The sequence below is a fragment of the Neobacillus sp. PS2-9 genome, from assembly GCF_030915525.1.
Lineage (GTDB): Bacteria > Bacillota > Bacilli > Bacillales > Cytobacillaceae > Neobacillus.
This window is the reverse complement of record NZ_CP133269.1, coordinates 4,108,160-4,165,830: the sequence shown is the minus strand read 5'-3', so window position 1 is coordinate 4,165,830 and position 57,671 is coordinate 4,108,160. Positions and strand designations below refer to the sequence as shown.

At 37.7% G+C, this 57,671-nt stretch carries 53 protein-coding genes (2 of these 53 running past the window's edge); 39 read left to right on the top strand and 14 right to left on the bottom strand.

Annotated elements, in window-relative coordinates; all coding sequences use genetic code 11:
• Positions 1 to 529: the 5' portion of a B3/B4 domain-containing protein gene (locus tag RCG25_RS20855; RefSeq protein WP_308080749.1), read on the bottom strand. Its footprint begins 137 nt before the window's first position; only the first 529 of its 666 coding nucleotides appear in the window; the start codon lies at positions 527 to 529; the stop codon falls past the left edge of the window.
• A gap of 116 nt (positions 530 to 645) precedes the next feature.
• On the opposite strand from RCG25_RS20855, the gene queG reads away from it, so the two are divergent.
• The 6 genes from queG to yhbH all read left to right on the top strand — a co-directional run bounded on the left by queG (position 646) and on the right by yhbH (position 7,955).
• Positions 646 to 1,776: a tRNA epoxyqueuosine(34) reductase QueG gene (gene queG, locus RCG25_RS20850; RefSeq protein ID WP_308080748.1), complete on the top strand. Its 1,131-nt coding sequence runs from the start codon at positions 646 to 648 to the stop codon at positions 1,774 to 1,776.
• A gap of 87 nt (positions 1,777 to 1,863) precedes the next feature.
• Positions 1,864 to 2,739, top strand: coding sequence for an amidase domain-containing protein (locus RCG25_RS20845; RefSeq protein ID WP_308080747.1), 876 nt, complete (start codon positions 1,864 to 1,866; stop codon positions 2,737 to 2,739).
• A gap of 304 nt (positions 2,740 to 3,043) precedes the next feature.
• Positions 3,044 to 3,517, top strand: coding sequence for a tRNA (uridine(34)/cytosine(34)/5-carboxymethylaminomethyluridine(34)-2'-O)-methyltransferase TrmL (trmL, locus tag RCG25_RS20840; protein WP_308080746.1), 474 nt, complete (start codon positions 3,044 to 3,046; stop codon positions 3,515 to 3,517).
• Between the two features lie 54 nt (positions 3,518 to 3,571).
• Positions 3,572 to 4,321 carry an oxygen-insensitive NADPH nitroreductase gene (gene nfsA, locus RCG25_RS20835; RefSeq protein WP_308080745.1) on the top strand — a complete coding sequence of 250 codons (750 nt, stop codon included), beginning with the start codon at positions 3,572 to 3,574 and terminating at the stop codon, positions 4,319 to 4,321.
• Between the two features lie 329 nt (positions 4,322 to 4,650).
• The gene (locus RCG25_RS20830) at positions 4,651 to 6,546 is read left to right on the top strand and encodes a PrkA family serine protein kinase (protein ID WP_308080744.1); all 1,896 of its coding nucleotides are present in this window, start codon (positions 4,651 to 4,653) and stop codon (positions 6,544 to 6,546) included.
• A 242-nt stretch (positions 6,547 to 6,788) separates the two neighbouring features.
• Complete coding sequence (yhbH, locus tag RCG25_RS20825; RefSeq protein WP_308080743.1) at positions 6,789 to 7,955, top strand: sporulation protein YhbH; 1,167 nt, start codon at positions 6,789 to 6,791, stop codon at positions 7,953 to 7,955.
• Positions 7,956 to 8,068: 113 nt separating this feature from the next.
• Here the strand turns inward: yhbH and RCG25_RS20820 are convergent, their stop codons facing one another.
• Entirely contained in the window at positions 8,069 to 8,914 is an 846-nt protein-coding gene (locus tag RCG25_RS20820) for a MurR/RpiR family transcriptional regulator (protein WP_374121010.1), read from the bottom strand.
• A 334-nt stretch (positions 8,915 to 9,248) separates the two neighbouring features.
• Between RCG25_RS20820 and gnd the strand changes: the two genes are divergently transcribed.
• Positions 9,249 to 10,145 (top strand): phosphogluconate dehydrogenase (NAD(+)-dependent, decarboxylating), encoded by an 897-nt coding sequence (gnd, locus tag RCG25_RS20815; protein WP_308080740.1) that lies wholly within the window; start codon positions 9,249 to 9,251, stop codon positions 10,143 to 10,145.
• A gap of 161 nt (positions 10,146 to 10,306) precedes the next feature.
• A complete protein-coding gene (locus tag RCG25_RS20810; RefSeq protein WP_308080739.1) occupies positions 10,307 to 11,317 on the top strand; it encodes a CAP domain-containing protein in 1,011 nt (336 codons plus the stop codon).
• 28 nt (positions 11,318 to 11,345) lie between these two features.
• Here RCG25_RS20810 and RCG25_RS20805 read toward each other — a convergent pair whose 3' ends face one another.
• Positions 11,346 to 12,626: an ATP-binding protein gene (locus RCG25_RS20805; RefSeq protein ID WP_308080738.1), complete on the bottom strand. Its 1,281-nt coding sequence runs from the start codon at positions 12,624 to 12,626 to the stop codon at positions 11,346 to 11,348.
• A gap of 117 nt (positions 12,627 to 12,743) precedes the next feature.
• Entirely contained in the window at positions 12,744 to 13,409 is a 666-nt protein-coding gene (locus RCG25_RS20800) for an FMN-dependent NADH-azoreductase (RefSeq protein WP_308080737.1), read from the bottom strand.
• 430 nt (positions 13,410 to 13,839) lie between these two features.
• Between RCG25_RS20800 and gndA the strand changes: the two genes are divergently transcribed.
• Positions 13,840 to 15,252 carry an NADP-dependent phosphogluconate dehydrogenase gene (gene gndA / locus RCG25_RS20795; protein ID WP_308080736.1) on the top strand — a complete coding sequence of 471 codons (1,413 nt, stop codon included), beginning with the start codon at positions 13,840 to 13,842 and terminating at the stop codon, positions 15,250 to 15,252.
• Positions 15,253 to 16,035: 783 nt separating this feature from the next.
• On the top strand, positions 16,036 to 17,808 hold the full coding sequence (locus RCG25_RS20790) for a putative bifunctional diguanylate cyclase/phosphodiesterase (protein ID WP_308080735.1): 1,773 nt from the start codon (positions 16,036 to 16,038) through the stop codon (positions 17,806 to 17,808).
• 38 nt (positions 17,809 to 17,846) lie between these two features.
• On the opposite strand, the gene RCG25_RS20785 is transcribed toward RCG25_RS20790, so the two are convergent.
• The 3 genes from RCG25_RS20785 to RCG25_RS20775 form a co-directional block, all read right to left on the bottom strand.
• The gene (locus tag RCG25_RS20785; protein ID WP_308080733.1) at positions 17,847 to 18,128 is read right to left on the bottom strand and encodes a hypothetical protein; all 282 of its coding nucleotides are present in this window, start codon (positions 18,126 to 18,128) and stop codon (positions 17,847 to 17,849) included.
• A 7-nt stretch (positions 18,129 to 18,135) separates the two neighbouring features.
• On the bottom strand, positions 18,136 to 19,416 hold the full coding sequence (locus tag RCG25_RS20780; protein WP_308080732.1) for an ArsB/NhaD family transporter: 1,281 nt from the start codon (positions 19,414 to 19,416) through the stop codon (positions 18,136 to 18,138).
• 169 nt (positions 19,417 to 19,585) lie between these two features.
• The gene (locus RCG25_RS20775; protein ID WP_308084238.1) at positions 19,586 to 20,695 is read right to left on the bottom strand and encodes a metallophosphoesterase; all 1,110 of its coding nucleotides are present in this window, start codon (positions 20,693 to 20,695) and stop codon (positions 19,586 to 19,588) included.
• 264 nt (positions 20,696 to 20,959) lie between these two features.
• On the opposite strand from RCG25_RS20775, the gene RCG25_RS20770 reads away from it, so the two are divergent.
• The 6 genes from RCG25_RS20770 to RCG25_RS20745 all read left to right on the top strand — a co-directional run bounded on the left by RCG25_RS20770 (position 20,960) and on the right by RCG25_RS20745 (position 24,914).
• Positions 20,960 to 21,649, top strand: coding sequence for a hypothetical protein (locus tag RCG25_RS20770; RefSeq protein WP_308080731.1), 690 nt, complete (start codon positions 20,960 to 20,962; stop codon positions 21,647 to 21,649).
• Between the two features lie 2 nt (positions 21,650 to 21,651).
• Positions 21,652 to 21,882 carry a 4Fe-4S dicluster domain-containing protein gene (locus RCG25_RS20765; protein ID WP_308080729.1) on the top strand — a complete coding sequence of 77 codons (231 nt, stop codon included), beginning with the start codon at positions 21,652 to 21,654 and terminating at the stop codon, positions 21,880 to 21,882.
• Between the two features lie 19 nt (positions 21,883 to 21,901).
• On the top strand, positions 21,902 to 22,966 hold the full coding sequence (locus RCG25_RS20760; protein ID WP_308080728.1) for a 3-methyl-2-oxobutanoate dehydrogenase subunit VorB: 1,065 nt from the start codon (positions 21,902 to 21,904) through the stop codon (positions 22,964 to 22,966).
• On the top strand, positions 22,963 to 23,715 hold the full coding sequence (locus RCG25_RS20755; RefSeq protein ID WP_308080726.1) for a thiamine pyrophosphate-dependent enzyme: 753 nt from the start codon (positions 22,963 to 22,965) through the stop codon (positions 23,713 to 23,715). The genes RCG25_RS20760 and RCG25_RS20755 overlap by 4 nt, the downstream gene beginning before the upstream one ends.
• 3 nt (positions 23,716 to 23,718) lie before the next feature.
• A complete protein-coding gene (locus RCG25_RS20750) occupies positions 23,719 to 24,267 on the top strand; it encodes a 2-oxoacid:ferredoxin oxidoreductase subunit gamma family protein (RefSeq protein ID WP_308084237.1) in 549 nt (182 codons plus the stop codon).
• A gap of 305 nt (positions 24,268 to 24,572) precedes the next feature.
• Positions 24,573 to 24,914, top strand: coding sequence for a cupin domain-containing protein (locus RCG25_RS20745; protein WP_308080725.1), 342 nt, complete (start codon positions 24,573 to 24,575; stop codon positions 24,912 to 24,914).
• Between the two features lie 19 nt (positions 24,915 to 24,933).
• Here the strand turns inward: RCG25_RS20745 and RCG25_RS20740 are convergent, their stop codons facing one another.
• Entirely contained in the window at positions 24,934 to 27,108 is a 2,175-nt protein-coding gene (locus RCG25_RS20740; RefSeq protein WP_308080724.1) for an MMPL family transporter, read from the bottom strand.
• Between the two features lie 149 nt (positions 27,109 to 27,257).
• On the opposite strand from RCG25_RS20740, the gene RCG25_RS20735 reads away from it, so the two are divergent.
• The 12 genes from RCG25_RS20735 (at position 27,258) to RCG25_RS20680 (ending at position 40,583) form a co-directional block, all read left to right on the top strand.
• On the top strand, positions 27,258 to 28,202 hold the full coding sequence (locus tag RCG25_RS20735; RefSeq protein ID WP_374121009.1) for a DNA-binding transcriptional repressor DeoR: 945 nt from the start codon (positions 27,258 to 27,260) through the stop codon (positions 28,200 to 28,202).
• A gap of 188 nt (positions 28,203 to 28,390) precedes the next feature.
• A complete protein-coding gene (deoC, locus tag RCG25_RS20730; protein WP_308080722.1) occupies positions 28,391 to 29,065 on the top strand; it encodes a deoxyribose-phosphate aldolase in 675 nt (224 codons plus the stop codon).
• A gap of 22 nt (positions 29,066 to 29,087) precedes the next feature.
• Positions 29,088 to 29,258, top strand: coding sequence for a DUF1427 family protein (locus tag RCG25_RS20725; RefSeq protein ID WP_308080721.1), 171 nt, complete (start codon positions 29,088 to 29,090; stop codon positions 29,256 to 29,258).
• Positions 29,259 to 29,283: 25 nt separating this feature from the next.
• A complete protein-coding gene (locus tag RCG25_RS20720) occupies positions 29,284 to 29,682 on the top strand; it encodes a cytidine deaminase (protein ID WP_308080720.1) in 399 nt (132 codons plus the stop codon).
• A gap of 123 nt (positions 29,683 to 29,805) precedes the next feature.
• A complete protein-coding gene (locus RCG25_RS20715) occupies positions 29,806 to 30,318 on the top strand; it encodes a DUF3189 family protein (RefSeq protein ID WP_308084236.1) in 513 nt (170 codons plus the stop codon).
• A 19-nt stretch (positions 30,319 to 30,337) separates the two neighbouring features.
• Positions 30,338 to 31,141, top strand: a complete 804-nt coding sequence (proC, locus tag RCG25_RS20710) for a pyrroline-5-carboxylate reductase (RefSeq protein ID WP_308080719.1) — start codon at positions 30,338 to 30,340, stop codon at positions 31,139 to 31,141.
• A gap of 233 nt (positions 31,142 to 31,374) precedes the next feature.
• Positions 31,375 to 32,994 carry a GGDEF domain-containing response regulator gene (locus tag RCG25_RS20705; RefSeq protein WP_308080718.1) on the top strand — a complete coding sequence of 540 codons (1,620 nt, stop codon included), beginning with the start codon at positions 31,375 to 31,377 and terminating at the stop codon, positions 32,992 to 32,994.
• A 1-nt stretch (position 32,995) separates the two neighbouring features.
• Positions 32,996 to 34,033, top strand: a complete 1,038-nt coding sequence (locus tag RCG25_RS20700) for a HEAT repeat domain-containing protein (RefSeq protein WP_308080717.1) — start codon at positions 32,996 to 32,998, stop codon at positions 34,031 to 34,033.
• Between the two features lie 2 nt (positions 34,034 to 34,035).
• A complete protein-coding gene (locus RCG25_RS20695) occupies positions 34,036 to 35,445 on the top strand; it encodes a glycosyltransferase family 2 protein (protein WP_308080716.1) in 1,410 nt (469 codons plus the stop codon).
• Positions 35,442 to 38,693: a hypothetical protein gene (locus tag RCG25_RS20690; protein WP_308080715.1), complete on the top strand. Its 3,252-nt coding sequence runs from the start codon at positions 35,442 to 35,444 to the stop codon at positions 38,691 to 38,693. Before RCG25_RS20695 ends, RCG25_RS20690 begins: the two co-directional genes overlap by 4 nt.
• Complete coding sequence (locus RCG25_RS20685; RefSeq protein WP_308080714.1) at positions 38,690 to 39,058, top strand: response regulator; 369 nt, start codon at positions 38,690 to 38,692, stop codon at positions 39,056 to 39,058. Before RCG25_RS20690 ends, RCG25_RS20685 begins: the two co-directional genes overlap by 4 nt.
• On the top strand, positions 39,048 to 40,583 hold the full coding sequence (locus RCG25_RS20680) for a sensor histidine kinase (RefSeq protein WP_308080713.1): 1,536 nt from the start codon (positions 39,048 to 39,050) through the stop codon (positions 40,581 to 40,583). The genes RCG25_RS20685 and RCG25_RS20680 overlap by 11 nt, the downstream gene beginning before the upstream one ends.
• A 51-nt stretch (positions 40,584 to 40,634) precedes the next feature.
• Here RCG25_RS20680 and RCG25_RS20675 read toward each other — a convergent pair whose 3' ends face one another.
• The 3 genes from RCG25_RS20675 to RCG25_RS20665 all read right to left on the bottom strand — a co-directional run bounded on the left by RCG25_RS20675 (position 40,635) and on the right by RCG25_RS20665 (position 42,951).
• The gene (locus RCG25_RS20675; protein ID WP_308080712.1) at positions 40,635 to 41,210 is read right to left on the bottom strand and encodes a YitT family protein; all 576 of its coding nucleotides are present in this window, start codon (positions 41,208 to 41,210) and stop codon (positions 40,635 to 40,637) included.
• 110 nt (positions 41,211 to 41,320) lie between these two features.
• Entirely contained in the window at positions 41,321 to 42,322 is a 1,002-nt protein-coding gene (locus tag RCG25_RS20670) for an inorganic phosphate transporter (RefSeq protein WP_308080711.1), read from the bottom strand.
• Between the two features lie 11 nt (positions 42,323 to 42,333).
• A complete protein-coding gene (locus RCG25_RS20665; RefSeq protein WP_308080710.1) occupies positions 42,334 to 42,951 on the bottom strand; it encodes a DUF47 domain-containing protein in 618 nt (205 codons plus the stop codon).
• Positions 42,952 to 43,297: 346 nt separating this feature from the next.
• Here RCG25_RS20665 and RCG25_RS20660 point away from each other — a divergent pair, with 346 nt between their 5' ends.
• Positions 43,298 to 43,552, top strand: coding sequence for a GlsB/YeaQ/YmgE family stress response membrane protein (locus RCG25_RS20660; RefSeq protein ID WP_308080709.1), 255 nt, complete (start codon positions 43,298 to 43,300; stop codon positions 43,550 to 43,552).
• A 74-nt stretch (positions 43,553 to 43,626) separates the two neighbouring features.
• Here RCG25_RS20660 and RCG25_RS20655 read toward each other — a convergent pair whose 3' ends face one another.
• Positions 43,627 to 44,550 carry an RluA family pseudouridine synthase gene (locus RCG25_RS20655; protein ID WP_308080707.1) on the bottom strand — a complete coding sequence of 308 codons (924 nt, stop codon included), beginning with the start codon at positions 44,548 to 44,550 and terminating at the stop codon, positions 43,627 to 43,629.
• Between the two features lie 267 nt (positions 44,551 to 44,817).
• On the opposite strand from RCG25_RS20655, the gene RCG25_RS20650 reads away from it, so the two are divergent.
• From RCG25_RS20650 to RCG25_RS20625, 6 genes are all read left to right on the top strand, one after another.
• Positions 44,818 to 45,204 carry a YhcU family protein gene (locus RCG25_RS20650; RefSeq protein ID WP_308080706.1) on the top strand — a complete coding sequence of 129 codons (387 nt, stop codon included), beginning with the start codon at positions 44,818 to 44,820 and terminating at the stop codon, positions 45,202 to 45,204.
• 144 nt (positions 45,205 to 45,348) lie between these two features.
• On the top strand, positions 45,349 to 47,091 hold the full coding sequence (locus tag RCG25_RS20645; RefSeq protein ID WP_308080704.1) for a phospho-sugar mutase: 1,743 nt from the start codon (positions 45,349 to 45,351) through the stop codon (positions 47,089 to 47,091).
• Between the two features lie 45 nt (positions 47,092 to 47,136).
• On the top strand, positions 47,137 to 47,859 hold the full coding sequence (locus RCG25_RS20640) for an SDR family oxidoreductase (protein ID WP_308080703.1): 723 nt from the start codon (positions 47,137 to 47,139) through the stop codon (positions 47,857 to 47,859).
• A 354-nt stretch (positions 47,860 to 48,213) separates the two neighbouring features.
• On the top strand, positions 48,214 to 49,389 hold the full coding sequence (locus RCG25_RS20635) for an IS256 family transposase (protein WP_308079908.1): 1,176 nt from the start codon (positions 48,214 to 48,216) through the stop codon (positions 49,387 to 49,389).
• Between the two features lie 732 nt (positions 49,390 to 50,121).
• Positions 50,122 to 51,237: a GAF domain-containing sensor histidine kinase gene (locus tag RCG25_RS20630; RefSeq protein WP_308080702.1), complete on the top strand. Its 1,116-nt coding sequence runs from the start codon at positions 50,122 to 50,124 to the stop codon at positions 51,235 to 51,237.
• 12 nt (positions 51,238 to 51,249) lie between these two features.
• A complete protein-coding gene (locus RCG25_RS20625; protein ID WP_308080701.1) occupies positions 51,250 to 51,906 on the top strand; it encodes a response regulator in 657 nt (218 codons plus the stop codon).
• A 106-nt stretch (positions 51,907 to 52,012) separates the two neighbouring features.
• Here the strand turns inward: RCG25_RS20625 and RCG25_RS20620 are convergent, their stop codons facing one another.
• On the bottom strand, positions 52,013 to 52,267 hold the full coding sequence (locus RCG25_RS20620; protein WP_308080699.1) for a YhdB family protein: 255 nt from the start codon (positions 52,265 to 52,267) through the stop codon (positions 52,013 to 52,015).
• Positions 52,268 to 52,418: 151 nt separating this feature from the next.
• On the opposite strand from RCG25_RS20620, the gene RCG25_RS20615 reads away from it, so the two are divergent.
• The 4 genes from RCG25_RS20615 (at position 52,419) to RCG25_RS20600 (ending at position 57,106) form a co-directional block, all read left to right on the top strand.
• Positions 52,419 to 53,417: a M14 family zinc carboxypeptidase gene (locus RCG25_RS20615; protein ID WP_308080698.1), complete on the top strand. Its 999-nt coding sequence runs from the start codon at positions 52,419 to 52,421 to the stop codon at positions 53,415 to 53,417.
• 42 nt (positions 53,418 to 53,459) lie between these two features.
• Complete coding sequence (locus RCG25_RS20610) at positions 53,460 to 53,777, top strand: DUF3889 domain-containing protein (RefSeq protein ID WP_308080697.1); 318 nt, start codon at positions 53,460 to 53,462, stop codon at positions 53,775 to 53,777.
• A gap of 87 nt (positions 53,778 to 53,864) precedes the next feature.
• Positions 53,865 to 55,280 (top strand): SpoVR family protein, encoded by a 1,416-nt coding sequence (locus RCG25_RS20605; RefSeq protein ID WP_308080696.1) that lies wholly within the window; start codon positions 53,865 to 53,867, stop codon positions 55,278 to 55,280.
• A gap of 347 nt (positions 55,281 to 55,627) precedes the next feature.
• Entirely contained in the window at positions 55,628 to 57,106 is a 1,479-nt protein-coding gene (locus RCG25_RS20600; protein WP_308080695.1) for a SulP family inorganic anion transporter, read from the top strand.
• 212 nt (positions 57,107 to 57,318) lie between these two features.
• Here the strand turns inward: RCG25_RS20600 and RCG25_RS20595 are convergent, their stop codons facing one another.
• Positions 57,319 to 57,671, bottom strand: partial view of an undecaprenyl-diphosphatase gene (locus RCG25_RS20595; RefSeq protein WP_308080694.1) — the 3' portion only. It continues 229 nt past the right edge of the window; only the last 353 of its 582 coding nucleotides appear in the window; its start codon lies off the right edge, out of view; the stop codon is at positions 57,319 to 57,321.

Genomic DNA, 57,671 nt, shown 5'->3' with positions numbered 1-57,671 from the left:
CTAAAGAAACAGGGGCTCTATCAGAGTCTACAAAAGGACTTCCAAATGGGCCGTTCTCATCGGCTGATAAAATAAGGCGCTCCAAAGAATTTAAACGCCCATTTAAGCCCACATATTCCTCTCCTTCGTCCCCAAATCGAATACTAACGGGACCATTCAAACATTCTAGGTCGTAGATTCCGATAGGTACTTGATATTGTAGAGAGAAAAAATTATTAATATCGATTGCACTTTGTACAGACGAAAGATAATTCTGTTTCTGTACCCTTCTGTATATAGCTTCGACAGATGGACGGTACCGGTTGGGGTCCTTACCATTCTTTTTAAAAATAGTTCGCCATTCCTGAACTCCAGGAAGCTCTGTAACAGGTGTATTTTCTAAATCAAAATAAATAGACTCCTGGAAGAGCTGGAGTCTGCCTCTTAGCATTTGCGGTGAATCTCCGACCAATATATTTTTATATTCGATAACACCTAGTTTAAAGTCAGGAACTTGTCCCTTTATTTCTTGTGAGAGTTGAATTTCCAACGATTCCACCTCCAAATTTCATTTAAAATAGTTTATCATAAATAGATGTGCAACCAATAATTAAAACAACCAAACCACAACTAATATAAACAATCTTTTGGGGAAGGAGGACCAATATGGATGTCAAACAATTAAAAAAAGAGCTCATTGCTTACAGCAAGGAAATTGGAATCGATAAGATCGGTTTTACCACTTCAGACATGTTCAGTGAATTGAAAAATAGATTAATCAGACAACAAGAACTTGGCTATCAATCTGGTTTTGAGGAGCCAGACATAGAGAAACGTGTGACACCCGCCCTTTTGATGGAGGAGCCACGTTCCATTATTGCGATTGCTCTTGCTTATCCATCAAAGATGAATGAACGTGTAGAAGGAAGGATGGGTGAACGAAGAGGATTTTTCAGCAGGGCTTCTTGGGGGCTCGATTACCACCATGTTTTACGTGACCGGCTAAAGAAGCTTGAAGAGTTTATTTTAACAATGGTCCCGGAGGCAAGGTTAAAATCAATGGTCGATACGGGAGAACTTTCTGACAGGGCCGTTGCCGAGCGAGCAGGTATCGGTTGGAGCGGGAAGAACTGTGCCATCATTACTCCAGAGTTTGGCTCTTATGTCTATTTAGGTGAAATGATTACAAGTATACCATTTGAACCGGATACACCTATTGAGGACCAGTGTGGTTCTTGTAGAAAGTGCCTAGATGCTTGTCCTACGGGTGCATTAGTCCAAGGAGGACAGATTAATGCACAGCATTGCATTTCCTTTTTAACACAAACAAAAGAGCTAATTCCGGATGAATTTCGCGATAAGATAGGAAACCGTATTTATGGATGTGATTCCTGCCAAACCGCTTGCCCGGTGAATAAGGGGAAAAACTATCATTTCCACGAAGAAATGGAAGCCAATCCAGAAGTGGCCAAGCCGCTACTAAAGCCGATATTAAAATTGAGTAACCGAGAGTTTAAAAAACAATTTGGTTCGGTGGCTGGCTCTTGGAGAGGAAAGAAGCCGATCCAGCGAAATGCAATCATAGCCCTTGCTCATTTTAAAGATAATACAGCTATTCCTGACTTAATCGAAGTATTAGAAAGGGAAGCAAGTCCGGTATTGAGAGGAACGGCTGCGTGGGCGCTTGGGAAAATAGGTGGTGAATCCGTTCGCGTTGCTCTTTTAAGGGCAAAAGAGAAAGAAATCGAGAGAGAAGTTCAACTAGAAATTGAAAAAAGTCTAACTCAATTTAAATAAATGAAAAGCGAAACAAATTGGTTTCGTTCTTTTTTATATTAAAACCAACTTTCCTTCATATGTATGAAAGAAAGGGGTGAAGAAATAATGTTTGAATTGCTCCAGGATTTGTTTGAAAAAAGAGTGAATCAATTTGTTACCGATAAAAGAAGCCATAGGATATTTTTTCCGAAGGCTGAGAAAAAACAAGAAGCATTAGCCAAACGGTCAGCAGAAATTGTAAAGGTGAAAGCTACAGGAAAAATTATGGAGGAAGTTTCAGAAGAAGAATTTCAAACGGTAAAATACCTTGCACACTATCAATACTTAATTAAGCAAAAAGGAATCTTCTACTTGGAAGAAGAGATGGAAGAAAGACTGGCGAAGTTCTACAAAGGTGCTTTAGTTATGGATGAGGAAAGAATCCCAAAGGAAGATGTATACTCTCATCAAGAGACAATAGAAGAAGTGATTGATGAAACAGATGAACGGTTAAGCTATCAATACGATCGCTTGAAAGCAGTACAATATGCGGAGCGCTGGTGGAATACCTACAACCCTGCTTACAAGAAATTTGAAGTAGATTGTACTAACTTTATTTCACAATGCCTTCATACAGGGGGAGCCCCCATGAGAGGGTATCCCAATCGCGGGACTGGTTGGTGGCTGCAGAGCAGCAACTGGAGCTATAGCTGGGCTGTAGCCAATTCACTAAGGCTATACTTAGGTAATTCAAGGGCGGGTCTAAGGGCTAGAGAAGTTAGCAGTCCGGACCAATTATTACTGGGAGACGTCATTTGCTATGATTTTGAGGGGGACGGCCGTTATAATCACAACACCATAGTAACCGGAAAAGATGCTAATGGAATGCCTTTAGTGAATGCTCATACCTATAATAGTCGTAAGCGTTATTGGGCATATGAGGATTCCTCAGCTTATACCCCGAATATTAAGTATAAGTTCTTTAGTATTATCGATTTATAAGACCACACTATTCTACTTCTTTGTCTGCTCTTTTCTTGGGAGTGTGATTCTTTAAAAGAAGGAATGAGAGTGGTATAATTTCTTTTATAGTTTTGGCTTTGTTAAACTTGTCTGTTGATTTACGCTCCAGGCGCGAGCGGTTCGTGGGCGTTTCGGCGAGCCTCCTCGGAGAAACGCGCCTGCGGGGTCTCCCCTGAACCGTACTCCCACAGGAGTCTTCGTGCCTTCCGCTCCAATCAACTGGATATTAAAATCAACAATGTTCTTTAACACAGCTATAGTTTTTTCAATTGGGGTGAGTTTTTTGGCTATACACGTAGTACTATATCAACCACAAATACCTTCTAATACAGGAAACATCGCAAGGACATGTGCAGGCACTGATACTCATTTACATTTAATTCGGCCGTTAGGTTTTTCAACTGATGATAAGATGTTGAAAAGAGCAGGGCTGGATTATTGGGAGCATGTAAATATTACGTATTATGATTCCTTAGAAGAATTTTACGAAAAAAATGCTGGCGGTGAATTTTTTTACTTAACAAAATTCGGGCAAAAGCCTCATAGCAGTTTTGATTACAGTAACCCTGAAAAGGAATTTTATTTTATTTTCGGAAGAGAAACAACAGGTTTACCGAAGGACGTCATTGAAAATAATAAGGACGTAAGCCTAAGGATTCCGATGACCAATAATATTCGTTCATTAAATCTTTCTAATACTGCAGCTATACTTATTTATGAAGCACTTCGTCAGCAAAACTATCCAAATCTCGATTAAATGAAGGAGGCCCAGGTTCATGGGCCTCTTTTTGTAAAAGGAAGGGAACCTACAATGAATGATATCATCACAACGATTCTAAACCATCGCTCCATAAGGCATTTTGAGGATAAGCCCTTAACAGATGAGCAAATTAAAACAATTGTATTGAGTGCTCAGGCGGCTTCAACGTCAAGCTATATTCAAGCCTATTCCATTATTGGTGTGAAGGATCAAGAGAAAAAGAAAAAGTTGGCGGAACTAGCAGGCAATCAGGAATATGTTGAAAAAAATGGCCATTTTTTTGTTTTTTGTGCAGATCTTTATCGTCATAGCATCATAGGGAAAGAAGAACAAAAAGAAGTCAATCCATCAATAGAAAGCACTGAGAAATTTATGGTGGGTCTCATTGATGCTTCCTTAGCGGCACAAAACGCTGCTATTGCGGCTGAATCACTTGGGCTAGGGATTTGTTACATAGGAGGGATTCGAAACAACTTAGAAGAGGTAAAGAAGCTCTTAAAAACACCAGACCGTGTCATTCCTTTGTTTGGACTTGCGGTGGGATATCCAGCAAAAATGACGGAGCAAAAGCCAAGATTGTCTTTTGAGCATATCTATCATGAAAATGAATATGAACAGGATATGGCTATTTATTTACAACAGCTAAGGGAGTATGATGAACTCATCTCAGACTATTATGAACAAAGAACTGGCGGGAAAAGAAAGGATCACTGGACAGCGCAAATGGCCCAGATGCTGGAAAACCAAAGTAGGATGTATATGAAGGAGTTTATTCAAAAAAATAAATTAGATCTACGATAAAAGGCTGCCACATGGCAGCCTTTTTACATGAAAAATTATTTTGTTGAACCGGGCTTGTCATTATAACCTGCAGTGAAGATTGCTGACAAAAATGTGATCATTACTAAAACAACGATGAAAGTGTTCATGTTATGTATTGCCCCCTTCGTTTTGCTATTTTCATTTTTTACCCATATGATTTTATTATATCCTAACTTTAAAAAATGAAAAGTGTAAGATTTCCTGTAACGAATAAAAAAGATAAAGAGTTACTCACATACGCATGTTCAAGTTCATTGGCGCATAGAGTATATTAATCGTCTCTGATTAAGCTACAGGGGGAGGGCCTTATGGATATTTTAAAAAAAATCGAGATGTATCGAGAAGAAGAGGAAAAACTTCGTTGGGAAGGAACATTCGCTGATTATTTACTGTTGCTAAAGGAAAAGCCATGGGTAGCACAATCTGCACATTCTCGAGTTTATAATATGCTTAAAGATGCAGGGATTGAAGAGGTAAAAGGGACGAAAAGGTACAACTTTTTCAGCAATCAATTATTTGGTTTAGAAGAGTCTTTGGAACGTCTAGTGGAAGAATATTTCCATCCTGCAGCTAAAAGACTGGATGTAAGAAAGCGGATTTTACTGTTGATGGGTCCAGTAAGTGGCGGGAAATCAACACTAGTTACTATGTTAAAAAGAGGATTAGAAGCCTACTCACATACCAATAGGGGTTCTGTATTTGCCATTAAAGGCTGTCCGATGCATGAAGACCCGCTGCATTTAATTCCACATCATCTACGTAAAGATTTCTTTGAGGAATATGGTATAAGAATTGAAGGAAATCTTTCACCGCTCAATATGATGCGCCTTGAGAAGGAGTATGGCGGCAGGATTGAAGATGTTCAAGTAGAAAGAATCTTTTTCTCAGAGGATAAGAGAACAGGAATCGGAACCTTTAGTCCATCCGATCCAAAATCGCAGGATATTGCCGATTTAACAGGAAGTATTGATTTTTCAACGATTGCCGAATTTGGTTCCGAGTCTGACCCTAGAGCCTATCGTTTCGATGGTGAACTGAATAAAGCAAATCGAGGGATGATGGAATTCCAAGAGATGCTAAAATGTGATGAGAAATTCCTTTGGCATTTACTTTCCTTGACACAAGAGGGGAACTTTAAAGCTGGAAGGTTTGCGTTAATTTCTGCTGATGAATTAATTGTGGCTCACACGAACGAAACCGAGTACCGATCCTTTATCTCCAATAAAAAGAATGAGGCATTGCATTCACGGATTATCGTTATGCCAATTCCATATAACCTTAAGGTTTCTCAAGAAGAAAGAATTTATGAAAAAATGATAAATGAAAGTGATGTTTCCGATGTTCATATTGCGCCGCATACGTTAAAGGTAGCAGCGATGTTCACTATTTTAACCCGCTTAAAGGAGCCTAAAAAAGGGGATATTGATTTACTGAAGAAAATGCGCCTTTATGATGGAGAAAACGTGGAAGGTTTTAACACTGCCGATATAGATGAACTCAAAAAGGAATATCCTGATGAGGGCATGAGCGGTATTGACCCACGTTACGTGATCAATAGAATTTCTTCTACGATTATTAGAAAAGAAGTACCTTCAATTAATGCCTTAGACGTGTTAAGGTCGTTAAAGGATGGGTTGGACCAACACCCATCTATTACAGCAGAACTGCGTGAACGCTATATGAATTATATTTCTTTAGCTAGAAAAGAGTATGATAATATTGCGAAGAAAGAAGTTCAAAAAGCGTTTGTGTATTCGTATGAAGAGTCTGCAAAAACACTCATGGACAATTATTTGGATAATGTAGAAGCATACTGCAATAAGAATAAGCTCCGCGATCAATTAACTGGAGAAGAAATCAATCCGGACGAAAAGCTTATGCGTTCAATAGAAGAACAAATAGGGATTTCGGAAAATGCGAAGAAAGCCTTCAGAGAAGAAGTATTAATCCGTATTTCTGCTTTCGCAAGAAAAGGAAAACGGTTTGACTATAATTCGCATGACCGACTACGAGAAGCTATTCAGAAGAAGCTCTTTGCTGATTTAAAGGATGTTGTAAAAATTACTACTTCCTCAAAAACTCCAGATGAGCAGCAGTTGAAGAAAATAAATGATGTAGTGGCCCGTTTAGTAGATGAACATGGATATAATTCAACATCAGCTAATGAATTACTACGTTATGTTGGAAGCTTATTAAACAGATAACTAGGATTAAAATAGGAAGGACTGGCAGAGAGAATCTGTCAGTCTCTTTTTTTCCAACTTGTAACTCGTCCAATTTCTTAGTAGAAAGCCCAATTGTCAAAATTATTAGTAAATTATTCTTCACTCTTGCATAGGATAAAGTAATCCATATTTTAATTGAACTTTTAATCGGATTATTTTATGTTTTTGTAGGAAAAAGTGTGCAAAACGGATTTAAATAATTTCATAAGGAGGGGTTTACATTGTCTGTTAACAATCATCAATTTGTCATTTCAAGAGAAGATTGGTCCCTCCACCGTAAAGGCCACGATGACCAGCAGCGGCATCAGGAAAAAGTCCAGGAGGCAATTCGCAACAATCTTCCCGATCTCATTACAGAAGAGAGCATAATCATGTCGAATGGTCGAGATGTGGTAAAAATTCCAATTCGTTCGTTGGACGAATATAAAATTCGCTATAATTATGACAAAAACAAACACGTGGGCCAAGGTGACGGTGACAGTCAAGTCGGTGATGTTGTAGCACGTGACGGTTCTAGTGGGCAAAAAGGTCCAGGCAAAGGCCAAGGAGCAGGGGATCAGGCCGGAGAAGACTATTTTGAAGCAGAAGTGTCATTAATGGAGCTCGAGGAAGCATTATTTAAACAATTGGAGCTTCCGAATTTAAAAAGAAAAGAAGAGCAGGAACATCTCGTTGAAAATATTGAGTTCAACGATATTAGAAAAACAGGTTTAATGGGTAATATTGATAAAAAACGTACCATGATGTCTGCTTTTAAACGTAATGCCATGAGTGGGAAACCGGCGTTTCATCCTATTTATAAGGACGATTTAAAGTTTAAGACTTGGAATGAAGTGGTGAAACCAGATTCAAAAGCCGTCGTTATTGCTATGATGGACACGAGCGGTTCCATGGGAATTTGGGAAAAGTATATGGCCCGCAGCTTTTTCTTCTGGATGACACGCTTTTTAAGAACCAAGTATGAAACAGTTGAAATTGAGTTTATTGCACATCATACCGAAGCAAAAATTGTGACGGAAGAAGACTTTTTTTCAAAAGGTGAAAGTGGTGGAACTATTTGTTCTTCTGCTTACCGAAAGGCATTAGAGATCATTGACAGTAAGTATAATCCACGAAAGTTCAACATCTATCCATTCCATTTTTCAGACGGTGATAATCTCACATCGGATAACGCTCGTTGTGTGAAGCTTGTAGAAGAGTTAATGAAGGTATCCAACATGTTTGGATATGGTGAGGTTAATCAGTATAACCGACATTCAACTCTCATGTCCGCATACAAGAATATCAAGGATGAACATTTCAGACATTATATCCTCAAACAAAAAGCAGATGTATTCCATGCCATGAAGAGCTTTTTTCAACAAGAAGAATCCAAACAATACGCATAATCGTTAAAGAGGCTGACTCAAAAGCAAAATGATCAGCCTCTTTGTTTGTGTAAAAGACCGTAATGTAAAATGAAAAAATGTGAATAATAATTATAGGAACATAAAAACGTTGTTTATGATTCAATTCTAGTGTCTGATATGGCAGACCTTATTTTACCAAGAGATGTTTTGGCATGTTCTTTATTTAAGACCATGATATTTACGTATAAGGCATCGATGAGACTTAATTGTGCAATCCGTGATGCTAACGCTTCAGATCGGTATTCAGTTTCTTCTGAACTTGTAAAGAGCGCAATATCTACCTTTTGACTTATTGGTGATTTTGGAAAACTGGTGATCCCGATGGATTTAGCTCCATTTTCACTGGCCACATTCAAAATATCAATTGTATCTTTATTTGCTCCAGAATGAGAGATGACAACGGCCAAATCTTTTTCTGTTAACTGTGAAGCTGACATGAGTTGAAAGTGGGAGTCAATAAATGCAAACACTTTAATACCTGTTCGAATAAACTTATGGAATGCGTCCATTGCAATAACAGCTGACCCACCAGTTCCGTAAAAATGAACCCGTTCAGCCGTATGAATCATCTTAACTGCCCTTTGAATCGAATCGCTGTCCTGGAGCTGTAGGGTATTTTCTAAGGTTCTTATATTTGATTGAAATACTTTTTCAGTGACAGCCTTTTCAGTATCACCCTCAGTAATTTCCTCATGAATTTGCTGGATGGGAGTAATGATTTCTGAAGCCAGTGCAATCTTCATTGCCTGGTATCCTTTAAATCCGATCCGTTTACAAAAGCGGAAAACCGTGGCGTCGGCCATCCCGAGATCTTCAGCGACTTCATTAATCGTGCTGTGAAGAATTTTTTCAGGATTGTCTAATATAAAATTAGCAATTTGCTTTTCCTTTTCACTAAATCTGGCATAGTAAGAGCGTATTTTACTAATGCAGCTCATCCGCAACCCTCATTTTTTATTGATTTGCTTTGTTAATGAACATTGATGATTTTTATAACCTGTTGATTGGAGCGGAAGGCGCGAAGACTCCTGTGGGAGTACGGTTCAGGGGAGACCCCGCAGGCGCAAGCGCCGAGGAGGCTCGCCGAAACGCCCACGAACCGCTCGCGCCTGCAGCGGAAATCAACAGACAAGTTTAACAGAGCAATTGATAAATAAATTATAGCATAAAAACAGTTTATGAAAAAAAATTTCATCAAATCAATTGCGGAAAGAAATTTTTTTGACTATAGTAGTAGAAGATGAAAAAATATTTCATGAAGGAGACATATAAATGAAAATTGGATTAATTGGCTTAGGAAAAATGGGATATAGTTTAGCTTTAAACTTATTAGATCATAAACACGAGGTTGCAGCATTTGATGTAAATGCAAAGGCTGTTGCAGAAATCTCTGAAAAAGGTGGACAAGGTGTTAGTTCATTAACAGAATTAGTTTCATCTCTTCCATCTCCGAAAGCCGTTTGGGTAATGGTACCAGCGGGCCAAATTACAAATAATGTACTTCAAGAGCTTAAAGAATTACTTGACGCTGGAGATATTGTTATCGAAGGTGGAAATTCTCACTATAAAGAATCAATCGCTCGTGGAAAAGAATTTGCCGAAAAGGGCGTCCATTTCCTTGATGTTGGTACGAGTGGAGGAGTGGAAGGCGCAAGAAATGGTGCTTGTACTATGATTGGTGGAAACAAAGAAGCATTCCAGCATGTGGAACAAATTTTTGAACATATTTGTGTAGAAAACGGCTACCTTTATGCAGGAGAAAGTGGAAGCGGCCATTACTTAAAAATGATACATAATGGAATTGAGTATGGAATGATGCAGTCGATTGCTGAAGGTTTTGAACTGCTTGATAAAAGTCCATATGATTATGATTTTGAGCAGGTTGCAAGGGTGTGGAGTAACGGGTCTGTTATCCGTTCTTGGTTAATGGAATTGACACAAAATGCTTTTTCAAAGGATGCAAAGCTAGAAGGAATTAAAGGAATCATGCATTCTTCAGGTGAAGGAAAATGGACTGTAGAAACAGCCTTAGACCTTCAAACTGCTTCCCCTGTAATTGCTCTATCTCTTATGATGAGATATCGCTCGTTGGAAGAAGACACTTTCTCAGGAAAAGTGGTATCTGCTTTAAGAAATGAATTTGGCGGACACGGAGTTGTCAGTAAATAATTGAACTGGTAGAACAACAGATGGAACTTTCATCTGTTGTTTTTTTTTACCCTAAAATCCTTTTTCTTTTCATTCAGACGTTTATTACCATTCATAGTTCTTCACAAAAAATAAAGAATAAGAAGGCAAGAAAACTTTTTGAGAAAAAGGGGGTTTTTCGATTGATAAAAAAACCAGCAGGAATCCTTCTAACAGCGGTCCTCACAATGGGGTTAGCAGCTTGTAATAACAATGCTCGTAATGATCTCAACGATCGTGACCGAGTGGGAATGAACACAAACCGAAATGACCACATTCTTGATGTTCGGAATGGACGGGATGATGGGATTGACCATAATGGTCCGCTTACAGAGGATTATACAAATACTAACAACAGCCAAAGTGATACAGATCGTAATTGGTTTAATAATAAACGGAAAATAAATAGAAATAATGATGATATGATTTCTGCTTACCAAACCAATTTGGACAGTAATCAATATCCTCATACTAGGGCAGTATTGATTCGCGACGCCAAGTATCAATTTGTTCAAATGGACCCAAAACAGGGTTGGGCAGGAATTATGAATCAAATCCAGCCGTATATCAATCAGCAGCTTCCAACTGGTCAAACACCTGCGGGTCAGCCGGCACCACAGCAGGCTCAACCTGCGCCTAAGCAGACAACACCGATGGCACCGAAGCAGGCACAGCCGGCACCAACAGCTCCTGCTCCAACACCTGCACCACAACAGGCACAGCCTGCACAACCAGCACAAAAACAGCCAGCAACCAATGCGCCTACTAGTGGAGCGGTTAGCCAATATGTACAACAAGTCATTAACTTAACAAACGCTCAAAGAAGCAAAAACGGACTTCCGGCATTGAAAGCTGATACTCAATTAAGTGGGGTAGCTCAGAAAAAATCACAAGATATGCAGCAAAATCATTACTTTTCACATACTAGTCCAACGTATGGATCTCCTTTCGACATGATGAGGGATTTTGGTATAACTTATAAGTCTGCTGGTGAAAATATTGCACAAGGACAACAAACACCACAAGAAGTAGTAACTGCTTGGATGAACAGCGAAGGGCATCGTAAAAACATCCTCAGTCCAAATTTCACTCACATTGGAGTTGGATTTGAACAGACTGGGAAGCATTGGACACAAATGTTTATTGGCAAATAAACCTGTAAAAGAAGGCTGACTCATTGAGTCAGCCTTCATTCGCTTTTGAATCAGTCATATTCAAGAAATTCGTTAGAGCAGGGAATTCGAATTGAAAGATTGTTCCTTTGCCTACTTCACTATCAACCCAAATTTCACCATCAAGGGCACGCACAATGCTATACACCACCATCATGCCTAAACCGGTACCATTTTTACCTTTTGTGGAGTAAAAAGGTTCTCCTAATCGATCAAGCTGCTCCTTTGTCATGCCAACTCCCGTGTCTGTCACTCTAATGGTGATACAGTTTTGGCTATATTCAGTTGATAACGTTAGATGGCCGCCATGAGACATTGATTCAATCGCATTTTTTAGGACATTAATAAAGCATTGTCGAAATTTTTGTCTGTCCCCTTTTATGAATCCGATTACTGAGAAATCGGTAATAATCTCAACCGAATTTTGATTGGCCAAAGGCTGAAGAATATTTATAATTTGTCGGAGTTCACTTTTTACATTCAGTTCTTCAAAGGTTTCTAAGTCTGGTTTAGCAAAGGTTAAATAATCTTGGATGACCCTTTCGGCAGAATGTAATTCTTCCTTTACGATGGATAAATACTCCTTCCTTTTTTGTCTAGGTAGATAATCATCCTGTAGAAGTTGAACAAAACCGCTGGCTGCAGTTAGCGGATTGCGGATCTCATGGGAAATTGCAGCCCCCATTTGTTCAACGGCTTTTAATTTTTCTGCCTTTATCAGTTGTTGGCGCATCTCTGTATTTTTTATAACAAATTCTATCGAGTAAGAAAGAATGCCAATTCCGAGGGAAGGTATGACCAAATAGGCAAACCAAGCATCGAACCAGTTTGTTTGAGTATTGCTGAAGCTCATGCCCAGGACTGTAATGATGGAAAGGGTCATACCCATACAAACTGTGGTAAATATTCGTCGAACGGGAACCTGCTTCCAAAACCATGGATACATACGCCAAAAAATAATAATAAGTGGTGCATAAAGAACGGATGTTTGAAGAAAACCTAAATTTAATCCGTAGAAACTTCTTAGGATTATTAGTGATAATACAAGGATGGGTCCAATTCCTACATAAAGGCCGCCAAGTACTAATGGAATAATTCTTAAATCGTACCTAGCATAGGGAACTGGATTATAGGAGAATTGAATACATAACAATATCAAGAAACTAAATATTAAGACTAAAGAGGGTTTAGAAAAGGTGAATTTTTTACTTTTTTCAAGAATTAGCAAACCAAAGAAAAGCAATATAATTAAAAGGGAGAGATTTAAGAAAAGGTGTTTCGTAATTTCCATAAACATCACCGTCCATTAGGGCTCATAGGAAAATTTTACAGGTATTTCCCTTATTATACAACAATATTCGCGAAATTTTTAGAAAGTTATACAAAAAAGGCCTCTTAAGGAGGCCTCCTAGTTTTGTGCAGTGACTGGTTCACGGCTAAATTCTATGGCAGCCAGTTTTGCACTTTCCTTTGCTTTTGCTAAGATTTCAGGTACCCTTTGGGGATAAAGATCAAAACCTTCAGCAACGACAGTATCCATGACGTTTATGCCAAGGAAGGTAAGGGCAATTCTTAAATAACGGTCACCAGATTCCATATCTTGAAGTGGGGTTCCTGTATATTGTCCACCCCTTGTCTGAATATGAATGGCTTTTTTATCTGTTAAAAGTCCTTTTGGTCCGTTTGCTGTATGGGCAAAGGTTTTGCCTGCAATAAATAGGTTATCTAAAAAGGCTTTTACTACCGCGGGGGAATTTAAATTCCACATGGGTGACACAAAAACGTAATAGTCATAAGAGATAAATTCATCCGCAAGGGCGTGCATTTTTAAGATTTTCTCTCTTTCCACTTCGGACAATTGATCTAATGAATATCCATACCCAGCTAATTTCCCTCTAGCAAACACCAAGTCTGCATCCATTTGAGCAAAATCTAATGAAAATAAATCCATTCTTTTAATTTCAACGTCCGGACGCTGTTGTTGATAGACCTCGAGGAAGGCTTCACCGATTTGCAATCCCTTTGATTTTTCAAGTCCTTTGGGGTTTGCTGTTACATAAAGTAATTTTTTCACTAAAACACGACCTATCTGAAAGTATTTAATTTCTTACTCTCATTATAGAAAAAATATCTTTGCTCAACATTGAACAAACAGTGACGTTCATGAACATTAAGTGTCAACTTTAGTCTGGGTTAAAGAACAGTGTTGATTTTTACACCCTGTTGATTAGAGCGGAAGGCACGAAGACTCCTGTGGGAGTATGGTTCAGGGGAGACCCCGCAGGCGCTTTTCTCCGAGGAGGCTCGCCGAAACACCCACGAACCGCTCGTGCCTAGAGCGGAAATCAACATACAATTTTAACAAAGCCTTAGTAAATAAAAGCTCAATGAGGCTGTTTCTTTTATATAAAAATTTAATAAGTGTTATACTTTTTAAAGAAAGCCAAACTATAGAGGGTAGAATGTAATTATTAAAATAGAACGAATAGAAAGAGGGCGTTAGAATGACAAAACAACAAATTGGAGTAATTGGTTTAGCTGTTATGGGGAAAAACCTTGCGTTAAACATTGAAAGTCGAGGATATTCTGTGGCTGTTTTTAATCGTTCTTATGATAAAACAGAAGCATTTTTAAAGAATGAAGCTGAAGGGAAAAATTTTGCGGGTGCTCAATCAGTTGAAGAATTTGTAAATTTATTAGAGAAACCAAGAAAAATTTTATTAATGGTGAAAGCAGGAACCGCAACAGATGCAACAATTGATTCCTTAAAACCATATTTAGAAGAAGGCGACATTCTTATTGATGGTGGGAATACATTTTTTCAAGATACAATCAGACGAAACAAAGAACTCGAGTCAGCTGGGTTCCATTTTATAGGGACAGGTGTTTCTGGTGGTGAAGAAGGTGCATTAAAAGGTCCGGCAATTATGCCAGGTGGGAAAAAAGAGGCATATGAACTAGTTCAGCCAATCTTCGAAGCCATTTCAGCTAAAGTAAAAGGTGACCCATGCTGTACATATATTGGTCCAAATGGAGCGGGGCATTATGTAAAAATGGTACATAATGGGATCGAATATGGAGATATGCAATTAATTTCCGAGGCCTATTATATTCTAAAGAATGTCCTTGGTTTAAGCGCGGAAGAACTTCATAAGGTATTTGCCGAATGGAATAAAGGAGAATTAGACAGTTATTTAATTGAAATAACAGCAGATATTTTTACAAAGGTTGATGATGAAACGGGTAAACCACTAGTTGATATGATTCTGGATACAGCGGGTCAAAAAGGTACCGGCAAATGGACCAGTCAAAATGCATTAGATTTAGGGGTACCACTACCAATTATTACAGAATCCGTATTTGCTCGGTTTATTTCGGCAATGAAGGACGAGCGTGTGAAAGCAAGTAAAATTCTTAATGGACCTGGAGTTCGTGCATTTGAGGGAGACAAAGAGGAACTAATTGAAGCAATCCGTAAAGCTTTGTACATGAGCAAAATTTGCTCCTATGCACAAGGATTTGCACAAATGCGTGTAGCATCAGAAGAATATGATTGGAATCTTCGCTATGGTGATATTGCCATGATTTTTAGAGGCGGCTGCATCATTCGAGCGCAGTTCCTCCAAAAGATTAAAGATGCCTATGACCAAAATCCTGAACTAGCCAATCTTTTATTAGATCCTTACTTTAAAGAAATTGTTGAAAACTATCAGGGATCGTTACGAAAAGTGGTTGCTATGGCAATTGAGCGCGGGATTCCTGTGCCATCCTTTGCAAGTGCGATCGCATACTATGATAGCTATCGCACAGAGACTCTTCCTGCCAATCTGTTGCAAGCCCAACGTGACTATTTTGGCGCACATACCTATCAACGTGTGGATAAAGAGGGAGTGTTTCATACGAACTGGATGGAGTAATTCTTCTGGATTGCAATTGAGATATGTTGAACTGCCAAAAAGACTGCTAAGAATATTTAGCGGTCTTTTGTTTTTGTTTAGCGTACAATGTCAAATGCTTTTTTCAAGTTTTAGGGTAACTCAAACAGACTTACTGTTTTTTTCACAAGTAACAATTAATCAAGTTTTATGAAAAAGGCACCATTTTCTTGATTCAGAAATGGGTATACACTCGGTTTTTGGTCTGCCTTGATGCAATCTGCCATTGAGTACAAATTTCTTTTTTACAGCCAGTTTGGGCCGTTGACTGCGCTTCTATGTGACCTTCTTCTCCTTCTTCCAGCCAGTTAGGGCGTGTAGACTGCTCCTATGCGACCTTCTTCTCCTTCTTCCAGCCAGTTTGGATCCGTAGACTGCTCCTATGCGACCTTCTTCTCCTTCTTCCAGCCAGTTTGGATCCGTAGACTGCTTCTATGCGACCTTCTTCTCTTTCTTCCAGTCAGTTTGGGCTTGTAGACTGCTTCTATGCGACCTTCTTCTTTTTTTCCAGCCAGTTTGGGCTCGTAGACTGCTCCTATGCGACCTTCTTCTTTTTTTTCCAGCCAGTTTGGGCCCGTAGACTGCTCCTATGCGACCTTCTTCTCTTTCTCTTTGCCTGTCGGGGCTGAACGAGGCGCTTCCGCCTTTTATTATTTCTTTCATCAAATTGTAAGAAATAAAAAAATAATGCAATAGAAACAGATATAAAATATGGTTATGGTAATTTTTAATTAAAAAGTTTGTTGATAAAGGCGGGAGCAATAAGTGAACCAACATTCCCAAAATGGCCAAACCTTAAAGGAATTACAATTACGAATAGATGAGCTTGAGAAGAGGGAAGTGGAGCTCCAAAAACAATTGCGTTTACATACATCCTTACATTCCAGGGTTTTAGATGCACTGCCAATAAATGTTTTTTTAGAGGACCCTGAGGGCAGAACAATATTTGCAAATAAACAGGCTTGTCTTGCAAATGGTCTATCATTGGAAGAACTGGTAGGAAAAACAGTGTTTGATTTTTTCCCGCAACATATAGCCCAATTAAATCGTGAAATTGACCTCGAAGTATGGGAAGAGCGTCGTCTTATAACAAGGGAAGCAAAGGTTGGATTTCAAGGGAAAGAATCAATTATGTTTTCTGGTAAAACGATAATTGAGCTACCTGAATCAGGAAAAGACTTCCTCCTTGGTTTTGGATTAGATATAACTGACTTGAAAAAGGCAGAAAAGAAGATAGAGCATATGGCTTACCATGATGCTTTAACCGGTCTGCCGAATAGGTGGTTTATAAAGGCATACCTTGAAAAATATCTACATGATTTTCCTATGGGGAATAACCAAATACTAGGAGTGGTTCTCTTAGATTTAGATCATTTCAAAGTCATTAATGATAGTTTAGGACATCAAGCAGGGGATGCTTTATTGCAGGCAGTGGCAGAACGATTAAGAGATACAGTCGGGAAAGAAAATATACTAGCGAGATTTGGTGGAGATGAATTTGTACTCATAATTCCTAATGTTTATAGTTTAGACATGGTTAATGAATTATGTGACTTCATTCTTGATGTAATGAAAGAACCATTTTGGATAAATAAACAAAGGTTTACTATATCACCCAGTATTGGAATATGTTTACATCCAGAACATGGGAGTGATATGAATAATTTAATTAAAAATGCTGACCTTGCAATGTATCATTCAAAAGAAAAAGGGAGAAATTGTTATTCATTGTTTGTACCTAATATGAAAGTCCACGCAATGGTACGTATGGATATGGAGATAAATTTAAGGCAAGCCCTTGAAAAACAGGAGTTCGTTCTCCATTATCAACCTAAAATGAATTTGAAAACAGGCAGGATTTCCGGTATGGAAGCATTAATCAGGTGGAAAAGTGATGAAAACAAACTCTTATATCCAGATACATTTATATCAATTGCTGAGGAATCTGGATTAATCGTTCCTATTGGGGAATGGGTATTACGCAAAGCATGTTCTGAATGTAAAATGTGGCATGATGCTGGGTTTGACGAGCTGACAGTTAGTGTAAACATATCGCCAGCACAATTTCAAAAACAGAATCTCGAAGAAGTGATTAGTGTGATTCTTTCTGAGACAGGATTGCCGCCAAGGGCATTAGAATTGGAATTAACAGAGAGCACTGTGATGAAGGAACCAGAACTTGCAGCAAAAATACTAAAGAACCTTAAGTCTCTTGGAATTTCCATTTCAATTGATGATTTTGGTACTGGTTTTTCATCATTAAGCTATTTAAAGAACTTTCCGATTGATACTCTAAAAATAGATAAATCTTTCATTATGAACCTTGGCTATGATGAAGAAAATAGCGCCATTGTAACAGCTGTGATTGCACTAGCACATATACTCAAATTAAAGGTCGTGGCTGAAGGTGTAGAGACTTTAGATCAATTGGATTTTTTACAATTGGGTGCCTGTGATCTTGCACAGGGTTTTTACATTAGTAAACCTGTGGAAATTAATTCAATTAGAGAGATGGTAGGGAGTTGTTTATTAGTATAAAAAAATGAGGCTGACAAATATTAGTCAGCCTCATTCCTTTACGCCCATTTTACTTCTTGCAATAATCCTTGTCTAAACAATTGAATTAAAAATTCATTATAGAAATCTTTTCTTACGATGATTTGATACCTGTTATTAGGATGTATGTAATAATGGATATCTGTTAAAATCTTATTTTCCTCAAAGTATTCTCGAACAAGTTTAAGGCCTTTTTTTAACTGGTTATCCAATAAGGTGATTGTGAATTCAAGATCGTCCCCGTTAGTAGTTTCTTTTATCTCGAGAAGCTGTGCATCAAACTTATACTCTACTTTCATCATACTCCCCCTAAATTAGATATCTTAAATAAATGTAAACGGTACAAATTACGATAGAAAGGATCATTAGCGGAAAGGCAATTAAAAGGAATTTTCCAAATGTAATGTGATGTCCTTCTTTTGCTGCAAGTCCGGCTACAATAACATTGGCACTTGCCCCGATTAATGTTCCATTTCCCCCTAGACAAGCTCCAAGTGATAAGCTCCACCAAAGTGGTTCTAAATTATTGATACCAAGTTCCCCCATATCTTTAATCATTGGAATCATCGTTGCGACAAACGGGATATTATCAATAAACGCAGACGCAATCGCACTGACCCAAAGAATTAAGATTGACGTAGAGGTTACATCGCCCCCAGTTAGATGAACGGAGTAATCTGCTAGTAATGAAATAACTCCTGTTTCAATTAACCCTGAAACGAGTACAAATAGCCCGATAAAGAAGAAAATGGTTGTCCATTCAACCTTTCCAAAAGACTTGTCTAAATATTTTTCTCCTGTTAAGAGAAGTAACAGAAAGGCCCCTGCTAAGGCAACTGTTGCTGATTCGATATGAAACAGCTGGTGCAGGAAAAATCCCAAAATGGTTAATGAAAGAGCAACTAACGACTTAATTAAAAGAGTTCTGTCTGTGATTTCTTCTTTTTCATCTAAGTCCATTAAGCTTGCCTTTAATTCGGCTGTTGTCCGAAGCTGTTTCCGATAGATTAGCGCTAAAATGGCAATGTTCACAAATAAGATAAAAAATGAAATCGCTGTAAGATTATCGATAAAGGCCATAAACGTTAATTCTTTAACTGCGCTTCCTAGCATGATATTCGGAGGATCCCCAATAAGAGTCGACGTTCCACCAATATTGGAAGCAATAATTTCAGTGATTAAAAAAGGTATCGGGTTAACCCGTAATTGTCTAGTTATACTAAAAGTCACTGGTACCATTAAAAGGACCGTAGTTACATTATCTAGAAAGGCAGATCCCAAGGCAGTAATAGTGCCAAGTGCAAGAAGGATTTTTAATGGGTCCCCTTTCACTTTTTTTGCTGCCCAAATGGCTATGTATTTGAAAAGACCTGTCTCGGAGGTGATAGCGACAATAATCATCATTCCTGTCAGTAATCCGAGAGTATTAAAATCGATATGGTGGAGGGCCTTTTCTTGACCGATAATTCCCAGTAAAACCATCATGATACCGCCGGCCATGGCAATGATTGTTCGATGGATTTTTTCTGTGACTATGAAGGCGTAGGTGATGAGAAATACGCCAATTGCGATTATTGCTTGTGTTGACATGATCGACCTCTTCTCCCAAATTTTTATACATTGGTGAAAAAAATACAAAAGGAGCCCGTATTTGACAGACTCCACCTAAAATTCACCGAATATATTATTACCTTTATTTTATAAAAGTATACTATGAAAGTAAAGGGACGATTTGTCTAAAAATTGCGTAAAAGGCATTCTATAGCCCTAACTTTTTAATAAAATCTACTGTTTCCTGATGTTCTGGTTTCATCAAATGATATAAGCCCTTATCAATAGGAACAAGTGATTTCCCCGTTTCATCAGCAATGGGGATAGTTTTGGACTCTGCATCAATCACAATCCATTTGCCTGCAGCTTTCTTTAATTTTAGGTCAATAATCCCAAGTCGGTTACCGAAAGCACCTGCCATGACAACGGGCTTTCCATTAATTGTTCCTGTTTCCATGTTCGTATTGCGAAGATGCTTATAAACTGGTCCAGGGAACACACTATGGGAATGTCCAGCTAATACCGCATCAATACCCGATATTTTGGTTAAGTAGTAGACTGCATCTTCAGATTCGGGATTATAAGGTTCATTACTTATACCGGTGTGTGCCAAGGCAATGATGATATCAGCACCCTCAGCTTTCATGATCGGAATAAATTCCTTAGCAGAATCAACAATAGGTTTTGCGAATACTTTTCCCTCAAGGTTAGTTTTATCCCACTTCATTATTTGTGTAGGCATGAACGAAATAACACCAATCTTCAGTTCATGCTGTAATCCATTTTGATCCACTACATTTCTTTTTAATATTACATATGGCGTAAAGTAAGGTGTATTTTTTTTAACCGAATAAACATTGGCATTTAAGACAGGCATCTTTGTCCCTTTTAAGGCAGCGTTTAAAAATTTTAGTCCATAATTAAATTCATGGTTTCCGATGGCTATGGCATCATATTTAAGATAATTAAAAGCACGGTAAACAGGGTGTGTCTTCCCTTTGTTAATTCCTCTTATTCTTGCAAGGTACTCACCGAGTGGATTTCCTTTTAAATGATCACCGTTATCAAATAATAAGGAATTAGCAACTTCTTTCCTTGCTTTACGGATGAGAGTGGCAGTTTTAACGAGCCCAATCCGATTGTCCACTTTTGTTTGATAATAGTCATAATTGAGAAGTGAAGCATGCAGGTCAGTGGTTTCGAGGATTCTCAAACGGACAATTTCATGGTTGGTTGGAGTGACTTCAGCTGCGTGAGTTAATGAGGAACTTGTAAGCATAAAGAAAGAAACTATAAGAAAAAAAGTAAACCTATTCATCTGCACCAAGATGACCTCCCTCAAATTTCTGATTGTATTTAGTAAACTTAGTATTTGTTTTCTTTTTAGAAATATGAGGTTTAATACCTTGAAGAATTTATTCAAGTCTTCTTTTCCCTTTATGACAATCTTGTGAAGTGTGACATTGGTCAAAGCGATGTAGAAAAAAAGTAGCTTATAATGAGAAGTGAAGTAGTTGAAAATTTTTCCAATATTAACCTCATTGTAAACGCTTACAACAAAAAGATGGGTGGGACTCTTTAAATGAATCCTAGCACAAGAATAACCATTGTATCTGGCCATTTTGGCAGCGGGAAAACCGAGATTGCTATCAATTTAGCTTTAACCGAGAGGCGGAACCATGGAAGGGTGGCCATTAATGATTTAGATATCATAAATCCATATTATCGCTCCCGGGATCTTGCATCTATTTTTCAGGCGCACGACATTGAATTGATTTCTCCCAAGAGTCACTTGGCCACCTCCGACCTACCAATCGTTTCAGGAGAAATGTATCGTGTATTGCATGACTATAGATATAGGCTAATCGTAGATGCAGGTGGTGATAAGGACGGTGCTACAGCATTGGGGCAATATTATCACGAATGGAAGGACTTAAACCCGGAACTTCTCTTTGTTCTAAATGGGAATCGACCATATGTCAGCACGTTAGAAGGAGCATTGTATACAGTTGAACAGATAGAAAAGGTCTCACGGTTAAAAGTGACAGGGATTATTAACAATTCAAATTTATCTGCGGAAACCACGATGAATGACATAGAAAAAGGGTATGAGCTTAGTAAAAACGTAGCAGAGAAACTCGAAATTCCTTTACTCTATTCAACCATATCTTCTCATTTGAAAAAAGAAGCTGAAGAGTTCGCCAAAACCCACGATGTTGTTTTTATTAATCGATTTTTGAAATTACCATGGGAATTTAAAAGGAGTGAATGACTTTGGAGAAAAGGGTAGTTTTTAATGAAGAAATTTGTAAGTCTTGTAGCTTATGTGTGCAAGTTTGTCCCTCTAACGTTATTTTTCTTTCAGACTATTTAAATGGAAAAGGATATCGGCCAGCTGCAGTTGTTGACCAGGAGCATTGTATTAGCTGTGCGAAGTGTGCACAAATATGTCCTGATTCTGTCATAGCCGTGTATAGACCAGTAAAAATCTTGCAAACAGTGTGATTCGAAAGGAGTTTTTTTCATGGGGAAAGTGTTAATGAAGGGGAATGAAGTTATAGCGGAAGCAGCCGTCCATGCTGGTTGTAAATACTTTTTTGGCTATCCAATTACACCGCAAAGTGAACTTGTTGCCTATATGGCAAGAAGACTACCCGAGGTAGGTGGGTTGTTTCTTCAAGCGGAGAGTGAAATCGCGGCCATCAATATGGTGTATGGGGCAGCAGGGACTGGTGTAAGGGTGATGACTTCCTCTTCCAGCCCTGGCTTCAGTTTAAAACAAGAAGGAATATCCTATTTAGTCGGTTCTGAGCTTCCTGCGGTGATTTGTAATATCGTTCGCGGGGGTCCTGGTTTAGGGAATATCCAGCCTGCCCAATCCGATTATTTTCAAGTGACCAAAGGTGGAGGACATGGCGATTATAATATCCCTGTGTTGGCACCAGCAAGTCTGCAAGAAATTGTTGAATTAACACAGGATGCCTTTGATATTGCTGACCGTTACCGAACTCCCGTTATTTTAATGGGTGATGGCATGCTAGGGCAAATGATGGAGCCAGTGGAATTTAGAGAACGTGAAAAAGCAATTATAGACGAAAAAGAGTGGGCTACAACAGGTACACGTGGAGATGGAGGGCCAAGGATTATTACTTCTCTTGAACTGGATGCAGAAAGCCTCGAACAGCGAAATTGGAAGCTTCAGAAGAAGTTTGCCACAATCAAAGAAAATGAAGTCAGATATGAAACTTATCAGGTTGACGATGCGGATTATATCATGGTTGCCTATGGAACCGTTGCGAGGATTACGATGAATAGCATTAATCAGGCAAGACAAAAAGGTGTTAAAGTTGGTTTAATTAGACCCATTTCCCTTTGGCCATTCCCTGAAAAGCCATTTATAGAAACAAGAGACCAGGTGAAAGCTTTTATTTCAGTAGAAATGAGCGCAGGTCAAATGATTGAGGATGTTCGTCTAGCGGTAAATGGTCATGCACCTGTTGACTTCTTTGGCAGGACTGGAGGAGTAGTACCGACACAAGAAGAAATTTACGATAAGATTATGACGGTTGCCGGGGGTGTGAACGTATGACAATGAAAACGGTTTTTAGGAAAACAAACGGACTGACTGATAAACCTACTCATTATTGCCCTGGATGCACACATGGTGTTATTCATCGCCTTGTGGGTGAGGTACTAGAAGAAATGGATATTCTTGAAGATACGATTGGTGTCGCATCTGTGGGTTGTTCAGTGTTATCGTATGAATATTTTAATTGTGATATGACACAAGCTGCACATGGCCGTGCACCTGCGGTAGCAACGGGAATAAAGCGTGTACTCCCTGATCGATTTGTGTTTACTTACCAAGGCGACGGAGATCTAGCCTCCATTGGTATAAGTGAAGTCATACATGCTGCAGCGAGGGGCGAGAAAATAACTGTCATTTTTGTCAATAATGCAATTTACGGGATGACTGGTGGGCAAATGGCACCAACAACCTTAATTGGCCAAAAAACAGCAACCACACCGTATGGAAGAACCGAAAGTGTGCAGGGTTTACCCATTCGAGTATCAGAAATGATTGCAACTCTTGATGGAGCTGCTTATATTGAGCGTGTTTCTTCACATGACGTTCCACACATAATGAAGGCTAAAAAGGCGATTCGTAAGGCCTTTGAAACACAAAAGAAAGGGTTAGGCTTTTCAATGATTGAAGTGTTATCAACGTGCCCAACTAATTGGGGACTTGCTCCTCATGAATCTCTTGATTGGGTAAAAGACAATATGATTCCTGCTTATCCTCTCGGAGTATTTAAAAATAAAGAGGGAGGGAATTAAGTGATGCAAGAAGAAATTATTATTGCTGGCTTTGGTGGGCAGGGTGTGATGTCAATGGGGCAACTCATTGCTTACGCTGGAATGCTTGAAGGGAAAGGTGTTTCATGGCTTCCCTCCTATGGACCTGAGCAAAGGGGTGGGACAGCGAATTGTGCAGTCGTTGTCAGTGATGAACCAGTAGGATCCCCACTTGTTACTAAACCATCTACTGCAATCGTTTTGAATAATCCTTCCTTCGATAAGTTTGAGCCGCGAGTTCGTTCGGGAGGGCTTTTATTTCTAAATTCTTCATTGGTAGTCAGGACTTCGGAGCGTAAGGATATTCAAACGATTGAAATCAATGCAACAGACCTCGCTAATGATTTAGGAAATTCTCGGGTGGCTAATATGATTTTGTTAGGAGCTTTTCTAGAGAGGACCAAAATTGTTTCGGAGGAAGCGATTATTGAATCTTTAAAGAAAGTCCTATCAGCTGAAAAACATCATCTAATAGAAATTAATAAGCAGGCATTGAAAAAGGGCGCATCCCTTGTGGAGGTCAAAATTTCTTGAAATGAAAATCAGTCGTTCCAAACGGCTGATTTTTTTGTAATTAATCAGAAAGTATAAAAATCGACTTCGAGAATTGTCCAGCTCCAGCGCCTAGCCCCTCGGGTCAAATAACCTTCGGCAATAAAAGTCAAAGGGCGACTTTTTTTGCCGAAGAACATTTGCCTGTCGGGGCTGACCAAGGCGCTTCCGCTTTTCTTATAAAAATATAGTTTTTGTGTCTTACAAGATAATGTGATGTGGCTCACTTAATTGAAAATGATTTTCAATTAAAATAAATGTAGAAAGATGCTAAGGAGGAATTATTGATGGAAAAGAATTCAGTTAAGTCATATATGGAATATAGTGAAGAGCGATTTACCAAAAGAGTTATGTATAAAAAAGGTGAAACCACAGCTTTCGTTCTAAACTTCCTACCAGGTCAACAGCTCCCTATTCATAAGCATCCAGGTACAGAAGTATACATTTTTGTCGTAACAGGAACAGGAACGATCGTCATTGATGGGAAAGAATCTGAAGTGTCCGAAGCAGACTTAATCCATGTAAATAGTGAAGAAGAAATGTCCTTCAAAAATAACGGTAATGAGCCAGTAAGCTTGTATGCGGTATTAAGCAAATATCCTAATGAAAATTACGCTGAAAATATTTAAAAATGGCCAGCCTACATCACTAGGCTGGCTTTTTCCTTTGCTTCAACTTTTTATGCTTATTTAACCCAAAAAACCACCAATTCCAATCCCCTAATAACTTCATTAAGGCAGGAACTAACACCATCCTTACGATCGTAGCATCAATAAAAATGGCGATAGCAATTCCTACTCCCAATTGCTTCACAGGCATAACTCCAGTAAAGGCAAACGCTCCAGTTACAACAATCATGATGGCTGCTGCAGAAGTAATAATCTTACTAGTGTAAGTCAACCCTAAAATGGTTGCCTCATTATTGTCACCTGTCGTTAAGTAAAACTCCTGAATCCTTGAGATTAAAAAAACTTCATAATCCATGGAAAGACCGAAAACAAGAGTGAAAACAAATACCGGTAAAATTAAGGCAATTTCCACGGGCTCTACTCCCAAATGCCCTTGCTGGAAAATCCACACAAGAATCCCAAACGTACAACCAAGACTTAAGATATTCATTAGTATTGCTTTGATTGGGATAAGGAGCGAACGGAAAGCTGCCATTAGAATAAAGAAAGTTGAGACGACAATTAATAGTAATCCATAGGGAGCTTTTTGAAATATTTCAGAGAATATTTCCTCCTCAAATTTAATCGGACCACCAAATGAGGCTTGCATTCCTAAATCCTTCTTGGACCAGTTACGTACCCATTGCCGTGCTTTTGATGAATGCTCACTTGTTTTTAAGTACACGTCTAACAGCATTTTATTATCTCTTATAAAATAGTCTACGATTGGGGCTACTTTTCTTTGGTCCCCATGGGTAAGAAACTGCTGAAGTTGAACATTATCCGAAACACCTGTGACTGAAAAAGGTGAATCTACTGCATTGACAAGAGGATCCTTTTCTAATTTTTGTATCACTTGGCTCACCTTTTCTAAATTGTGAGTTTCAAGAATGTTTCCTTTAGATTCAAGCACCAGCGTCACTTTTTTTTCATCCCGCTTTTCTTTTGCAATGAATTGGTCTTTAAAGGTTTCTAAAGCTACCCTTGAAGGGTACTTTGGTGGAAGGGATTCTGTTCCAGGAATGGCCAATATCATTTGTTTCACTGGAATTAATCCAATTAAAAGAATAACAAGTGCTGAACCCGTCATAAGAAAAGGGCGTCTCATGACAAATTTTGCAAAGCTATGCCAAACACTTATTTTGTGGTTGGATACCCGTAGCAGGCTTAGTTTATTTATATTCTTTCCTATTAGAGCCAGTAGGGCAGGAAGGAAAGTTAATGCGCAAAAAGCAGAAATAAATACAACCGTCATGCCGCCAAGGGCAACATTTTGAAAAATATCAATTTTTATAAACCAAAGGCCAGACAATCCAATGAACACACACAATCCCGAAAAGATAATCGACCGTCCAGCAGTAACAAATGTAATCTTAATTGCCTCTTGAACGGGTTTAGTTGCTACTTCTTCCTTGTATCGGTTGATAAACAATAAAGCGAAATCGATACTCAAGGCAAGTCCAATCATGGGAACGATATTTAATATAAAAATGGATAAATCTGCATTGTAACTAAAGAAATAGACCGTTCCCATAGTGGTTAAGATGGAGACGATCCCGATGATAATCGGTAATGAAGCAGCAACGAGACCACCAAAAGCAAAAATCAGCACGATTAAGGCAATAGGAAGTCCAATCATTTCCGCTTTTGCCAAATCCTCTTGACTCGCCACATTTAGGTCCTGAACAATAATGGGTTCTCCAGTCATTGTGACCTTTAAGCCCTTTTTAGTGTGGAGGATACCTTTTAGTTGATGAATCTCATTTCCAAGACTTTCTGCTTTTTGGTTAAATGTTAGAAGACCATAAGCAACATTTTCCTTTATCATCCCATCTCTTTCTAAGGGAGACGTCTTCTGCGTGGCAGCTTTAAAGTCATGTAAATTTTTATAAGTGTCTTGGATGAATTCTTGAAAGCCTTCTTTACTGACAGTTGGTTCCTTTTCAAAAACAAGGATGATAGAGGATTTTGCATGGCCGAAGTCTCTTTCAAGCAGTTTTCTTGTTTCACTATATTCACCTTTATATTCAAATCCATTTCCGCTTAAAACAGAGGGCAATTTTGAGGCGAAAATGCCAAAAAAGACGATGGCTATGATCCATCCTAATAGGACCGATTTTCTATAGGCATACAGAAGTCCTCCTAATTTTTCCATGGGATAACCTCCTTTTATCATACTATTTCCAACTTTAGTCGTTATCATTTTACGATAAAATGTTCAAATTGAATTTTACAAATGTAAAGTAATGATGAACTCGCTCCTATTTTTTGTTACAATAAAGAAAATATATAACTATTTAGGTGATGCAGGTGGATAAAGAAAAGATAGGTAAGGTTATTGAGGCAGCTAAATTATATTATTTATTGGATTATAATCAGAATGAAATTGCAAAAATGTTGGGCGTCTCCCGTCCAACTGTTTCTAGATTACTACAACAAGCGAAGAGTGATGGGATTGTTCAAATAAATATAATGGATCCTACTGAGGATGTTGAAAATTTAGGCAAGCAATTAGAAAAACGATTTAATTTAAAGAAAGCTGTGGTAGCTTCTATTCCTCAATATGATGATCATATAATTAAAAATTATCTGGGCGAAAAAGCAGCGGCGTATCTTGATGTAATAGTCAAGGATGATGACATAATAGGGGTCACCTGGGGAACAACCATTTATCATGTTGCCACGGAATTGAAACAGAAGTTTGTAAAAAATGTAAAGGTCGTTCAATTAAAAGGTGGAGTAAGTTACGCTGAAACAAATACGTATGCTTCTGAAACCTTATATCTATTCGGGAAGGCTTATAATACAGCCCCACACAATCTTCCATTACCAGCTATTGTAGACCATGTAGTTGTTAAACAAGCAATGGAAGCTGACCGCCATATTCGAAAGATTCTTGAATTAGGAAAGCAAGCGAATATTGCCTTATTTACAATGGGTCCTATAAAAACAGATTCATTACTATTCCAATTGGGCTATTTTACAGAGAGCGACTTGGAATCACTATATGGGAAGGCGGTCGGAGATATTTGTTCTCGTTTCTTTGATAAGAATGGGGAAATATGTAATGAAAGCTTAAATGAAAGAACGCTTGGAGTTAATCTTGATGAGCTAAGGAATAAGGAGTATTCCATTCTTGTTGCTGGGGGACCAAATAAAATAGATGGAATATACGGGGCATTAAAAGGAAAATATGCAAATGTTCTCATTACGGATCAATTTACAGCTAAATTCCTACTTGATAAGTAAATATGAAAAAACTGCCACTAAGCGGATTAGGCAGTTTTTTTTGTTGTCGGTCGAGAATTTGAACATTTCTTTACATTTGTTCATAAAAGTATTTACAAATGTTCACTCACTTGTTATAGTTACATTGTGATAAAAATACTATTAATCTTTTATATAAATTTCATTAAAAAGACATGGGGGATTTTAAAATGACACAAAATGTCGTAAGAATGATTGATCATACATTATTAAAAGCAGACGCAACAAAGGAAGAGATTGTTACATTAGTAAAAGAAGCAAAAGAATATTTATTTGCATCAGTGTGTGTAAACCCAACTTGGGTTCGTACAGCAGCAGAAATGCTTGCAGACACTCCAGAAGTAAAAGTATGTACTGTGATTGGTTTCCCACTGGGAGCATCTACTCCAGAAACAAAAGCTTTTGAAACAACGAACGCTATTGAAAATGGTGCAAATGAAATTGATATGGTTATCAACATTGCTGCGCTTAAAGATGAGCAAGATGAATTGGTTGAGAGAGATATTCGTGCGGTTGTTGAAGCAGCAAAAGGGAAAGCTATAGTAAAGGTCATCATTGAAACCTGTCTGTTAACAAAAGAAGAAAAGGTACGAGCATGTGAGCTATCTGTTAAAGCCGGAGCAGATTTTGTGAAAACATCTACAGGGTTTTCAACAGGTGGAGCAACAGTGGAAGATATCCGTCTTATGAGAGAAACAGTAGGTCCAGAAATCGGTGTAAAGGCATCTGGGGGTGTCCGCAGTCGTGAAGATGCGTTAGCAATGGTGGAAGCAGGAGCTACTCGAATTGGAGCAAGTTCTGGTGTGTCAATTAGTAAAGGTGAGCTTTCTTATAGTAATTATTAATATATAATGTGAGGGTACCGAGATGAAAGATGTTATTATGGCGTTAATTGCTGGTTTAATTGTTGGTATGCTATTTAAGTTTTTAAAATTACCTTTACCTGCACCTCCTGTGTTTTCAGCTGTAGTTGGGGTATTCGGTGTGTATTTTGGTGGTATTGTTTTAGACTGGATTACAAAGTTAGTTCAACATTAAAATTCCCTGGCGGAGAGTGAATAGGATGGTAAAATTAGAACTTATCCAAGAAGCGAATAAAGCAAGAGAGTTTGCCTATGTGCCATATTCAAATTTCAAAGTTGGTGCAGCCTTATTAGCAAAAGATGGTCAGGTTTTTCAAGGTTGTAACATTGAGAATGCAGCTTACAGCATGACGAACTGTGCGGAACGAACTGCATTGTTTAAAGCTTACTCAGAGGGTGTTACACAATTTGATTCACTAGTAGTTGTAGCTGATACTGAGGGACCTGTTTCTCCTTGTGGGGCTTGTCGTCAGGTGATTTCTGAGTTATGTGACCCTGAGATGGAAGTTGTTCTTACAAATTTAAGAGGCGATGTCCAAAAAATTCAAGTAAGAGACCTACTTCCAGGGGCATTTTCTCCAAAAGATTTACAAAAGTAAAGAAATGTAAAAAGAGGAGTTAATCGATAGATTAGCTTCTCTTTTTTTATTTTTGTCGTCCGTTGCATTGAGAATGAAAAAAATAAACATACTATTATGTAATATAAATTAAGGGATGATATGATGATTTATATTTATAATGATTATGGCGGGACACATACGACTTCATTGGCTGCGGCCTATCACTTAAAGCAATTACCTCAATCTGAACGGAAACTAACAACGGAGGAAATTTTAAATGTAAAATATTTCAACAAATTAACAAAGGAGGATTTTGGAAAACTTATTTTCCACGGGGTTGATGAGGAAGGCCACTCCGTTTATACGATAGGACGGAAAAGAAATAAATATGTTGTTCCAGCAATGAAAGATATGAGTTTATTATTACAAGAGAAATTTAAATTTGATGAAAAAATTGTATTTTCCAATACTTCACCAACCGTTCCCTTTGTTATGTCAATGGGAGGCTTTTTTTCTAGAGGTATACATATTGATTTTATTGGTGTTCCACTATTAGTGAGAGGGGCTAAACAGTGCTGCGATAATATTTATCGGTTAGTAGAAAATACAAAAGATATTGGAAGGACCAATTTTTCAGAGAAAGTGATTATATTGGAAAATGAAATGTATAAGTAGAAGATAGGTGTTGAGAGAAATGAATAAAAACATAGGATTTATCGGAGCGGGGAAAATGGCTCAAGCAATGATGGAAGGGTTAGTTACTTCAAATGTAATTCCTAAACGAAACATAATGGCTAGTGCTGTGTCTGAAAAAACCATTAAACAAGTGGAGAATAAATATGGAATCCTCACATCCCTAAATAATAAAGAGGTAGCAAGATTTTCAGATATACTGATCTTAGCAGTTAAACCTGACCTTCATGAATTGGTTATTTCTGAAATTAAAGAAGAAATCCAGAAAGATGCTATTATTGTAACGATTGCAGCGGGCATTACACTTTTAGATATAAAACAATGGTTTGGTTATCGAGTAAAAGCCGTTCGGACAATGCCGAATACCCCATCCCTAGTGGGGGAAGGAATGAGTGCCTTATGTCCAAATGATGTCCTTAGCGAGGAAGAAATCAGAGAAGTGGAGCAATTATTTCACTGTTTTGGTAAAAGTGAGCGCCTAGAGGAAAAACTAATGGATGCCATCCCTGCAATAAGTGGGTCATCACCAGCGTATGTATATATGTTCATAGAAGCCTTGGCTGATGGAGGTGTTAGACAAGGAATTCCAAGAGATAAGGCTTATCGTCTCGCAGCCCAGGCCGTTCTCGGCGCAGCTAAAATGGTTCTTGATACGGGTAAGCATCCTGGAGAACTGAAAGATAATGTTTGTACCCCAGGTGGTGCAACAATCGAAGCTGTTGCTGCTCTCGAAAAAGAACAATTTCGTGGAGCTATCCTTACTGCTATGGAGAGCTGTACAAATAAGATAAAAAATTTAAAGTGAGTAAACATCAAGAACCCATGTAAATGGGTCTTTTTTTATCTACAAACTGAAAATCGACAAAATTCTTCCTTATTTGTCATTTTTCTCGTTTTTTTGCAGGTAATTCGTTGTATCATTAATCAAAAAATTATAAACTCAATATACACAAGGAACGAAGATATTGGGAATAATAGTTGAACACGAAATGAACTATTTTTGGATTTTTGCTTTAGTCAAATAGGGGTGTAGAGGGTATGGATTTTACAAAATATAAAAACTTACTGTTTCAAAAGATAAAGAGTCAATTTTCCATGTGGTTTGAAGCAAAAGAAGAATCACAAATTTCCAATTCAGAGGTATATCGATTTCTTCACTCGGTCCAAGGAAGTTCGGGAACCCTTCAACTGGGAGGGCTTCACCAACTTTCAGGGAGACTAATTGAACAGATAGAAGAAACAGATGATAAACAATGGGAAAAAGAAGAGTTAATGAATTTTCTTGGTGATTTAATTAATCTTTCCTATGAATTTGAAAACTTCTATGAAATAGGGGAAAACAAAGAAATTCGTCACGACGACCATCTCCCTCTAATCCAAATTATTGATGATGATGTTTCTATGCTTATTTTGTTAAAGGACACATTCGAGGAAAAAGGCTGGATGGTTGCAGCAAACACCACACCAGAGAAGGCAATAGCCCATTACTATGATTTAAATCCTGATTGTGTAATTATTGACATAAATTTAGCTGACATCAGTGGGTTTCAAGTCCTCAATGACTTGAATGAGCATAACAAGCAGAAATTTGTTCCTAAAATTATGATCAGTCTTTTAAATGACCGCGAAACAAGAATGAAGGCTTACAAGTTGGGCGCAGATGACTTTATTGAAAAGCCAATTGATTTGGAGGAATTAACCGTCAGGGTAGAACGGCTTCTAACACGAAAAAAATTATACGACCAATCAGTGATGCTAGATGAGCTTACGAAACTCTACAACAGGAAATTTCTAAATGATGTTTTTAATAGAAATATTAAAGATTTAATTCGGAACAAACAACTATTTAGTATAGCCATTATAGACCTTGACCATTTTAAACAGATAAATGATTCATTCGGCCATCTCACTGGGGATTATGTTCTTTCCACATTTGCTAACTTTTTAAAGGAGCATACAAGAACTTCGGATATTGCATTTAGATATGGCGGGGAAGAGTTTGTCATCCTTTTTCAAAATACTGCCCAAAATGATGCTGTCGAGATTGTTTCCCGTCTCTTAAGAGAGTTTAGTATGACAAATTTTGAAAAAAATGAATCGATATTTACCGTTACCTTTTCCGCAGGAGTGTTTACCATTCATAATCCAGATATTCGGCTGGAAGAGGCATTAAAAATAGCGGACCAAGCTTTATATCAAGCAAAGAAAAATGGTAGGGCAAGAGTTGAAGTGATTAATCATTCTCCAATCGAACTATCTAAAAAGACATTGTTTGTTTCGATTATTGATGACGATGCCATCATTCGAACGATGTTGGTACGAATACTTAAGGTGATGGACTTTGACCATTTTGAATTAAACCTGGAAGCATTCGAAGATGGAGTTCAATTTTTTGAATCGAAACGGATCGAAGAATCAGGGGAGCATTTTCTAATCTTAGATGGTGTGATGCCTGTAATGGACGGGATAGAAATACTTCAAAAGGTGAAAAGACTAAAAAAGGATAGAAATTTGCATGTCTTAATGTTAACGGGAAGAAAAAGTGAGTCTGATATTGAAAGAGCACTAAAGCTCGGTGCAGATGATTATGTAACCAAGCCTTTTAGTATAAAAGAACTGCAAGCAAGAATACAGAGGCTTATCAAAAGGATGAAATAAGATGCAAAATCTTGAATTGTTTTTTCTTTCAATCTTAACACTCTCCATCTTTGGCATGTTGTTTATTTTGTTAGGATACTTAACTATTCGAAAAGCAGTTGATATTAAGAGAAGGGAGAGGATTAGTAACTACAAAGTACAATATAACCCTCTCCTTTTTTTTATGTTAACAGAAGGAAGTTATACGAGGAGACTTACTCCAGAAACAGCACTGCAGCAAAAGGCGATAGAGGAGTTGCTAAGTAGGTATACTACCTTACTTGAAGGGGAAGAGGAAAAATCGCGTTTGTCTGAACTCGCTTCCTTATATTTAACGGATTATTATAAAAGGCAACTTAAAAGCAAAAGATGGAGTACTCGGATGAATACGCTTTATCATATTGAGGATTTTCAAATGAATCATCTTTTAGAAGACGTCTCAAGATTATTAAGTAGGAAACGAATTTCTCGTGAGGAGCTTGTCCATGTCTTGAGAATTCTTGCCAAGTTTCACTCCAAGCAGATGTTTGAACTCCTTACACAGGAGTTTGACTATTTATCTGAATACGATTACCGTAATATATTAATTCGTATGGAACGTAGACAATTCGATCAATTAATTCTCCATTTTCATAAAAGCAATATATCCCTACAGAAGGCAATTCTTGATATCATTTCCCTGAAAAGAGATATGACGTATCTCTCTTTTTTAGAGAGGATTTTTGAAAGCTATAAAGGAGAAATTAAACTAAGGGCTTTAAAGGCATTGGCGGAAATCGGCTATGTGAAAAATGTTGAGCCGTACTTAGAACTTTTATACTCCAATAAGTGGGAAGAAAGAATGGTTGCAGCCAAATTAATAGGTTCTTTAAAGGAAGAAAGAGGAATTCAAAGATTAATTGAGTTGTTGCATGATCAATCATGGTGGGTCCGTTCTCAAGCTGGACAAGCCATTGATCAATTTACTAATGGAAAAGAAGTATTGCGTTCCGTCTTTGAAACATCAAATGATGTCTTCGCGAAAGATATGGCCTGGGAATGGCTTAATAAAGGAGTATAACCATGATTTTTCAATGGGGAGATATTGTCGCAGTTTTTGCTTGGTTTATAGCTGTTTATATGGTAATCGTTATTGTTTTTTACACAGTGATTTTAGTTATCTCTTTATTTCAATTAAGAAAGGAATACCAGCTGGACAGAGTACAGGCTTATGAAGATTATATGGATGAATTTTATACGAAGCCTGTTTCTATTATAGTCCCTGCTTACAATGAAGAGGCAGGGATTATTCAGAGCGTTCGGTCTTTATTAAGTGTTAATTATCCAACTTATGAAATCATTGTTGTAAATGACGGGTCTACCGATCTCACACTTGAAAAGATGATTGAGCATTATGAAATGAAGGAAATAAAAAAAGTCATTCGAAAGCAAGTGGACTCGAAACCCATTAAAAAAATATACCAATCTGAAATCCTTTCAAATCTTTTTCTTGTCGATAAGGAAAACGGAGGAAAAGCTGATGCCTTAAACGTTGGCCTTAATTTCTCTCACTATCCTTATTTTTGCTCACTAGATGGTGATTCTGTTTTGGAACAAGACGCCTTCTTAAAGGTTATGAAGCCTATTATTGATTCAAATGAAGAGGTTATTGCTTCAGGTGGAAGCGTGAGAATAGCGAATGGCTGCCAAATTCAAAATGGTCATATTCATAAAATCGGGCTATCTGATAAGCCTCTTGTAGTGATGCAAATCATTGAATATTTACGTGCTTTTCTAATGGGCAGGATAGGTCTAAGTAGGCATAATCTTCTTTTAATCATTTCAGGTGCTTTTGGCGTTTTTTCAAAGCATTGGGTGATTGCTGCGGGCGGGTACAGGGTTGATACCGTTGGTGAAGATATGGAATTAGTTGTACGTATGCATCGGCTTTTAAAGGAAAAAGGACAAAAAAAGAAAATCGTGTATGTCCCTGATCCCGTTTGTTGGACAGAGGTACCTGAGGACCTTACCTATTTACGGAGACAGAGACGACGCTGGCACAGAGGGCTATTTGAGAGCCTATGGATACATAAAAAATTAACCTTTAATCCTAAATATGGTTCAATAGGATTCCTAGCTTTTCCGTACTTTTGGATTGTTGAGTTTTTTGGGCCGATTGTGGAATTATCCGGCTATATTTTTATGATTTTATGTTTATTCCTCGGGGGAATTTACATTGAATATTCTATTTTACTGTTTCTTCTATCTTGTTTATACGGGTCGATTTTTTCAATGGCTGCCGTTTTACTAGAAGAGTGGAGTTTAACGAAATACCCAAAAGTATCAGATATAGTAAAGCTTTTTCTATATTCCCTAACAGAAACGCTATGGTATCGTCCACTAACTGTGCTTTGGAGATGTGAAGGAATATGGCAGATGGTAATAGGTGATAAAAGCTGGGGAGAAATGAAAAGAAAAGGTGTTTCAGAATGAAAAAACAAACGTATCTTATCATCTATACCATAGTATTAATCGTCTTTATAACTAGCCCCTTTTGGCTTTGGAAAATTCAGCCCTCAAATAAGTTGAATGTACTCATTTTAGACAAAACGGTTCCAAACCAATCTTATCGGGAGCATAAGGGATTAGTTTGGATTTTAAATAATGCGAAATACTTTAAAAACGGAAATCAACCGTATTCAAAGGCTGCTGATTATAAAGGGTTTGAACCACTAAAGGATCAGAAATATTCAATCTCCTCTTTACCGAAAAACTTAAACCCATATGATGTTTTTTATTTAACCGACCAATACGGAGTGTATGAGAAAGATTTTTTTGCTCAAAAACCTTCTGGTGAAAGATCAGAAAAAATCTATGGAGGATTAACATCAAGCGAAATCAATCAAATCGAAAAGGCACTATTACGTTCTAAAGGTAAAACATTGATAGCAGAATTTAATACATTTGCTAGTCCGACATCAGAGCAGGCTAAGGACAAAATTTCTAATTTATTAAACGTTGAATGGTCAGGGTGGATTGGCCGTTATTTTTCAGACCTTGACGGACCAGAGGTTCCAGAATGGGTGAAAACACATTATAAAGAACAAAACAAGAAATGGACATTTACTGGAGAGGGTTTTGTTTTTGTAAGTAAAAGTAATATTATTGTGGTCATTAGTAAAGAGGCGATGAAGGATGATGGACTTCATTTAAGTTTGACGGAAAATGGGGAAAAACATTTCAAAAGTAATTTGAAAGGCAATTATCAGTATTGGTTTGATATTATAAACCCCAAAAATCATACCGAAGTATTAGCCAATTACAGCCTTCCAGTAACAAAGCAGGCCAAAAAACAGTTACAAGGTTACGGTATACCCTCCACGTTCCCTGCTGTCATATATCACAAAAATGCGAGATATTCGTCATATTATTTTTCCGGTGATTATGCTGATGAAGCGGAGGTTCCAGAAATTTATCAAACAAAGGGCTTTGATACTTGGAAAAGAACGATAGGGGCAAGGGATTCCTTCTATTGGAGTACCTATGTGCCACTGATGAAGGATATTCTTAAATATGGCTTACATCAGGTAAGTACTCAAGAAAAAGTAGAATTGGTTGAACAAGAGGGAATTAATCTTAATTCAAAAACTGGAGATTCCTATATTCAAATACAAAAGGATGGAAAATGGCAGGATTTCTTGATTAAAGGGGTCAATATGGGGATTGGTAAGCCCGGTTATTTTCCTGGGGAAACAGCCATTACAAAAGAGGAATATTTCCGATGGTTTAAAGAAATTGGTGCGATGCATGCGAATGCAATCAGGGTTTATACCCTCCATCCTCCACAGTTTTATGAAGCGTTTTACGAATATAATCAAATGGCAAATAAACCGCTGTATATCATACATGGTACATGGGTGAATGAGGAAAACCTAATTCGTACTCAAGATGCATATGCATCCGAGAACATTGAGGACGCGAGATTAGAAATAAAAAATATGATTGATATTATTCATGGAAACGCTAAGTTGCCGGCCCGTCCAGGACATGCATCGGGCGTATATAAATATGATATTTCTAATTATGTACTTGGAATGATAATAGGAACCGAGTGGGACCCTTCCATGGTAACCAACACAAATGCAAAGCATGCTGCTATTGGACAATACAGTGGAAAATATTTTAAAACGGAAAAAGGCAATCCTTTTGAAGTTTGGCTCGCCGGGTTACTTGACTATGCTTCAGAGTATGAGTCGAAACAATATCGATGGCAGCACTCGCTTAGCTTTACCAACTGGGTAACAACAGACTTGTTGAATCATCCGAGTGAGCCGCTTGAGACAGAAGATATGGTTTCAATTAATCCCAATCATATTGTAGCAACAAACAATTTTCATGCAGGATTGTTTGCTTCCTATCATATCTATCCATATTATCCTGACTTTCTTAACTATGAACCGAAATATACCAACTATGTTGATTCTAGTGGGAAGAAAAGCAATTATGCAGGATATTTACATGAACTGCGTGAAGCTCATAACATGCCGGTTTTAGTGGCTGAGTTCGGAGTTCCATCCTCCAGAGGCTTAACACACAAGAATACCAATGGAATGAATCAAGGTTTCCATTCAGAAGAAGAACAAGGAAAGATTGATCGACAGTTATATCACTCCATTGTAGGTGAAGGATATGCGGGTGGTCTTGTTTTTACCTGGCAAGATGAGTGGTTTAAGCGTACATGGAATACCATGGATTTTGATAATCCGGATCGCAGGCCTTACTGGGATAACCAGCAAACTAATGAGCAGCACTTTGGATTACTTGGTTTTGAACCAGGGAAGAAGGAAACAGAGGTTATTGTTGATGGTGAGACCAAGGATTGGGACTTAGCAGACGTTAAGCCTATTTACCATTCAAACAACAGGAAGGACTCTTTACGTGAAGTACGTATGACCACTAACAGTGGCTATGTGTATTTTCTATTAAAGTATAATCAGCCAGTGGACTTTAATCAGGATGGAATTTATTTGTTATTAGATACAATAGATAACCAAGGTCAGTCTACTATTGCATTAACGAAGGATTCCAAGATCCGTTCAGACTATGGAATTGATTTTTTAGTTAAGATAAATGGACCTAATGATTCACGGGTAATGGTAGATAGCTATTATGACACTTTCTATTTTCAGTATGCAGCACTCTTAAATATGGTTCCAAAAGAGCCCTATGCTAACAAGAAGGAAAATGGCATGTTTCATCCTATTCGTTTGGCGTTAAACAAGAAGCTAACTATTCCCACAACGAATACTGTTATTCCGTTTCAGAGTTATGAAACGGGCGTACTTCGCTTTGGAAATGCTAATCCTTCTAATAAAAAGTTTGATTCATTAACGGATATTAGTATTAGTGGTGACAACAAAAATATTGAGGTGCGTATACCTTGGCAGCTCCTAAACTTTAAAGATCCGAGCCTAAGAGAAGTAATGGGGGATTTTTGGAAACAAGGATTAACCGGTAGTGTAGAAACAAATGGAATCAGAACAGCTGTTGTAACAACAAAAGAAGGGAAAATTCAACAATCATTTCCGAAAGTAACTGGAAATCTTGTCCGTCAAAAAGAAAGTTATTTGTTTAGTTGGAAGCCCTGGGATTCACCGGTCTATTTTGAACGGTTGAAGAAATCCTATCAAATCATGGCAGACACGTTCCTTAAGACAGATATAAAGGATGGTTTGAAGTGAAAAGAATCTTATTAGCGGAAGATGAAGAAATATTAAGAATGCTGATTATTGATACGTTCGAAGAGAAGGAATATCAAGTAGATGAAGCAGAGGATGGTCAGGAGGCTTTAGAATTCATCGAACGAAGTTTCTACGATCTAATTATATTAGATTATATGATGCCATTTTTAACGGGACTTGAAGTCATTCAGAAGATTAAGCCAATGGTTGAACATACCCATACAAAAATCTTGATGTTATCTGCAAAAAGTCAGCAATTTGAACAAGAGAAGGTGTTTGAGGCAGGCGCTGATTATTACATGACAAAACCATTTATTCCAAGTCAGCTTTTGCAAATGGTTGAGGAAATCTTTAATGAAAAGTAAATTAGTTTTTAAAAGAAGTTTAGTAAAAAGATTCGTCACACTCACCAGACTCTTTCTTGTTTGTTTTGTTATTGGTTCAACGCTATTATTGGCAACACAAAACTTTCTAAATAACTCCTATATTACGAAGCGTGATGAACTAAAAGCAAAACAGAAAATTGCAGTGGAGGTAAATGATTATTTTAATCAAGCATTATTCGATATTCGAGGGTATATTGCCTATGATAATCCAACTTTGAGAGATAATGCACTGGCACAAGAGCCTAAAATAAAGAGTCGGGTCATTAAATTAACTAAACATGCTACTACAAAGCAAGATAGACAATTACTAGCTACTATTCATGATTTTACACAATATTATTTTAATGACACGCTTCCTAAAGTCATTCACGAATATGAAACGGGAAATAAAGAAGAAGTGGTAAACATTGCAAATAACCAAGGAACAGCGAGGGTTATTCAATTTAGACAATTCATGAATACTTATTTGCATGACATTGATCAAGACAGTGAAAATCTCTATCAAAAACTAATAAGAATTAAAACCTATATTCAAATTGGTTTTGTTTTATTTATCTTTTTCATTCTGTTGTTATTGTTAAGGATTATTCGCTTAATGTTAAAACAAGTTGGACAGCCTTTAACCCAACTAACTTTTGCTGCAAATGATATTGCTGATGGAAAAGATGCGGTCATACCTACCTATATGAATCGCGACGATGAAATTGGTGCTTTATCATATGCCTTTCAAAAAATGGTCGTAAAGGTCCAAGAAAATGAGCAGTCATTGATCGCGAGAAATAAGGAATTAGATTCACTTGTGAAAATCAAATCAGAATTAGTTAATACGGTTAGCCATGAATTACGTACACCATTAGCAAGTATTTTAGGTTTTTCTGAATTAATGCTGCACCGTGAATTAAAACCAGAGCGAAAAGAAAAATATCTTACCACTATTTTTAATGAGGCCAAACGGCTTACAGCTTTAATCAATGATTTCCTCGACTTGCAGCGTTTGGAGTCAGGTAAACAATCTTATGAGAAAAGGTATATTGAAATGGTACCGCTCCTAGAGAAGGTAATTGAGGTTCAGCAGATGACAACCAGACACCATGATATTACGCTTGAGGCCTTTGTAGCCGATCCCGTCATACTTGGTGATCAGACAAAAATCATTCAGGTTTTCACAAATTTAATAAATAATGCTATTAAATATTCTCCGGACGGTGGGAATATAAAGATTCAAGTCTTTAAAAGTGATAGGAAATTAAAAATTGCCGTTAGTGATAACGGATTGGGTATTCCAAAAGATTCAATTGACAAGTTATTTACAAAGTTTTACCGTGTGGATAACTCGGATAGACGGAAAATTGGTGGGACTGGTTTAGGCTTAGCGATTGCCCAAGAGATTGTCATCGCTCATGGTGGAGAAATAACGGTTCAATCCCAATTGGGAAAAGGGAGCATTTTTATCGTTGTATTCCCGGACTTCAAAACTAGGCTGTCAAGAAGTAATTTGCAATGAAAAGAGGCTGGCCAAACAATGAGCCAGCCTCTTTTCTAAAGGTAAAGTGCATTAATTTGTTTCGGGTCTTCGAGAAACGGTAACTGTTGTCATTAACCCAACACAGAGAATGGTAAGAAGGGAGTAGAAAAATTTTTCTAGTCCAACGACTTGAATGCCGCTTGTAATAACTAGTCCATCAATCAAAAAAATGATAATGCCGATATTGATAGAAGTAAATTTGGTTAACATTTGAGCAAGTAAATCTGTTCCTCCTGTACTTGTTTCATAGCGAAGCATAAGGCCAATTCCTATACCAACCAGAATTCCACCTATTACCGTGCTTGGCAGTATATCAAGATGAATCTTTCCATTAATAAATGAAAATAAATCAATGCAAAAGGATGAAATAATTAACCCATGGAGGCTATAAAAAAAATAACGTCTCTCGAAAAACCACGCTAGGACATAGAGAGGTAAACTTAATAAAATGATACTCAGTCCAGTTGGCCAGCCATAAAAGTAGTGAATAATTAACCCTAACCCGATGACACCACCATCTAGGAGCTGGTATGGTACTAAAAAGCCATTTACTCCAAGACTTAGGAGTAAACTCCCAAGAAGCATTGCAGCGATTTTTTGTTTCATATATTTGATCAGCCCCAACCTTGTCCTTTTACATTTAAAATATGTGAGAGTCCATTATTTAGAAGTAGAAACAAAAAAAAGCAGCTGAAGGTTCAGCTGCTTTTTCAATCTTAAAAGAATAAATTTAGAATAAAATAACAAAGTCCTGCAATAAGTGCAGTAATTGGAAGGGTAATAACCCAAGTGATCAGCATTCGCTGTGCGGTATCCCATTTAACTCCTTTTAGGCGGTGAGCAGAACCAACCCCTAAAATCCCTGAAGAAATAACATGTGTTGTACTTACAGGTAAGTGGATTGCAGTTGCACCGAAAATTACGGCTGCTCCAGTTAAATCTGCTGCAACACCATTAATTGGACGGATCTTCATGATCTTACCGCCAACCGTTTTAATAATTTTCCATCCACCAATAGAAGTACCTAATCCCATTGCAACGGCACAGGACAATTGTACCCAAAAAGGAATACCCGCATCTGGATTTAGATAGTTGTTGGAAATTAAAGCGAGTGTGATAATACCCATTGATTTCTGAGCATCATTTGTCCCGTGTGAATAAGATTGTAATGCAGCAGTGGCAATTTGGATATAACGGAAATTCCGATTAGTTTTCGTTAAGTTAAAGTTTTTAAATGCAACCTTAAAAATACTATAAATGATAAAACCAATCACAAAAGCTAATAACGGTGATATTATAAGTGCTTCTAAGATTTTAATAAAGCCAGTATAGTTCAGGACATTAAACCCTTCTGCTGCTATTGCTGCACCAGCAATTGAACCAATAATTGCGTGTGAAGAACTACTTGGGATTCCAAAATACCAAGTAAGTAAGTTCCAAAAAATAGCTGAAAGTAATGCTGCGAGAATAACAACAGAACCATTGTGCAACATGAATGGATCAACAATATCCTTAGATACTGTTTTAGCAACACCCGTAAATGTAAGTGCACCAACAAAGTTCATTACGGCAGCCAATAAAATTGCTTGGCGTGGTTTTAATGCTTTAGTTGAAACAGAGGTAGCAATCGCATTTGCAGTATCATGGAAACCATTAATAAAATCAAATGCAAGAGCGCCAATAACAATTAATATGGTTGAGATTAAAACAATGCTCATATTTTTGCTCCTTATGCATTCTTCATAATGATGGTTTCAAGAGTATTGGCAACTGCTTGACAGTAGTCAGCGATATCTTCCAGTTCTTCATAAATTTCTTTATATTGAATAATACGAATTGGATCTTTTTCAACTGTAAATAAATTCTTAATAGACAGACGTAGGATATTATCGCATTTTGATTCGAAATCCTTAATTTTTATTGCATGTTCACGAATTTGAGCTAGTTTTTTATTGGAAAGTAATTCAACAGCTTTATCGATTTCATGGACGCTTCCTTGGATAGCATCTACAAATTGAATCATGAAGTTATCAGCATTTGTTATGGAATACATTTCGAATAGTGCCGCACATCCTTCAAGACCGTCGAGGACATCATCCATACTCATTGCTAGGTGGAGAATATCTTCACGTTCGATTGGAGTAATGAAGGCATCATTCAATTCTTTAATAACTTCATGTACAAAAGAGTCGCCCTTAGTTTCTAGTTCTTTCATTTTCTCAGAGAAAATTTTTAAGTCACTTACGTTTTTCAACTTATATTCTGTGAAGAAATTTGTACTTTCTGTTAAATTAGCGGAAATTTTGCTAAGTAATACTGAGAACTTATCAGTTTTCTTTAATGCCATGTGGATTACCCCCATTAAATTAAATATGTACAACCCTAAGATATTTTATATGAAATATGTCGAAAAAAGAAACCATCTTTACGAAATTTACAAAAACTTAACATTAGAATTTTCTGATAACTACATCTCGCCAAATAAAGTTCTTTTTTATTTTTGCTTTGGTTCAATAATTTATGTATACAGTTTGTTTAATTATTTTTCTTATTAGTTCTCCTAGGAGTATAAAAAAGAAAACTGGGTACTTTATTAGTACAGGCAGCAAGAATTAACTTTCCACTACTGCCTGAGAAGTGGTAAATGCTAATAAATAAGTGAAATGATGAATACTAAAAAGGAGTGTTCTAAAGTGAGCTTTATTTGGGCATTAATTGTAGGCGGAGTGATTGGTTGGTTAGCTGGGCTTATTGTTGGAAGAAATATTCCTGGTGGAATTATAGGTAACATTATTGCTGGATTTGTTGGTGCATGGATCGGGACAGCAATTTTAGGAAACTGGGGTCCGCATGTAGCTGACTTTGCTATAGTTCCCGCAATAATTGGAGCTGCAGTGTTGGTTCTTCTTTTAAGCTTTGTAATGAGAGCCTTCAGAAAAGCCGATTAATACAAAAATAAACTTGGATAATGAAAAGCCTCCTGAATTGGGAGGCTTTTCGTCATACTCTGTTTCCTTCCACATTACAACGAGTAAATATCGATGGATTGAAACAGGTTTTGTAAATCTGGAATTGGGGCATGGCATGTAATTAGTTCTTGGGTAAGAGGATGATTGAATTCAAGCTTCGCCGCATGCAATGCCTGCCGATTCACTATTTCCTCTCCACCATAAAGTGTATCACCGATTAAAGGGTGACCTAAATGGCTTAAATGGACTCTTATTTGATGGGTTCTTCCAGTTTCAAGCCAGCATCTTACAATCGAAAAATGTTTATTTTTCTCCTCAGTTAGTACCTGATAATTAGTAATAGCTTCCTGTCCAGTATCGGACACTCTTCTTCGCGACGCATGGTGGCGGTCCCGGCCAATTGCCTTATTAATTCGTCCTTTTTTTGGTCTTACCAGACCGTGTACCGCAGCTATGTATGTTCTCTTTATCTCCCGTTTTTCCAGCATTTTGTCTAATATTGCTCCTGCTAAGGCATGCTTAGCAAACAAAATTGCCCCTGAAGTATCTCGGTCTAATCGGTGGATTTGGCGAATATTTCTATCTTCTCCCTTTGATTGTAAATAGAAAGCAAGGGCGTTGATCAGTGTAGTGTGGTCCGTTGTAATATCATTTGGATGTGTGTTCATAAATGGGGGCTTGTTTACCACCATTACATGGTCATCCTCGTAGATTACATCAATATCATGGAATTGAGGGATCACTGTAAGTGGCTCATCAACAAACAGTTTGATTTGTAACACGTTGCCGGAATGTAATGGTAAAGTCCAATTGATCCGGTTTCCATCTAATAGAACTGTATTTTCCATTCTAAAGCTATGAGTTAATTTTTTAGGAGCTTCCCATATTTGACGGAACACCTCTTCTGGTGTCTTTCCTTCCCATTCATTAGGTATTACCATATGAAACCATTCGCCCTTACGCATTGTTTTAAGCATATATATCTCCTTATATCGGCGCTGACCAAGGCGCTTCCGCTTTGAAATGTGTCTAGCTCCAGCGCCTAGCCCCTCGGGTCAAATAACCTTCGGCAATAAAAGTCAAAATACGGACTTTTCTTGCCGAAGAACATTTGCCTGTCGGGGCTACCAAGGCGCTTCCGCTTTGAAATGTGGTTACAATTACCACCGATTATCGGTGTAAATTATGTTATTCTTATTTTATATAATACGACAGAATATAGCGACGGCAAAGGTGGGTTATAAGTGAAAATTGTTTTTGCCTCGACACCAAGTCAAGAAGAAGAAATCAATGAACTGGTGAGGTACATTTACTCTAATATTTTTCCCCTCTATTTTAGTGACGAAGAGATTTGTCAATTTGAGCAACTAGGAATTTTACATCCTACTGAAGAATTTAGCACATTAAAAGATGCTTTTCAGGTAATGACATGTATACAAACATTAATTTCCATTCTTGAATCTTCTCCGCTGGATGATCAATATGCTGCACTATACAATAAAAATGTTGACACACTTGAAGAATTTGGATTATCCTTCCCTTTTGATTTTGAACAATTTCTCAGTGTGAAGGGCATGAGACATTCTATGCTTAGTATTTACACAAAAGCTGATAATGAATTAATAATATAGGAACAAACCGAGCCTGATGCAAATCAGGCTTTTTTCTATTTCAACACTTTGCAAAAATTGTCGGCTTATTTTGAGTGATTTTTAAAGGAGTATCAGGCTATTACTTAGAAACAATATTAAATAGATGGATGAGGAGGGGAACAAATGAACTGGAAAACAGTTGCAAAAAGCTGGATGGAGTTCGAAGGCTTAGATGCTGAATTACAAGCTCAACTAAATGAGTGGAAGAATGATGAAAAACAACTAGAAGAGGCTTTTTATAAGAATTTAGAATTTGGAACAGGCGGAATGCGCGGTGAGATTGGTGCAGGTACAAATCGAATGAACATCTATACGGTTCGTAAAGCATCAGCAGGTTTAGCTGCATACATAGAGGAACAAGGATTAGAAGCAAAACAAAGAGGGGTTGTTATTGCTTATGATTCACGTCATAAGTCTCCTGAGTTTGCCTTGGAGGCTGCAAAAACACTAGCTACCAAAGGAATTCAAACCTATATATTTGACGAATTAAGACCGACCCCTGAACTTTCCTTTGCCTTAAGGTACCTACATGCCTTTTCTGGTATTGTTATAACTGCCAGTCATAATCCACCGGAGTATAATGGGTACAAAGTGTATGGATCAGATGGTGGTCAGCTTCCGCCTATTCCTGCTGATCAAGTTATTTCAAAGGTCAATGAAATAGAAAACGAGCTATTGATTGAAGTCGGCAGTGAAGATCAATTAAGAGCTGCTGGATTAATTAAGACAATCGGTTCGGAAATAGACCAAGCTTATACTGAAAAACTCAAAACGATTTCAGAGAATCCCAATCTCTCAGAAGAGGCCAATGTTAAAGTGGTTTTTACCCCATTACATGGGACAGCCAATAAGCCGGTTCGCGCTGCACTCTCTGCATTAGGGTATAAAAATGTAACAGTTGTAAAGGAGCAGGAGATTCCGGACGCTGAATTTTCTACAGTGAAAAGTCCTAATCCGGAAGAACATGCTGCTTTTCAATTAGCTATCCGCGATGGCTTAATAGTGGGGGCTGACCTACTAATTGCAACCGATCCAGATGCTGACCGTCTTGGTATCGCGGTACGTAATGAGGAAGGAGAGTATGTCGTTCTGACTGGAAATCAAACTGGGGCATTATTGCTTGATTATCTCCTTTCTCAGAAAAAAGAAAAGGGAACATTGCCTCAAAATGGAGTGGTTTTAAAAACGATTGTTACCTCTGAGTTAGGAAGAAAAATCACCTCAGCGTATGTCCTTGAAACAATAGACGTTTTAACAGGTTTTAAGTTTATTGCTGAGAAAATAAAGGAGTATGAAGAAACAGGTGACCATACCTTCTTATTTGGTTATGAAGAGTCCTATGGGTACTTAATCGGCGACTTTGCCCGTGATAAAGACGCCATTCAGGCTGCTCTCTTAGCCACAGAGGTTTGTGCCTTTTATAAAAAACAAGGCTTGTCCCTCTATAATGGAATGATGCAGGTGTTTGAAAAATACGGTTTTTATCAGGAAGGCCTTCGTTCGTTAACATTGAAGGGGAAAGAAGGAGCAGAAATGATTCAAAGTCTACTAGCTTCCTTCCGAATGGAGCCATTAACTAATTTAGGTTCCTTAAAGACCGCTACAACGGAGGATTATTTAACTGGTATTCGGTTAACGAATACGAAAGAAGAGAAGATTCAGCTGCCTAAATCTAATGTGCTAAAATATACTTTTGAAGACGGTACATGGGTTTGCTTAAGACCATCAGGCACAGAACCAAAGGTTAAATTCTACTTTGGTGTAAACAGTGATCGTTTGGAGGATAGTAAGCTGAAACTTCAAGCAGTGGAAAAAGAATTTATGGATGTAGTGGAAAGAAAAATGAAAATGATTCAAGAACGGTAAGAGCAAAAAACAACAATGAAACTCATCACGAAAGGAGAAACAATCATGCTACAAAATCAAATTGCTATTGTAACCGGTGCATCGCGTGGAATTGGCAGGGAAATTGCCGTAAAACTAGCTGAACAAGGGATGAAATTAACCATTGTTGGCAGCTCTTCCCAAATTTTAAAAACAGCAGAAGAATTAAAGGAAATGGGCTTTCCCGATATTAATCCTATTCAAGCAGATGTCTCAAAAGAAGAGGATATGGAGAGTGTAGTAAATAAGACAATTGAAGTCTACGGAGCTGTGGATCTTCTAGTAAATAACGCAGGTGTTGGATTCTTTAAATTAACAGAGCAAGTTACTCTCGAAGAATGGAAAAAGGTTTTTGAGGTAAATGTTCAAGGGGTGTTCTTAGCCACAAAGGCTGTCCTTCCACATATGAAGGAAAGAAGGACCGGAACCATTATTACGATTTCATCTGATGTTGCACGGTATACGATTCCTAATGGGGCTGCCTATACAGCAACAAAATATGCTGTACAAGGTTTCTCAGGCTCAGTTGCCCAGGAAGTTCGGGAATATGGAATACGGGTTGGAACCATTAATCCTGGAATGGTTGATACATACTTTGCGGAATCTACACAAGGTTTGCCAGAGAAAAAAGATTGGTTAAAAGTAGAAGATATTGCAAACGCAGTTGTTTACATGGCGTCTGCTCCGAAGCATATGTTAATTGATGAAATTGTCATCCATCCATTCGCACAGCAATATCCAATAGCATAATATTAGAGGCTGGCTCCTAAGAGTAAAGGGTTCCGTTTCGAAGTGATTGTATTAAAATACTTGCTGAAATGACAGTCGGATTGGCATCGTTATTGGTATATAAAAAGTAAAACTCGCCATAGTAATTTGGCGAGTTTCTTTATTAGGAATAAAAATACCTTATTTAAATAAACCTCACTCCCATTTGAATTGGATGTCTTGTCCTTAATCGAGTAACCAGCAATAGTAAAATAAGCGGAGTTTTTCCGGTTAAATTGATTAAGTCCATATAATTGTGTAAAAAGAAAATGAGTCAAATTAATTCCTCATGGCTACAATGTTATCAGCGACGAAAACAATGTGGAGGAATTAATTATGACTCAAATACAGTTTAACCTAAATATTGATGATTTAAAAGATTCTGTTATGAACTCTGATATAGACGCTGTCATCAAAGCTTCTATTGTCCTTGTATTAAACTCTGTTATGGAAAAAGAACGCGATGAGTTCTTACAAGCCGGTTCTTACGAACGTTCAAGCTTACGTCGTGACTACCGCAATGGATATTATGATCGTGATTTATTATTTAGCATTGGAAAAATTACGCTTAGAGTACCTCGTACTCGTAGTGGAGAGTTTTCAACTACAGTGTTTGAACAATATGCCCGGTGTGACCAATCATTTGTATTAGCTATGCTTGAAATGGTGGTGAATGGGGTTTCCACAAGAAAGGTTTCCAATATTGTGGAACAACTCTGTGGGAATAAGGTCTCTAAATCATTTGTATCCACTCTTACAGAAAAGCTAGATCCTGTAGTGAATCAATGGGCAAGTCGGCCCCTGAACACAATGTACTACCCATATATCTTTGCAGATGCCATGTATATCAAAGTAAGAGAACATAACCGTGTCGTATCTAAAGCTGTTTATATCGCAACGGCTGTTGACGAGAACAATAGGCGTGAAATTCTTGGTTTGAGAGTAGATCATAAAGAGAGTACTGAAGCTTGGCAGCGTTTCTTCCAATACTTACAGTCTAGAGGTCTACAATCACCTAAGCTAATCATTTCTGATGCACACAAAGGGTTAAAAGCTGCCATCGGAACGGAGTTTGTAGGATCTGCCTGGCAAAGATGTACGGTACACTTCAAAAAGAATATCATAACCCATATGCCTAAAAAGGGTATGGATGAAGTCAAAATCGGGTTAAAGAGAATATTTGAAGTAGCGACCGTAGAGGAAGCCAGAAAATATAAGAAAGAGTTCATTGAGCAATTTAGTGGCAATTCAAAATTAGACAAGGCCATAGAAATATTAGAGGAAGGCTTCGAAGATGCCATTCAATACTTGAATGAGAAACCGAAATATCATAAGCATATTCGAAGTACAAACTCGTTAGAAAGAATCAATGAGGAAGTCCGGAGAAGAGAGAGGGTAATTAGAATATTTCCTAATACACAGTCAGCTTTCAGATTAATTGGAGCGGTCTTAATGGACTATGCCGAGGAAGTAGGAAGAAGAATAATTCAGGACAAAGAAGAGAAAAAATAGCGACCCGAAGCGCGAATTTTTGGTGTACTGGAAGGGGGTACCCCCTTCCAGTACACCAAAAATAAATCATCTGCTTAACATTGCTTTTCATGAGGAATGAATTTACACATAATAATGGGCTTGACTGTTAAATTTAGAATCGTGCTCGTTTCAGGGTAAATTAAGCGGAGTTTTTCCGGTTATACCAAGCAAAATCTCCTCATTTTCACATTTTTCGAGTCAATAGGCGGAATTTCTCCGTCTGTTTAAGCTTTTTTTTATAAGAATTACTAAATAAGCGGAATTTTTCCGTCTATTTACAGATCTGGTGCTTAACCTGCTCCCTCAACCGATAAGTGAGGACCCTCTTGATCCTAAGATACGGAAATCAGCAGCTTTTAACCACCAGCTTATAAAGATCAAACGGCACAGCAAATGACAGAAGTTTTGCCCCACTTTTTTTATTGTACAAAACTTATTGTCCATCATAATAATGATGTCAATTACTGTGTCAAAGTTAATGAAATTTCTTAGAAACCTTGATAAATATTGAAAAAGACGTATGCCAATTCATACATCAATTCTCGTGTCTTTTAATAAAAAAGCACCCGAATATGGAATCTGTTACTCATAGGAGTCAGCCTCTATTCTTTACGACTTAAGTCGGAGAAGAAACCATACTTTTTTCTAAGGAATTAGCAGAAGAAAAGCGTTATAATAATTGCAAGAGTTGGAATTTTCAGGGGGATGTTTATGAGTACGTGTCACCATTCGGATTTACAAATTTTAAAAGAAATTGCCGAGTTATTGAACCAAGGAACTGACATAAACAATGTACTTTCAGAGGTTCTAAAGAAGCTTTTACATGTAACCGGTTTACAAACTGGATGGATCTTTCTTATTGATGATGCTGGCTCCTTTACATTAGCTGCGAAAGAAAATCTTCCCCCCGCGTTATCCGACAACAAGTATGCTCCCATGTGCAACGGCGATTGCTGGTGTATTAATCGCTATAATAAAGGTCGACTAGATAAGGCAACTAATATTATTGAATGTATGCGCTTGGAAGATGCAATTGAACATAAGTTAGGGGATACATGGGGATTAACCCATCATGCGACCGTACCACTCAAAGCAGGGAAAGAAAAATTTGGATTATTAAATGTAGGGTCACCGAATAAAACAAGCTTTAACAATGAGGAGCTAGCTCTATTAGAATCAGTTGCCTTGCAGATTGGCTCAGCTATAAAAAGGATAAATCTAACACAAAAAGAACAAGACATTGCTTTAACAGCAGAAAGAAATAGATTAGCAAGAGACCTGCACGATTCTGTTAATCAACTCCTTTTCTCTTTAAGCCTGACTGCCCGTGGGGGGAAAGAAATGACAACGGATCAAGAGGTGAAAGAAACCTTTAGTTATATTCAAGATTTAGCCCAAGAGGCATTAAATGAAATGAGAGCGCTTATTTGGCAGTTACGCCCAAAGGGATTAGAGCAAGGCATTGTTAGTGCACTATCGAGTTATGGTGAAATGCTAGGATTAAATACAAATATAAAAATAAACGGGGTCATTAATCTACCAAGCAGAATTGAGGAGGCTGTTTTTAGAATTAGCCAAGAAGCATTAGCTAATTGCAAAAAACATTCACAACAATCTGATGTTCATTTATTAGTTCATGGAAGTGATAGCAGAATAACCATAGAAATAAAAGACAATGGATGTGGGTTTACTTATGATGAAGGTGCTGAGCTTCCATCGCTCGGTCTAAAAAGCATGAGAAACAGAGCGGAGTCTTTAGGCGGAACCTTTTATTTGGAAAGTGAGCTAAACAAAGGGGCAAAGCTACGAGTCAGTATTCCGTTTTAAGGGGGGATAATTTTGAGTATTCGAATACTAATAGCCGATGATCATCATGTCGTACGTAGAGGCTTGGTGTTTTTCTTAAAGACACAAGAAAATATTGAAATTGTAGGAGAAGCGAAAAATGGAGAAGAAGCGGTTGAGTTAGTAGACCGATTAATGCCCGACCTAGTTTTAATGGATCTAGTCATGCCGGTTATGGACGGAATTGAAGCAACACAGAAAATTAAAGCAAAGCATCCAAGTATGAAGGTAATGATACTAACCAGTTTTTCGGACCAGAACCATGTAATACCTGCAATTGAAGCGGGTGCCTCAGGCTATCAATTGAAGGATATAGAACCCGATGAGCTAGTGAAGGCAATAAAAATGTTAATGAATGGTGAAAATCAATTGCATCCAAAAGCAACGACTCATTTATTAACCTATTTAACCTCGAAACAAAATGAGGGCAAGAACCATTTGAATGAGTTGACCAAAAGAGAGTTGGAAGTCCTTAAGGAAATAGCTAGTGGAAAAAGTAATAAAGAAATTGCTTCATCGTTATTTATTACTGAAAAGACGGTAAAAACCCATGTTTCCAATGTTTTAGCAAAGCTTGAGCTAGCGGATCGTACACAGGCTGCTCTTTTTGCGGTACGTAATGGAGTAATCAAAAATGATAAGATAGGATAAAAATCGGTAAAAAACGGCTCCAGAAATGGAAGCCGTTTTTTTGGTGGAATTCTTTGGCCCGGTTGTAAAAATTTTCTCTCAACAAAATCTGTATCCACTTGTTTTTTCAGGAAAGACTATACATCGGTATCTCATTTGCATCAGCTTCTATTGTTTCGTTTGCATGGTCGATGTAACGAAGCAAATTATAGAGTTTCGTTTCAATTACAGTGTAGTCACGTTCAAAGTTGTACGCATGTAGGAACTGTTCAATTCTTTTGGACAAAAATTGATCTTTTGTCCGAACCATTAATATAAGCAAATTATCCCATTCGGACCGGTGTGTGTAATATAACGCCCGATCGTAATCCACTTTATTCATTTACTTTATCTCCTCCTTATTAGGAGTTGAGATTATTGTATGACATTCTGCAGATAACTTTCACAGAAAATGTTGGACACCCATTGTTAACAAGGTTTTCAACTTTTACCTGTATAATTCTTTCGTTAATTGTAAATATGGAGGTTCTTATGTGAAAATTCTTTGCGTGATTATGTTGATGCTATTTTCTTTTGAAACGGTTGGCGAAGCTAATGTGATTCAAACGAATAAACCCTATAGCTTTGAACGTTTAGAACAAGACATCAATCAATTAAGGGAAATACATAAAGGGAAATTAGAAGTGAAATCCATTGGAACCACTCATTTTGGAAGAGATATTTGGGCAATCAAACTCGGTAAAGGGAAAAAGAATATCGTTTTAGTTGGTACCCATCATGGACGGGAATGGATAACAAGTATGCTTTTAATGAAGATGTTGGAGTCTTATGCGGATGCTTATGAGGAATCAAGGAAATACCCTTTAACCTCTGCCTCTATCCTTAATGATGTTTCCATATGGTTTGTTCCCATGTTAAATCCAGATGGTGCAGAAATTCAACAAAACCATTTCGAAAGGATTACAAAAGAACAACGAGACCGTATTAAAAGCATGAATAAAGGCTCTAGTGATTTTACAAGATGGAAAGCTAATGGGGTGGGGATTGACTTAAATAGGCAATACCCTGCCGGTTGGATGCAGCTTCCTAAGCATCCCTCATCTCCACACTATCAATTTTATAAAGGGAAAAAGCCACTTGAGGGAAAGGAAGTCATTGCACTAACCAATTTTATTAAAGAGGTGGACCCTTCAATAGCAGTGGCCTATCACTCAGCGGGAAGAGAGATTTTTTGGAACTATAAAAATGGAAAACATCTCAAGAGGGACAAAAAGATTGCAAAAAAAATCGCAAAATTAACAGACTATAAATTAGGAAAGCCACCTAAGAAAGCAATAGGTGGCGGGTTTACTGATTGGTTTATTACAACCTACCATCGTCCTGCCATGACCATAGAAATTAGCTATCTTGTGGGTGAAACGAGTCCTCCATTATCCGTTTTTAAGACAGAATGGAAACGAAATCGAATGGTAGGCCTTAAGCTAGCTGCAGAAGCCAGAAAAATCCCTGATTTACTCATAAGAGAAAAATGATTGGGGAAAATAAAACAACCAAATAAGCAGGAGGATAAACAAATGAAAAAAACGATTGTTTCAATATTAATGATGGCTTTTTTTCTAGTTAGTTTTACTAATTCAGGCAATGCTCAGAAGCCAGATTATGAAAAGTACGGCAGAATTGCGATGGCGGTTGTACAGGCTGATTTTCCAGGCGCGCCTATCAGGGAGTATGAATATTTAGGTCGAAAAAATATAGATGCATCAAAGGCGGAGGACGGCTTTCGTTTTAAAGTACAAGAAAATAATCAGAACCTTTTTGTTATCATAAAGGTAAATCATGATCTTACCAACAAAAAATTAATCAACTTAACGGTTGAATCTCAAAAACAATAAGCGATCTAGCTTATTGTTTTTTCCTTCTTTTTCATCAATCCCGGCTTTTCTTCATACATTGTGGTAAGAGGAAAAGGGGGAATGGCAATGAATGCGGAAGAGCGTAAATCACTAGAGTATGCGATTAGTGAAATTACCGAAATTGCAAATGGCTTTGGATTAGACTTTTATCCAATGCGTTATGAAATTTGTCCGGCAGAAATTATTTATACATTTGGGGCCTATGGAATGCCTACTCGATTCTCTCATTGGAGCTTTGGAAAGCAATTTCATAAAATGAAACTTCATTATGATTTAGGCCTAAGTAAGATTTATGAACTTGTCATTAACTCTAATCCATGCTACGCGTTTTTACTGGATTCCAATACGCTAATTCAGAACAAGTTAATCGTCGCGCACGTATTAGCACATTGTGATTTCTTTAAAAATAATGTCCGTTTCCAAAATACAAAACGGGATATGGTTGAGAGTATGGCAGCGACAGCGGAGAGGATCCATCAATACGAAATTCAATATGGAAAAAAAGAGGTAGAAACCTTCCTTGATGCCGTCTTAGCTATTGATGAGCATATTGACCCTTCCCTCATGAGACCGAAGTTAAGCTGGTCCATTGGGGATGATGAGGAAGAGGTTGATGAAAATCCAACTATTGCCACACCCTATGATGACCTTTGGAAATTGGATGACAAGGGAAAGAAAGAAACAATCCAATCAAGAAAAAAGAAATTCCCTCCACGTCCGGAAAAGGATTTATTATTGTTCATTGAAACCTACAGCAGGGAGCTAGAAGATTGGCAGCGTGACATCTTAACTATGATGCGGGAAGAAATGCTCTACTTTTGGCCGCAGCTTGAGACAAAAATCATGAACGAAGGCTGGGCTTCCTATTGGCACCAACGGATTTTAAGGGAAATGGATTTAACCAGTGGGGAAGCTATTGAATTTGCGAAATTAAATGCAGGCGTTGTCCAGCCGTCAAAGACTGGAATTAACCCTTATTATCTTGGAATCAAAATCTTTGAGGACATTGAAGAACGGTATAATAATCCAACAGAAGAAATGATACGCAGAGGGGTAAAACCAGGGTCAGGCAGAGAAAAAATGTTTGAGGTCCGTGAAGTAGAGTCCGATATATCCTTCCTCCGCAATTATTTAAATAAGGATCTTGTGATGAGAGAGGATATGTACCTTTTTCAAAAGCAAGGACGTGATTACAAAGTAGTGGATAAAGCATGGGAGCATATCCGTGATCAGCTAGTCAACATGCGGGTAAATGGAGGATTTCCATACCTTACGGTGATTGACGGTGATTATATGAAAAATGGAGAGCTCTATGTAAAACACTGGTATGAGGGAATCGAACTAGACGTAAAATACCTTGAAAAAGTGCTTCCATATATGCAGCAGCTTTGGGGCAGACCTGTTCACATGGAAACAATGATTGAAGAAAGACGAATGCTATTCTCTTATGATGGTAAAGGGGTCCATCGGAAATACTTATAAATAGGAGTAAGGCTGCTGATAACGATACAGCAGCCTTATTTATACCAAACGATAATTGGCGTAATTCGTTCAATTCCCCCGCCAATTCCCCAGAGAATCCAAAGAGAACTCCTAATGTCACACTATTAATATTCCCATAACTTCCAATAAAATTATTAGTAAAATAGATGTTATGCCGAAAACCGAAGGAAAATGGCGTAAACCTAAGATGGGACAAGATGTGTGCGTTTTCATTTAATTTCACAAATTTGTCACAATCCTTTATACTTTGTTTTGTTAACAACGGACCCGACTTTCATGAGAGTTGAAAGTCATAAAAAAACAAAACAAAGGGAGAGGTGCTAAGTTTGAATTTAAGTACAATTAAATATTCATGGTTTGGAAACGTCAAGGGAGATGTTTTAGCAGGTATTGTTGTTGCGCTTGCTTTAATTCCAGAGGCAATTGCATTCTCAATTATCGCAGGTGTAGATCCGATGGTGGGATTGTACGCTTCATTTTGTATTGCCGTTACGATTGCTTTTGTGGGTGGAAGACCTGGGATGATCTCAGCTGCCACGGGTGCAACGGCTTTATTAATGGTGACACTGGTTAAAGATCATGGTTTGCAATATTTACTGGCAGCAACCATTCTAACTGGAGTTTTACAAATAATCATGGGAGCTTTAAAACTAGGTCGTTTGATGAAATTTGTTCCTAGATCCGTAATGACTGGATTTGTTAATGCCCTTGCAATATTAATCTTTTCAGCTCAATTAGTTCAATTTAAAGGAGCAACATGGCAGATGTATGCCATGGTCGCAGGTGCTTTAGCTATTATTTACATCCTACCTCGTTTTACAAAAGCTGTTCCATCACCATTAGTTGCGATTATTGTAATTACAGCAATTTCAATATTTACAGGAAGCGATGTTCGTACTGTTGGGGACATGGGTGAATTGACCTCCAAATTACCGATATTTTTGATTCCAGACATTCCGTTTAACTTAGAGACATTTCAAATCATTTTTCCTTATTCCTTGTCTATTGCTATGGTAGGACTAGTGGAAACACTTTTAACTGCTTCTATAGTAGATGACATGACAGATACAGAAAGTGATAAAAATAAGGAAGCACGTGGGCAAGGTATCGCTAATATTGTATCAGGATTTTTTGGCGGTATGGCTGGATGTGCGATGATTGGTCAGTCTGTCATCAATGTTAAATCTGGTGGTAGAGGACGTTTATCTACATTTGTTGCAGGTGCATTTTTATTGACACTAATCATGTTGCTTAAAGGATTCCTAGTACAAATTCCAATGGCTGCATTAGTCGGAGTTATGTTTATGGTTTCAATTGGAACTTTTGATTGGTCTTGCCTAAAAACATTAAAAAAGGTACCAGTTACCGATACGATTGTTATGATCGTGACTGTTATTACAGTGGTAAAGACGGATAACTTATCTATGGGTGTTTTGGTGGGAGTTATACTAAGTGCCATTTTCTTTGCTTCAAAGATTTCAAAAGTGAAAGTAACGAGCCTTTCAGCTAAGGGTTCTCATAAAAAGATTTATCATGTTTCGGGTCAACTTTTCTTTGCTTCCGTAACCGATTTTGTTAAAAGTTTTGATTTTAAAGAAAACATAAATGAAATTGATTTAGATTTATCAAATGCTCATCTTTGGGATGATTCTGCTGTTGGTGCCATTGATAAAGTGGTCATAAAGTATCATCAAAATGGTGTTAAGGTAAATCTAAAAGGATTAAACACGGAAAGCAATAAACTCATTGACAAAATTGCAGTTCATAACAAGCCTGGTGGACTTGAGAAAGTTGCTAGTCACTAAAGGGTTAAATACACTTTCTGCTCTAAATATTATTGTGAATTTTTGAAAATGAAGGAGCCTGTCACCAAGGGATAATTATGCCTTGGTGACAGGCTTTTTTTGCATCTTCAATTTCAAATAAAATTATGATTTTACATCCATGTTTAATGGAAGCTCATATAAAACAAGGGGGACAGCTAATGTTTTAGCTGTCCCTTTAAGATATTTCAACATCAATTATGTTTTACTTTTTGATTAGTCTTCGGAACTAAAGGGATTTGATTATAAATATTAATTATTGTTTGAGGAATGGGGATTAATAAGGAACTAAATTTGTAAATAAGTGTACTTGCAAATAACCCTACAACCAAGCTGCCAAGTACATCAAATGGATAATGATGTCCCACGTAAATTCGAGATATCCCTGTTAAAATTGCAAACACAAGCATACCTAAACCAATTTTCCGTTGGGGCAACAATACCGCTAGTGCTAGGGAAAAAGCCCCTGTTGAATGGTCGCTTGGAAAAGAAGTATCTTTTGCATGTTGAATTAGCAGATGAACCTTATGTGTTTCAAATGGTCGGG

What these genes read in the sequence shown, in the direction of transcription:
- RCG25_RS20605 (WP_308080696.1), top strand. Translation starts at nt 53,865, where the DNA reads ATGAATGCGGAAGAGCGTAAATCACTAGAGTATGCGATTAGTGAAATT.
- gndA (WP_308080736.1), top strand. Translation starts at nt 13,840, where the DNA reads ATGACAAAACAACAAATTGGAGTAATTGGTTTAGCTGTTATGGGGAAA.
- RCG25_RS20610 (WP_308080697.1), top strand. Translation starts at nt 53,460, where the DNA reads ATGAAAAAAACGATTGTTTCAATATTAATGATGGCTTTTTTTCTAGTT.
- RCG25_RS20620 (WP_308080699.1), bottom strand. Translation starts at nt 52,267, where the DNA reads ATGAATAAAGTGGATTACGATCGGGCGTTATATTACACACACCGGTCC.
- RCG25_RS20665 (WP_308080710.1), bottom strand. Translation starts at nt 42,951, where the DNA reads ATGGCATTAAAGAAAACTGATAAGTTCTCAGTATTACTTAGCAAAATT.
- RCG25_RS20655 (WP_308080707.1), bottom strand. Translation starts at nt 44,550, where the DNA reads ATGCTTAAAACAATGCGTAAGGGCGAATGGTTTCATATGGTAATACCT.
- RCG25_RS20705 (WP_308080718.1), top strand. Translation starts at nt 31,375, where the DNA reads ATGGATTTTACAAAATATAAAAACTTACTGTTTCAAAAGATAAAGAGT.
- RCG25_RS20640 (WP_308080703.1), top strand. Translation starts at nt 47,137, where the DNA reads ATGCTACAAAATCAAATTGCTATTGTAACCGGTGCATCGCGTGGAATT.
- RCG25_RS20690 (WP_308080715.1), top strand. Translation starts at nt 35,442, where the DNA reads ATGAAAAAACAAACGTATCTTATCATCTATACCATAGTATTAATCGTC.
- RCG25_RS20645 (WP_308080704.1), top strand. Translation starts at nt 45,349, where the DNA reads ATGAACTGGAAAACAGTTGCAAAAAGCTGGATGGAGTTCGAAGGCTTA.
- RCG25_RS20720 (WP_308080720.1), top strand. Translation starts at nt 29,284, where the DNA reads ATGGTAAAATTAGAACTTATCCAAGAAGCGAATAAAGCAAGAGAGTTT.
- RCG25_RS20735 (WP_374121009.1), top strand. Translation starts at nt 27,258, where the DNA reads ATGCAGGTGGATAAAGAAAAGATAGGTAAGGTTATTGAGGCAGCTAAA.
- RCG25_RS20725 (WP_308080721.1), top strand. Translation starts at nt 29,088, where the DNA reads ATGAAAGATGTTATTATGGCGTTAATTGCTGGTTTAATTGTTGGTATG.
- RCG25_RS20635 (WP_308079908.1), top strand. Translation starts at nt 48,214, where the DNA reads ATGACTCAAATACAGTTTAACCTAAATATTGATGATTTAAAAGATTCT.
- RCG25_RS20695 (WP_308080716.1), top strand. Translation starts at nt 34,036, where the DNA reads ATGATTTTTCAATGGGGAGATATTGTCGCAGTTTTTGCTTGGTTTATA.
- RCG25_RS20780 (WP_308080732.1), bottom strand. Translation starts at nt 19,416, where the DNA reads ATGTCAACACAAGCAATAATCGCAATTGGCGTATTTCTCATCACCTAC.
- RCG25_RS20785 (WP_308080733.1), bottom strand. Translation starts at nt 18,128, where the DNA reads ATGATGAAAGTAGAGTATAAGTTTGATGCACAGCTTCTCGAGATAAAA.
- RCG25_RS20760 (WP_308080728.1), top strand. Translation starts at nt 21,902, where the DNA reads ATGGGGAAAGTGTTAATGAAGGGGAATGAAGTTATAGCGGAAGCAGCC.
- RCG25_RS20630 (WP_308080702.1), top strand. Translation starts at nt 50,122, where the DNA reads ATGAGTACGTGTCACCATTCGGATTTACAAATTTTAAAAGAAATTGCC.
- gnd (WP_308080740.1), top strand. Translation starts at nt 9,249, where the DNA reads ATGAAAATTGGATTAATTGGCTTAGGAAAAATGGGATATAGTTTAGCT.
- RCG25_RS20700 (WP_308080717.1), top strand. Translation starts at nt 32,996, where the DNA reads ATGCAAAATCTTGAATTGTTTTTTCTTTCAATCTTAACACTCTCCATC.
- RCG25_RS20775 (WP_308084238.1), bottom strand. Translation starts at nt 20,695, where the DNA reads ATGAATAGGTTTACTTTTTTTCTTATAGTTTCTTTCTTTATGCTTACA.
- queG (WP_308080748.1), top strand. Translation starts at nt 646, where the DNA reads ATGGATGTCAAACAATTAAAAAAAGAGCTCATTGCTTACAGCAAGGAA.
- RCG25_RS20820 (WP_374121010.1), bottom strand. Translation starts at nt 8,914, where the DNA reads ATGAGCTGCATTAGTAAAATACGCTCTTACTATGCCAGATTTAGTGAA.
- RCG25_RS20845 (WP_308080747.1), top strand. Translation starts at nt 1,864, where the DNA reads ATGTTTGAATTGCTCCAGGATTTGTTTGAAAAAAGAGTGAATCAATTT.
- RCG25_RS20670 (WP_308080711.1), bottom strand. Translation starts at nt 42,322, where the DNA reads ATGAGCATTGTTTTAATCTCAACCATATTAATTGTTATTGGCGCTCTT.
- nfsA (WP_308080745.1), top strand. Translation starts at nt 3,572, where the DNA reads ATGAATGATATCATCACAACGATTCTAAACCATCGCTCCATAAGGCAT.
- deoC (WP_308080722.1), top strand. Translation starts at nt 28,391, where the DNA reads ATGACACAAAATGTCGTAAGAATGATTGATCATACATTATTAAAAGCA.
- RCG25_RS20750 (WP_308084237.1), top strand. Translation starts at nt 23,719, where the DNA reads ATGCAAGAAGAAATTATTATTGCTGGCTTTGGTGGGCAGGGTGTGATG.
- RCG25_RS20805 (WP_308080738.1), bottom strand. Translation starts at nt 12,626, where the DNA reads ATGGAAATTACGAAACACCTTTTCTTAAATCTCTCCCTTTTAATTATA.
- RCG25_RS20745 (WP_308080725.1), top strand. Translation starts at nt 24,573, where the DNA reads ATGGAAAAGAATTCAGTTAAGTCATATATGGAATATAGTGAAGAGCGA.
- RCG25_RS20740 (WP_308080724.1), bottom strand. Translation starts at nt 27,108, where the DNA reads ATGGAAAAATTAGGAGGACTTCTGTATGCCTATAGAAAATCGGTCCTA.
- RCG25_RS20755 (WP_308080726.1), top strand. Translation starts at nt 22,963, where the DNA reads ATGACAATGAAAACGGTTTTTAGGAAAACAAACGGACTGACTGATAAA.
- proC (WP_308080719.1), top strand. Translation starts at nt 30,338, where the DNA reads ATGAATAAAAACATAGGATTTATCGGAGCGGGGAAAATGGCTCAAGCA.
- RCG25_RS20715 (WP_308084236.1), top strand. Translation starts at nt 29,806, where the DNA reads ATGATTTATATTTATAATGATTATGGCGGGACACATACGACTTCATTG.
- RCG25_RS20770 (WP_308080731.1), top strand. Translation starts at nt 20,960, where the DNA reads ATGAATCCTAGCACAAGAATAACCATTGTATCTGGCCATTTTGGCAGC.
- RCG25_RS20680 (WP_308080713.1), top strand. Translation starts at nt 39,048, where the DNA reads ATGAAAAGTAAATTAGTTTTTAAAAGAAGTTTAGTAAAAAGATTCGTC.
- RCG25_RS20675 (WP_308080712.1), bottom strand. Translation starts at nt 41,210, where the DNA reads ATGAAACAAAAAATCGCTGCAATGCTTCTTGGGAGTTTACTCCTAAGT.
- RCG25_RS20830 (WP_308080744.1), top strand. Translation starts at nt 4,651, where the DNA reads ATGGATATTTTAAAAAAAATCGAGATGTATCGAGAAGAAGAGGAAAAA.